45 protein-coding genes, 2 tRNA genes and 1 pseudogene (1 of these 48 only partly in view) are annotated in these 50,294 nt (G+C 36.1%); 27 read left to right on the top strand and 21 right to left on the bottom strand.

All coding sequences use genetic code 11. The annotated features are described in order from the left end of the window. Window positions 1–383: 383 nt before the first annotated feature. Complete coding sequence (locus HC176_RS11250; RefSeq protein WP_167918347.1) at window positions 384–2,060, top strand: TIM barrel protein; 1,677 nt, start codon at window positions 384–386, stop codon at window positions 2,058–2,060. A gap of 190 nt (window positions 2,061–2,250) precedes the next feature. Here HC176_RS11250 and HC176_RS11245 read toward each other — a convergent pair whose 3' ends face one another. After that, a complete protein-coding gene (locus tag HC176_RS11245) occupies window positions 2,251–2,667 on the bottom strand; it encodes an Lrp/AsnC family transcriptional regulator (RefSeq protein WP_167918345.1) in 417 nt (138 codons plus the stop codon). 189 nt (window positions 2,668–2,856) lie between these two features. On the opposite strand from HC176_RS11245, the gene HC176_RS11240 reads away from it, so the two are divergent. The 11 genes from HC176_RS11240 to HC176_RS11190 all read left to right on the top strand — a co-directional run bounded on the left by HC176_RS11240 (window position 2,857) and on the right by HC176_RS11190 (window position 18,144). Next, window positions 2,857–4,089, top strand: coding sequence for a pyridoxal phosphate-dependent aminotransferase (locus tag HC176_RS11240; RefSeq protein WP_167918343.1), 1,233 nt, complete (start codon window positions 2,857–2,859; stop codon window positions 4,087–4,089). After that, window positions 4,086–4,514, top strand: a complete 429-nt coding sequence (locus HC176_RS11235) for a RidA family protein (protein WP_167918341.1) — start codon at window positions 4,086–4,088, stop codon at window positions 4,512–4,514. The genes HC176_RS11240 and HC176_RS11235 overlap by 4 nt, the downstream gene beginning before the upstream one ends. 303 nt (window positions 4,515–4,817) lie before the next feature. Then, window positions 4,818–8,120 (top strand): SusC/RagA family TonB-linked outer membrane protein, encoded by a 3,303-nt coding sequence (locus tag HC176_RS11230; RefSeq protein WP_167918339.1) that lies wholly within the window; start codon window positions 4,818–4,820, stop codon window positions 8,118–8,120. 11 nt (window positions 8,121–8,131) lie between these two features. After that, the gene (locus HC176_RS11225; protein ID WP_167918337.1) at window positions 8,132–9,544 is read left to right on the top strand and encodes a RagB/SusD family nutrient uptake outer membrane protein; all 1,413 of its coding nucleotides are present in this window, start codon (window positions 8,132–8,134) and stop codon (window positions 9,542–9,544) included. A 23-nt stretch (window positions 9,545–9,567) separates the two neighbouring features. Next, on the top strand, window positions 9,568–10,758 hold the full coding sequence (locus HC176_RS11220) for a CREC-EF hand family protein (RefSeq protein ID WP_167918335.1): 1,191 nt from the start codon (window positions 9,568–9,570) through the stop codon (window positions 10,756–10,758). A gap of 51 nt (window positions 10,759–10,809) precedes the next feature. Beyond that, on the top strand, window positions 10,810–12,081 hold the full coding sequence (locus HC176_RS11215; RefSeq protein WP_167918333.1) for a hypothetical protein: 1,272 nt from the start codon (window positions 10,810–10,812) through the stop codon (window positions 12,079–12,081). Window positions 12,082–12,114: 33 nt separating this feature from the next. Continuing rightward, complete coding sequence (locus HC176_RS11210; protein ID WP_167918332.1) at window positions 12,115–12,909, top strand: hypothetical protein; 795 nt, start codon at window positions 12,115–12,117, stop codon at window positions 12,907–12,909. 27 nt (window positions 12,910–12,936) lie between these two features. After that, window positions 12,937–13,758: a hypothetical protein gene (locus HC176_RS11205; protein WP_167918330.1), complete on the top strand. Its 822-nt coding sequence runs from the start codon at window positions 12,937–12,939 to the stop codon at window positions 13,756–13,758. A gap of 63 nt (window positions 13,759–13,821) precedes the next feature. Continuing rightward, on the top strand, window positions 13,822–14,721 hold the full coding sequence (locus tag HC176_RS11200) for a M43 family zinc metalloprotease (RefSeq protein WP_167918328.1): 900 nt from the start codon (window positions 13,822–13,824) through the stop codon (window positions 14,719–14,721). A 141-nt stretch (window positions 14,722–14,862) separates the two neighbouring features. Then, a complete protein-coding gene (locus HC176_RS11195) occupies window positions 14,863–16,725 on the top strand; it encodes a M1 family metallopeptidase (protein WP_167918326.1) in 1,863 nt (620 codons plus the stop codon). 81 nt (window positions 16,726–16,806) lie between these two features. Further along, complete coding sequence (locus HC176_RS11190) at window positions 16,807–18,144, top strand: dicarboxylate/amino acid:cation symporter (protein ID WP_167918324.1); 1,338 nt, start codon at window positions 16,807–16,809, stop codon at window positions 18,142–18,144. Between the two features lie 68 nt (window positions 18,145–18,212). Here HC176_RS11190 and HC176_RS11185 read toward each other — a convergent pair. Beyond that, window positions 18,213–18,294: transfer RNA gene (locus HC176_RS11185), tRNA-Leu, on the bottom strand. Window positions 18,295–18,439: 145 nt separating this feature from the next. On the opposite strand from HC176_RS11185, the gene HC176_RS11180 reads away from it, so the two are divergent. Both HC176_RS11180 and HC176_RS11175 read left to right on the top strand, forming a co-directional pair. After that, the gene (locus HC176_RS11180; protein WP_167918322.1) at window positions 18,440–19,381 is read left to right on the top strand and encodes a ribose-phosphate pyrophosphokinase; all 942 of its coding nucleotides are present in this window, start codon (window positions 18,440–18,442) and stop codon (window positions 19,379–19,381) included. 51 nt (window positions 19,382–19,432) lie between these two features. Then, the gene (locus HC176_RS11175; RefSeq protein ID WP_167918320.1) at window positions 19,433–20,059 is read left to right on the top strand and encodes a 50S ribosomal protein L25/general stress protein Ctc; all 627 of its coding nucleotides are present in this window, start codon (window positions 19,433–19,435) and stop codon (window positions 20,057–20,059) included. A 501-nt stretch (window positions 20,060–20,560) separates the two neighbouring features. Here the strand turns inward: HC176_RS11175 and HC176_RS11170 are convergent. From HC176_RS11170 to HC176_RS11145, 6 genes and pseudogenes are all read right to left on the bottom strand, one after another. Further along, on the bottom strand, window positions 20,561–21,193 hold the full coding sequence (locus HC176_RS11170; protein ID WP_167918318.1) for a response regulator: 633 nt from the start codon (window positions 21,191–21,193) through the stop codon (window positions 20,561–20,563). A 39-nt stretch (window positions 21,194–21,232) separates the two neighbouring features. Continuing rightward, a complete protein-coding gene (locus HC176_RS11165) occupies window positions 21,233–21,676 on the bottom strand; it encodes a retropepsin-like aspartic protease family protein (RefSeq protein WP_167918316.1) in 444 nt (147 codons plus the stop codon). Further along, window positions 21,642–23,285, bottom strand: coding sequence for a CHAT domain-containing protein (locus HC176_RS11160; RefSeq protein WP_167918314.1), 1,644 nt, complete (start codon window positions 23,283–23,285; stop codon window positions 21,642–21,644). The genes HC176_RS11165 and HC176_RS11160 overlap by 35 nt, the downstream gene beginning before the upstream one ends. Before the next feature lie 119 nt (window positions 23,286–23,404). Further along, window positions 23,405–24,274, bottom strand: a complete 870-nt coding sequence (locus HC176_RS11155; RefSeq protein ID WP_425338201.1) for a BF3164 family lipoprotein — start codon at window positions 24,272–24,274, stop codon at window positions 23,405–23,407. A gap of 371 nt (window positions 24,275–24,645) precedes the next feature. Next, window positions 24,646–25,126: pseudogene (locus tag HC176_RS19990) on the bottom strand (IS1595 family transposase); the annotation flags it as partial. A 64-nt stretch (window positions 25,127–25,190) separates the two neighbouring features. Further along, window positions 25,191–25,544: a hypothetical protein gene (locus HC176_RS11145; protein WP_167918310.1), complete on the bottom strand. Its 354-nt coding sequence runs from the start codon at window positions 25,542–25,544 to the stop codon at window positions 25,191–25,193. Window positions 25,545–25,725: 181 nt separating this feature from the next. Between HC176_RS11145 and HC176_RS11140 the strand changes: the two genes are divergently transcribed. The 11 genes from HC176_RS11140 to HC176_RS11090 all read left to right on the top strand — a co-directional run bounded on the left by HC176_RS11140 (window position 25,726) and on the right by HC176_RS11090 (window position 32,605). After that, window positions 25,726–26,064: a sigma-70 RNA polymerase sigma factor region 4 domain-containing protein gene (locus tag HC176_RS11140; RefSeq protein WP_342448687.1), complete on the top strand. Its 339-nt coding sequence runs from the start codon at window positions 25,726–25,728 to the stop codon at window positions 26,062–26,064. Window positions 26,065–26,068: 4 nt separating this feature from the next. Further along, window positions 26,069–26,818, top strand: a complete 750-nt coding sequence (locus tag HC176_RS11135; RefSeq protein WP_167918308.1) for a tetratricopeptide repeat protein — start codon at window positions 26,069–26,071, stop codon at window positions 26,816–26,818. Window positions 26,819–27,018: 200 nt separating this feature from the next. Then, entirely contained in the window at window positions 27,019–27,789 is a 771-nt protein-coding gene (locus HC176_RS11130; protein WP_167918306.1) for a TatD family hydrolase, read from the top strand. 3 nt (window positions 27,790–27,792) lie between these two features. Continuing rightward, on the top strand, window positions 27,793–28,827 hold the full coding sequence (locus HC176_RS11125) for an asparaginase (RefSeq protein WP_167918304.1): 1,035 nt from the start codon (window positions 27,793–27,795) through the stop codon (window positions 28,825–28,827). 75 nt (window positions 28,828–28,902) lie between these two features. After that, window positions 28,903–28,990, top strand: a tRNA-Ser gene (locus tag HC176_RS11120). 73 nt (window positions 28,991–29,063) lie between these two features. Then, on the top strand, window positions 29,064–29,840 hold the full coding sequence (locus tag HC176_RS11115; protein ID WP_167918302.1) for a MotA/TolQ/ExbB proton channel family protein: 777 nt from the start codon (window positions 29,064–29,066) through the stop codon (window positions 29,838–29,840). 23 nt (window positions 29,841–29,863) lie between these two features. After that, the gene (locus HC176_RS11110; RefSeq protein WP_167918300.1) at window positions 29,864–30,295 is read left to right on the top strand and encodes a hypothetical protein; all 432 of its coding nucleotides are present in this window, start codon (window positions 29,864–29,866) and stop codon (window positions 30,293–30,295) included. A 3-nt stretch (window positions 30,296–30,298) separates the two neighbouring features. Next, the gene (locus HC176_RS11105; RefSeq protein ID WP_167918298.1) at window positions 30,299–30,883 is read left to right on the top strand and encodes an ExbD/TolR family protein; all 585 of its coding nucleotides are present in this window, start codon (window positions 30,299–30,301) and stop codon (window positions 30,881–30,883) included. Between the two features lie 22 nt (window positions 30,884–30,905). Further along, window positions 30,906–31,382, top strand: a complete 477-nt coding sequence (locus tag HC176_RS11100) for an ExbD/TolR family protein (protein ID WP_167918296.1) — start codon at window positions 30,906–30,908, stop codon at window positions 31,380–31,382. A 91-nt stretch (window positions 31,383–31,473) separates the two neighbouring features. Next, a complete protein-coding gene (locus HC176_RS11095; RefSeq protein WP_167918294.1) occupies window positions 31,474–32,163 on the top strand; it encodes a porin family protein in 690 nt (229 codons plus the stop codon). A 22-nt stretch (window positions 32,164–32,185) separates the two neighbouring features. Continuing rightward, on the top strand, window positions 32,186–32,605 hold the full coding sequence (locus HC176_RS11090; RefSeq protein WP_167918292.1) for a hypothetical protein: 420 nt from the start codon (window positions 32,186–32,188) through the stop codon (window positions 32,603–32,605). Between the two features lie 4 nt (window positions 32,606–32,609). Here HC176_RS11090 and HC176_RS11085 read toward each other — a convergent pair whose 3' ends face one another. From HC176_RS11085 to rplM, 11 genes are all read right to left on the bottom strand, one after another. Beyond that, window positions 32,610–33,215, bottom strand: a complete 606-nt coding sequence (locus tag HC176_RS11085) for a hypothetical protein (RefSeq protein WP_167918290.1) — start codon at window positions 33,213–33,215, stop codon at window positions 32,610–32,612. Further along, a complete protein-coding gene (gene rpoN, locus HC176_RS11080) occupies window positions 33,215–34,675 on the bottom strand; it encodes an RNA polymerase factor sigma-54 (RefSeq protein WP_167918288.1) in 1,461 nt (486 codons plus the stop codon). The genes HC176_RS11085 and rpoN overlap by 1 nt, the downstream gene beginning before the upstream one ends. 87 nt (window positions 34,676–34,762) lie before the next feature. Continuing rightward, complete coding sequence (asnS, locus tag HC176_RS11075; RefSeq protein ID WP_167918286.1) at window positions 34,763–36,196, bottom strand: asparagine--tRNA ligase; 1,434 nt, start codon at window positions 36,194–36,196, stop codon at window positions 34,763–34,765. A gap of 91 nt (window positions 36,197–36,287) precedes the next feature. Next, complete coding sequence (locus HC176_RS11070) at window positions 36,288–38,681, bottom strand: efflux RND transporter permease subunit (protein ID WP_167918284.1); 2,394 nt, start codon at window positions 38,679–38,681, stop codon at window positions 36,288–36,290. A 210-nt stretch (window positions 38,682–38,891) separates the two neighbouring features. After that, window positions 38,892–40,163 (bottom strand): hypothetical protein, encoded by a 1,272-nt coding sequence (locus HC176_RS11065; RefSeq protein WP_167918282.1) that lies wholly within the window; start codon window positions 40,161–40,163, stop codon window positions 38,892–38,894. 58 nt (window positions 40,164–40,221) lie between these two features. Then, window positions 40,222–40,779 carry a ribosome recycling factor gene (gene frr / locus HC176_RS11060; protein ID WP_167918280.1) on the bottom strand — a complete coding sequence of 186 codons (558 nt, stop codon included), beginning with the start codon at window positions 40,777–40,779 and terminating at the stop codon, window positions 40,222–40,224. A 48-nt stretch (window positions 40,780–40,827) separates the two neighbouring features. Beyond that, on the bottom strand, window positions 40,828–41,535 hold the full coding sequence (pyrH, locus tag HC176_RS11055) for a UMP kinase (RefSeq protein WP_167918279.1): 708 nt from the start codon (window positions 41,533–41,535) through the stop codon (window positions 40,828–40,830). A 183-nt stretch (window positions 41,536–41,718) separates the two neighbouring features. After that, the gene (gene tsf / locus HC176_RS11050; protein ID WP_167918277.1) at window positions 41,719–42,693 is read right to left on the bottom strand and encodes a translation elongation factor Ts; all 975 of its coding nucleotides are present in this window, start codon (window positions 42,691–42,693) and stop codon (window positions 41,719–41,721) included. A gap of 86 nt (window positions 42,694–42,779) precedes the next feature. Then, the gene (gene rpsB / locus HC176_RS11045; RefSeq protein ID WP_167918275.1) at window positions 42,780–43,541 is read right to left on the bottom strand and encodes a 30S ribosomal protein S2; all 762 of its coding nucleotides are present in this window, start codon (window positions 43,539–43,541) and stop codon (window positions 42,780–42,782) included. 181 nt (window positions 43,542–43,722) lie between these two features. Continuing rightward, a complete protein-coding gene (gene rpsI / locus HC176_RS11040; protein ID WP_167918273.1) occupies window positions 43,723–44,109 on the bottom strand; it encodes a 30S ribosomal protein S9 in 387 nt (128 codons plus the stop codon). Continuing rightward, complete coding sequence (gene rplM, locus HC176_RS11035; protein ID WP_167918270.1) at window positions 44,109–44,564, bottom strand: 50S ribosomal protein L13; 456 nt, start codon at window positions 44,562–44,564, stop codon at window positions 44,109–44,111. Before rplM ends, rpsI begins: the two co-directional genes overlap by 1 nt. Before the next feature lie 286 nt (window positions 44,565–44,850). Between rplM and HC176_RS11030 the strand changes: the two genes are divergently transcribed. Beyond that, window positions 44,851–45,414: a type 1 glutamine amidotransferase domain-containing protein gene (locus HC176_RS11030; RefSeq protein WP_167918268.1), complete on the top strand. Its 564-nt coding sequence runs from the start codon at window positions 44,851–44,853 to the stop codon at window positions 45,412–45,414. 81 nt (window positions 45,415–45,495) lie between these two features. Then, on the top strand, window positions 45,496–47,442 hold the full coding sequence (locus HC176_RS11025) for a YgiQ family radical SAM protein (RefSeq protein ID WP_167918266.1): 1,947 nt from the start codon (window positions 45,496–45,498) through the stop codon (window positions 47,440–47,442). 52 nt (window positions 47,443–47,494) lie between these two features. On the opposite strand, the gene HC176_RS11020 is transcribed toward HC176_RS11025, so the two are convergent. Then, complete coding sequence (locus HC176_RS11020) at window positions 47,495–49,906, bottom strand: TonB-dependent receptor plug domain-containing protein (RefSeq protein ID WP_167918264.1); 2,412 nt, start codon at window positions 49,904–49,906, stop codon at window positions 47,495–47,497. 2 nt (window positions 49,907–49,908) lie between these two features. Beyond that, window positions 49,909–50,294 carry the 3' portion of a DNA repair protein RecO gene (gene recO, locus HC176_RS11015; RefSeq protein WP_167918262.1) on the bottom strand. 334 nt of this gene lie beyond the right edge of the window, so the window shows 386 of its 720 coding nt (coding positions 335–720); its start codon lies off the right edge, out of view — the gene reads right to left on this strand; its stop codon occupies window positions 49,909–49,911.

Below are 50,294 nucleotides of genomic sequence, written 5' to 3'. Positions count from 1 at the left end.
GGTCGATGCCCATTAGGAACTGGGGCATTATTTTAAACCAGTTTTTGACTATATTTGAAAAAAGGGTCCGGCTTTAATCAAGCCAAACCCTCGATTTATAACTTACACACTTCTCGGGATAGTGTCTATTTAGTTCTGGCTGCCCGAAAGGGCAGTCTTTTTTTGTTAACCTTGCGATTTTTGCCGACTGTTTGGGGTAGTCCTATTTTGTGAAAAAGCACTTTACTTACCTTTTCAAATACAGCTGCCTCCTCACAGATAGGGCATGATTGTTTTTTAAAACTTTATCGATAATTTAGCTCTCCATGATTAGGATTGAATCATTTTATCAAATTTCAAAACTATTTTAAGCATATTCATCAATAAAACATAAGTATTTGAAAATGAAATCCATAATAAAACTGTCGCTTTTTGTCTTATCAATGCAGATAGGAGCACAAGGCATTGATAAATCTCTTTACGCTTTTGATTTTAAAATGGATAGTTTAACTATCTTGCAGAGAGCAAAGCTTTTTGATAAACTTGGCTACAGTGGCACTACTTTTATCGTGAAAAACGATAAGCAAATAAAAAAACTACAAGAATATCTGGATACTGAAACCTTTTCTTCAGGAAAGTTATCAATTCCTGTGGTTTACTTTCCGTTTAATTTTTCCAATGATCTTGAAAATGAAAATAAATTATGGCGTAAAACACTAAATGTATTACCTGAAGGAACAGATTTATGGGTCATCATTTTAAAGGAAGATGCTACAGAGAAAAAAACTTTGGAGCTTTTGAAAGATATGACAACCGAAGCTCAAAAATTAAACAAGAATATTGTTATATATCCGCACGATAATTGTTTTATAGAATCTGCTGAAGAGGCCATTCCTTACATTGAAAAATTAAATGAGCCAAACCTGTTTCTAACCTTGCACTTATGCCATGAATTAAGAGCGGGTAATGGTAGCCGTTTGCTTGATGTTGCGATTAAGGCTTCTCCTTACTTAAAATTTGCTTCTGTTTCTGGTGCCAACATGACCATGTTTGAAAATGAAGAACAAGGTTGGGCTGATGCCATAAAACCATTGGACGAAGGGGATTATGATGTCTCTGAATTTATATCAGTCTTGCAAAAAATAAAATTTAAAGGTAAAACCATATTGCACACTTTTGGAATAGAAGATGCTCCTAAAGACCATTTATCGCGTTCTATTGAAAAATGGAACGATCTGGTTGATTCTACTTTCAAAAATCAAAACAACAACTTAAATAACATTCTTGATAATCCAGAAAATGCCTGTTGGGATGAGGTGTCAAGGTCTTGGTTTATTTCTAATTTAGGAGGAGGAAAAGTAACGATTGAAAAAGATGGTTATGGGTGGATTACACGTTTAGATGAAAAAGGAAAAGTAATCTCAAATAGATGGATAGAAGATTTAGATGCACCTACCGGAATGGCCTCGTACAAAAACCTTTTGTATGTTGCTGATCGGGGTGTTTTAGTTGAAATTGATATTACTGAAGGAAAAATTATTAGGAAAATAAATTTACCCAATTCAGAGTTCGCCAATGATGTTGCCGCAACTCCCAGTGGAGACATATACGTATCCGATACGTTCACAAACAGTATCTATAAACTTCCTAAAAATAAGGATATAGAAATCTTTGTTAAAAATGATACCCTAGAGTACCCAAATGGCTTATGGGTTGATGGAAACCACTTAGTGGTAGCTACATGGGGGCCAATGACCAATCGCGCTACTTTCGAGACCAGCAGAAAAGGGACGCTAATGAGGATTGATCTTGAAACCAAAGAAATAAAACCTGTTGGAAAAGGTTTGCCGATTGCAAACTTTGATGGCGTTGTAAAATACAACAAGTCTTATTATGCTACAGATTGGACAGGTGGAAGACTTTTGAAGATTAGTGAGCACGGAGATGTGGAAGAGGTTGTGTCCGGCTTTTCGCAATTCGCAGATTTAGGCATTAACATAAAAAACGGAATTGTCATGATTCCGGAAATGAGCAAAAACCGCTTTATACTTATATACCTAAAATCCTTGTTAACTCAATAAAAAATAGCTGCTACCCAAGATTTTTTGTTACCACTCTTTTAGGTCTATGGATGGTTTAGAGAGGTACTAGATGTTGTTACTTTGAGCCTACCTTCTTTGGTACAAAAGAATAGGCAAATTCGAATTGAATATCTGAAACCAAAATATTGCCGCTTAGTCCTGAAACTTGTTATTTGTTTACTGGTTAGATTTATTTTGTTATTTCAGAAAGAATTAAAAAAGTGTTTGTGTCTCCAAATTGCATGAGTTTGTCTAACAGTTTTTGTAGGCGCAATTGATTTTCTACAACAACTTTTAAATGAATATTTTGGTTTCCTGTAATACGGTGCGCTACAGTAATTTCAGGAAATTCATTAACCTTGTTAATTACATACTTTAATTTTCCAGGAAATACTTTCAACAAAATAAAGGCCTCTAAATCATAGCCAATTAGTTTGTTGTTTATTTGTATATCATATTTTTTAATAACGCCTTCTTCTTCAAGTTTTTGTACACGTTCTCTAACTGATGATGGAGATAAATTTATTTTTCTTCCAAGATCAGCAAATGACAGGCGAGAATTCTCCTTTAAAATATCTAATAATTTTTTGTCTGTACTATCAACCATTGAATCGTTAGTTTTGGTGTTTAATTTTTGTGTTTTAAACGGTAAATATATCTAAAATATCATTTAATCAATTTTAAGATGCCTGTATTGTGTTTTATTTTTGAATAATCAATATAAATATGCTTTTTATTGTGAATATAATTCAGATAATTAGTGTTTGTTGTGAAAATAAAAACCAAAAATAAATTTATGTTTGATAATTGTGTAAACAAATCGTTAGAAGCAAAGTTTGAAGCGCTTGAGGCTGATAATGCTCCCGGTCAAGAGGTAAGGCAAGATTTAGGTGTCCTAGAAAATGTTATGCGGGGAGGTAAACTTAAAGGAGTGCCAGTAGACTTTTCTCACGGGGATGTAAATGCTTTTACTCCAACTCCAGATTCAGAAAACTATTGGTTAGAGGGTTTTAAGCAAGGAGGCTCTCAAGCTTACACAGAATACCGAGGAGCTTTAAGCGTTAGAGAAATTTTAGCCAAACGTCTAGAGAAATTTACAAATACGCCTGTGTTGCCCGACAGTGAATTGATTTTAACGCCAGGAACTCAAGGTGCGTTGTTTTTAGCTTTAGGAGCAACAGTCGCATCTGGAACTAAAGTGGCTATTGTAGAGCCAGATTATTTTGCTAATCGAAAATTAGTTAAATTTTTTGGAGGAGAAGTCGTTCCGGTTCCTTTGTGTTATTTGGGAGAACCCTCAGAAAACGGATTAAACTTTAATACGCTAGAAAAGGCGTTTAAAAATGACACTAAGGTTTTAGTGTTTTCAAACCCTAATAATCCTACGGGGATTGTGTACTCTGAAGAAGTAATAAATAAAATTGCTGTTTTAGCAAATAAATATAATGCTACGGTAATTGTAGATCAACTATACTCAAGAATGTTGTATAATGGCGAAATATATGCACATTTGCGTGCTTGTAAAGTGCGGCCAAAAAATCTAATTACAATTATGGGGCCTTCTAAAACAGAATCTTTAAGTGGCTATCGTCTAGGGGTAGCCTTTGGAACGTCAAAAATAATAGATAGAATGGAGCGTTTACAGGCTATTGTTTCTCTAAGGGCAGCAGGGTACAATCAAGCTGTTTTTAAAACTTGGTTTAATGAGCCTAAAGGCTGGCTGGAAAATAGAATTGAACAACATGAAGCTATACGAGATGAGTTGCTTGAGGTTTTTAGAGGTGCAAACCTTAAAACCGCAACGCCTCAAGCAGGAAGTTACTTGTTTCCAAAATTACCAGCATTAAGTGTAGATTTAAATACGTTTGTAAGGTTGTTGAGGTATCAAGCAAATGTAACAGTTACGCCGGCATCAGAGTTTGCACCTCACTTAAACGACAGTATTAGGCTTAATTTTTCGCAAGACCATGATGCTGCGATAGAGGCCGCAAAACGAATTGTAAAAATGGTTGAAATATACGCCTTATGAAAACAGTAAACGAGAATCCAATACCACAAGGTAAGTATATTCCAGCTGCAAGACATGCCGATGTTATTTATACTTCGGGCATGACACCTAGAAAAGATGGTAAGCTAATTTATTCGGGGCAAATAAAAGCTACAGTTCCTGTTGAAACGTATAAAGAAGCTGTTGAGATAGCAACATTAAATGCTATTACGGCAGCTGTTAATTGTTTAGAGGGTGACGAAAAAATTGGAAGGGTGTTGCAAATGAATGTTTTTTTAAACACAGAAACAGCATTTACAATGCATTCTAAAATAGCAGATTTTGCATCAGATATTATTATTAATGTTTTAGGTATTCTATGTATTGGAAGCAGGGCCGCAATAGGGGTGGCTTCTTTACCATCTAACGCGCCTGTAGAAATAACATTAGTTTGTAGCATTAGCTAACACTAACAAGGTTTTAAGTGTCCTTCTCATGACACTAACTAAAGGTGCTTTTATCACTAAACCGATATAGCATTATTTAAACCATTGAATCCTTTTTGTTATAGTTTAAAAAAGTTGTTTCAATGAAAAAAAGCAGATTTTACCCAATAATCAACTTTTAAATAATTGTAAATAAAAATACCTTTACGGTGTAAAATTATTTCAATAATAACATTTAACATGAATTAAAATTACTATAAGTTAATAAGTATTGAATTATTAATAATTGTGGTTTTTGTTCGAGTTATTAAAAAACTATCATTTATGGAAACCAAACTTCATTATGTTTTAAAGAAAACATTGTTAGTTACAAGTTTGTTTTTAACATTTTTTCAAAGCAATGCTCTTAAATATGGCGAAAGTGCTATAAATAGAAGTATAGATTTTTTTGAATTGAAATGGAAAAAATCAAATTTAAATCTCCTTCAAAAAAGTGTTGAAGGTATAGTTACAGACGAAAGTAATGCTCCTTTAATAGGAGTTACTATTGTTATTAAAGGTACAAAAACAGGTGTCACCACCGATTTTGACGGAAAATTTAATTTAAATGCTAAAGAAGGGGATGTATTGTTGTTTTCGTATTTGGGTTATGCAGATGTAGAAATAACCGTAGGTAGTACATCATTTTATAATATAAAAATGAATCCTTCGGCAGAAGAACTTGATGGGGTGGAAATATTTTCTACAGGATATCAAAAAATTAGTAAAGAACGTGTAACAGGGTCTTTTGCAAAAATTAATACAAAGGTTTTAGAACGAAAGATAGATCAGAGTATAATTGGTAAAATAGCGGGAGAAGCCCCGGGCGTGCAATTTGACCCGTTTATTCAAGAAAAAAACAATATAGGTCTTGTAATTCGCGGAAGAAGTTCGATTAATGCCACAACAGAGCCTCTAGTAGTGGTTGATGGGTTTGCAATACCAGGAGGTTTTAGTACTATAAATCCTAACGATGTAGAAACAATTACCATTTTAAAAGATGCGGCGGCAACATCTATATGGGGTATTCGGGCTGCTAATGGTGTTATTGTAATTACCACTAAAAAAGGTGAAAGTAATAGTAAATTGGCGGTAAACCTTTCTGTTAATTCTTCTGTAACTCTAAAACAGGATATTTTTAAGGCTCCTTATGCAGACCCTAGTACGCAAGTAGATTATCAAATAGGGTTGTTTAATTTTGAGCAGTTTTCACAACAGAGAAATTTGTTTGATGGTACTTTAAATGAATTTTCTTTATTCCAAACTAACTCAGTTAGAGAAACGCTGCTAAGGCTTCAGCGAGGTGATATAGATATTGCTACTGCCAATGGTAGAATAGAAGCGCTTAGAAATAATGATGGTAGAGAAGAGTATTCCAATCTGTTTTTAAGGCAACGCCTATGGAATCAATATAACTTAAGTTTATCCGGTGGTAGCGAAAAATATAATTTTAATTCTTCCCTTGTTTACAATCAAAACAAAGGAGAAATTGTTAATGATAAATCCGATCAATTCATTTTAAATGTAGTTGGTAATTATAAGCTTACAGATAAATTACAAGCCAGGTTTTCCAGTAATATATCGCAAACCAAAAGTGAAAATGGTATTGGTACAGGGCCTGCAGATTATTTAAATAATTATCCAATATTTGAGCGTATTGTAGATGACAATGGTAATTACCTGCCTATGCAAGGTGGCGTAAATATAGAAAGTTCTCAATTGGCACAAAGACAAGGTTATCCCTACCCTTGGACATTTAACCTTAAACAAGAATCTGATAACGTAGATAACACTTCAACATCAACAGATGTTCGTATTCAAACAGGATTAAATTACGAAATCTTAGAAGGTTTAAAAATTGACTTAAGTTACCAATATTTGTGGTCGTCATTTTTTGGGCGAAACTTGCTTAATGAAAATAGGTTCACAACTAGAAACTTAGTAAACTCCTTTGCTCTAGTAGATGAAAATGGTATGGTTACAGAAACGCCTGTGCCTCTGGGTTCGTTATTAGATATTACTACCAGAAGAACAACAGATAATACGTTTAGAGGGCAATTAAATTATTCAACAAGTTTCAATGATGGCCTTCATAACCTTGATGCCATAGCGGGGTACGAGGTCCGTAAACAAATTACAGAGTTTAATAGAGACAGAAAGTTTGGGTATAACGACCAATCTTTGATTTTTACACAGCCTAATTTTAATACCCTTTACTCCAGTCCAATTTTTGGCGGGCAACGGCTTATCAATTCAAACTCTAGATTATTATTTAATGAAAATAGGTTTCTTTCATACTATGTTAATGGTGCATATAATTTTGATAAACGCTATACCGTATCGGGCAGTGTAAGATTGGATGATACCAACCTGTTTGGAGCGTCAGAAGAGTTTAGGAATACACCTTTGTTTTCCGTAGGTTTAAAATGGAATATAACTAATGAGAACTACTTTAATTCGAAGTTTTTTGATAATCTTAACTTAAGGGCAACCTATGGTTCTGGAGGAAATGTAGATAGAAATACATCGCCATTTTTAGTGGCAAGACAAGGTAGAGATCAAGGAAGTTTTTTAAACAATTACCTTACTATTTCAAACCCACCGAACCCAACATTACGCTTAGAGAAAACAAAAACACTTAATTTAGGGCTAGACTTTTCTATGGCTAATAATAGAATTTATGGAAGCATTGAATACTACAACAGAAATAGTGATGACCTGCTGGCAAGACGTAATATAAGTCCAACCTATGGGCTTTCTTCTTCATTTCTAAATGTTGCCGAACTATATAACAGAGGTGTAGATATAGATTTAGGTTTAAGAATTATTAATACTAAAGATTTTAAATTTGATACAAGAATACTTTACAGCCAAAATAAAAATGAAATAACAAGTATAGACGAAAGTAACCCTGGAGAAATATTTCTCTTCACACAATACGATGCTAATTCTTTTGTAGTGGGAGATCCGGTAGATAATTTTTATAGTTTCAGGTATGCAGGCTTAGACCAAGAAGGTAACCCATCCTTTTTTAATGAAAACAATGATGTTATAGAAGTGGGAGGTGATATAGGGGCTATAGAAGCTTTGAAAAGCGAAGGTTCTAGATCGCCCACTCGTACGGGATCGTTAACCAACACGGTTACTTATAAAAATTTATCGTTGCGTGTACTTACAGTATATTCTGGAGGAAATAGATTTAGGTTCGAAAGAAATTATGATCCTAGATTTTTTCGAACCAATGTGTTTAGCGATTATGTGAGTAGGTGGCAGCAGCCTGGAGACGAACTGCTTACAGATGTGCCTAGGCTTACATCGCCAAATGAAACGGGAACACCACTTTACCTGTATCTTGATGAATCAGACAGAAATACCGATGATGCCTCTTATATTCGTTTATCTCAAGTCAATTTATCTTATCAGTTTCCAGAAAGTCTCACCAAGAAATTATCTATGAATAGTTTTACGGTAAGCTTGCAAGCAGACAACTTAAAAGTTTGGAATTTCAATAAATGGGATGTCGATCCTATAAGTCGAACCATACCAATCCCTCCAACCTTTACACTTAATTTAACGACAACATTTTAATATCCAGATTTATGAAAACTACAAAATATACCATAATTATATTAGTATCGTTCGTATTAACCGGATGCACTAGAGATAATTTCTTAGATTTTCAACCCAAAGGAAAAGTTATACCCTCTAAAATTGAAGAATTTAGAGCGCTCTTAGATCAAGTAGAACCAGATCCCAATGTAAACTTCACGCAGGGTTTTGGTACACATCACGATTTTACCATTATAGCAAGCGATAATTATTTGTTAACAGAACAAGTACGGGCCAGTTTCGGTATTAGCCCAGAAGAAATAAATCTGTATTTGTTTAAAGAACAAATTTCTACAGAAAATGGAGACGATAACAATTGGATTCGATATTACAATCAAATTTACGTTGCCAATGTGGTTCTAGAAGGGTTGAAAACGGTAGAAAATGGTACGCCAGAAGCCATTGCCGAAGTAAAAGCAGATGCATCATTACAACGCGCTTTTGCTTATTTCAATTTGGTTAACATTTACAGTGTGCATTACAATCCTGAAACCGCAGATACAGATTTAGGGGTGCCTATTAGAGATGGTATAGAATTAGAGGGTGCAGATTTTACAAGAGCTTCAGTTGCCGAAATCTATGATCTTATTCTTAACGATATTAACAACAATATAGAAGCTTTACCAGATTTACAACCAGCAAATTTAAGCTTTAGGCCGTCTAAAGCTGGAGCTTACGCATTTTTAGCTCGTGTTTTAATTTATCAAGCTAAATATGAAGAAGCTCTTGAAGCTGCTAATAAAGGCCTAGCTTTAAAAAATAGTTTAAGAGATATTAATAATGACCCGGTAGATCCAAGAGATGCCAATGTGCTAGCATATCCTTTGGCCGTTCAAGACGAGCAATTAATTTGGTTTAAAGATTCCGGAGGATTTACTCTAGTAACCACACCAGAATTTTATGGTTTATATGACGATAATGACCAAAGGAAAAAATGGTTTGCCGATGCCAGAACCTATTTTTTTGCAGAGATAGATAATCCTGTGTTTGTTGCCCACAGAGCTAACAATAATACCAATGTATCTTTAACAACTGCAGACCTTTATTTAATGCGTGCAGAATGTTATGCCAGATTAGGAGATATCGAGTTAGCCAATAAAGATTTAAATACACTAAGGGTAAATCGTTTTAAAACTGGGGCCTATGTTCCTGTTGATATAACCGATCAAGATAATTTAATAGCCTTTGTAAAAGATGAAATTAGAAGAGAGAAAGCAATGAGTACCTTAAGAATTTTTGATATCAAGCGTTATAACCGTTTCGATAATGCCAATATAACAGTTACTCATAGTTTTAATGGAGAAACAGTATCCATAGCACCAAATAGTCTTAATTGGGCTTTACCAATCGCAACCAATTACATTCTAGCAAACCCAGAAATAGAACAAAACCCAAGACAATAGTCTCAAACATAAAAAATTTAATTATGAAAACAATTTTTAAAATAATCATAGGTGTATGTATCTTATTTATTGGTTTTTCTTGTGATGAGACTAATGATAATATCTCTGGGGGATTAATAAATACCGAAGATTTTACAATTGAAGCACCAATTGTTGTAAAAAAACGAGATACCCTGGGCTTTTTAAAAGGAAGCTCCAATAAAGGCGAAGTCACATTTTCTTTAATTTCTCAAACACCAGAAAACAGTGTTGTACTGGGATTAAGGTACGGAGAAATAATAGTTGAAAGTCCAGAATTTTTTAATTCAGATATTACAGATGAAGTTAATCTAGTTATTGAAGTTAAAAAACAACAAGAAACAAAAATATCCAATGTAACCATTCTTAGAAATTTAAACGATCCAGATGGCGATGGTATAGAAAACAGTTTGGATAGCGACCCAAACAGCCCTTGCTTACCAATGCAAGATGAAAATTATACAGGTTACAATTTATACAATAGTATTTGGCGCGATGCCGATTGTGACCAAGATGGTATTTCTAATATAGATGAATTAACTAATGGTACTAATCCGTATTTTGATGAATCGTCAATTGGTGATACCGATGGTGATGGACTTAAAGATGATGTAGATCCAGATCCAAATAACCCTTGCTTACCAGAACAATTTATTGGGTATCAAGGCTTCGGTGCCGAGAACGACGTTTGGGCAGCAGCAGATTGTAATGGTAATGGTATATCCAATGGTGATGAAGTTACCGCAGGAAGGTCGCCATATCCTTTTCCAGATATACCTTGTAATGACATATTTAACTTCGAGTTAGAAAATTATGCGAGAGAGTTAAGAACAGTAGATTCTAATAATGGAGAAGGCGTTACTATTGGGGTTGTTGGAGAAGAATGTGGCACTATATTTTTTACCGGCGGAGGCATATTCAATCAAGGCTGTTTTAATGATGATGTACGTATACCTTTCTATTTTGAACCTGCAGATCAAACCTCATCAAATGGTAGAGTGTTTGTAGAGCTTACAGAGTATTCATGCTTAGCCGAAGACAGGATGTCTAGTAGAAATTTTACGGTAGAAGGTCTAGGAACCTATGCTGGTGCTTCTAGAACCGTCGAGTTAACATATATCATTACACAACTAGATGATGATATCCCTGATGATGAAAGAGTAACTACCGGAACGCTAATTATCAGGCCGTTATAGCAGTAAAATTAACGGTTTTTTATAAAATATCAACATAATAAAGCAAGAATTATGAAATATAAAATAAATATAAAATGGTCACTTTTGTTAGCAGTTTTTACATTGGTTTTTAATTATTCATGCGTCGAAAATAATGAAGAATTTATTAGCGAAGCAATGGATACTGATGGCGATGGCGTGCTTAACAGTTTAGACGAATTCCCTGATGATCCATGTTTACCCGTTAAAGATGGTACATATACTGATTTCAATGTTTTTAATGCGGTTTGGCAAAATGCCGATTGTGATGGTGATGGTGTTTCCAACGCAGATGAGTTTGAAGATAAAACGCGTAATCCCTATGTAAATGAAGAAGCAGATACCGATGGTGATGGCGTGCCAGATTTTTTAGATGAAGCACCACAAAACCCTTGCATGCCTGAGCAAGATGAAGGTTATATTGGTTTTGATTCTGATAATGAAATATGGTCTAGCTCAGATTGTGATGATGATGGCGTATCTAATATAGATGAGTTTATTAATGGAACAGACCCATACAAAGGCTGTAATTTAGATTTCGATTTTAGTAATTTTGAAGGCGAACTTCAAGCTCGAGATTCTAATAACGGAGAGACCATTATAGTAGCATCTTTATTAACGAGTTGTAACGAAATATCAATAAGCGGAGACTTTTTAAATTTAGGATGTACTAATGATGATATTGAGTTTTTACTATTCTTAGATCCTTTTGTAGAAGGCGGAAATGAAGGAAACGCCATTATTGAAAACGCTACTTTTAATTGTACTAATGAAGCAGGTGAAACTGTAGAATATACATTTAATGCAAATGGTTTCTTTAGCGGTAATGATGGGTTCATGGAGTTTTTTGGCTATACCCTAACAGGTGGCGGAGAAACCGTTACAGGAAACTTGTTTATAGATCAAATTTCAGATGGCGGTGGAGACGAACGAGATAGATGTAGTTTTGAAGGCGAATATAATAGTATTGTAAATATTGATGGAAATGAAAGTTTTGGTATTGGCATATTTACACAAAGCCCAGAAAACTGTAATGAATATACGCTTTCGGGAGATTTCTTAAACCTGGGTTGTAATAATGATTTAGAATTAGGTGTGTTCCTCGGAGAAGAGGAAGGCGGTTCTGAAGTTATTATAAGCGAAACCACATTTTCCTGCGAAACAGATTCTGGTACTGTTGAATATACCTTTAGAGGCTTTGGGGGTTATTCAAATTCTGAAGGCTTTATAGAGTTATCTGAATTTACATTAACCGATTCATCTGGAAACGAATCAAATGGCACCATATTTTTTGAACCATTGTAATTAGAGCTTAAAAGATTTTATAAAGATTTCAACATGAAAAAATATCTAATCATCGCAGTGATATCTGTTTTAAGTTTAGCTTGTAAAAATAAAACAGCTGAAATGGCAGCTAAGGGCGATGTGTTTGAAAAAGAAAAAGTTAATACAAGTAAGAAGCCTTTATTTAGAACTTCCATTACCGCTACAGAAATAGATTTTATTAAAGCAAGCGATAAGGATGCATTTAAAAGTATTGAATTTGTAGGAAATGAAACTAAGGAAATGCCTGGGGCGCTCAATGGAGAAGAGTTGATGGATCATGGCACCTATGTGTTTAAAGCCCATTTTTCTGATGATGCATCTGTTGAAATTTGGCTGCACAGTAGTTTTGGCAGTAAAGAAAAAGCCAAAGCATACGCAAATAAATTAACAAGTAGATTGGGCAAGTTACCATCGTTTATGCGAAAAACATTAAATCATGTTGTTGTTCACACGGGTGATCACACAGCTTTTGCAGAAGATGCAGGAGGCTTTTTTGTGCTGTATTCAGATAATATGGATACCAGAATAGGCAATAACGATCTAGAAGAAACCGTTTTTCATGAAACCTGCCATGTTACATTTGATTTGAAATACGCAAAAAGTAAAGCGTGGAAAGCAATTCAAGCTGCCGATAAATCATTTATAACAGAATATGCCAAAAGCAAACCTAATCAAGAAGACATTGCGGAAACGGCATTATTTGTCTACACCATGAAAACATACCCAAATAGATTATCAAATGAAATAGAACAATGGGTGAAAACTAATATTCCTAACAGATATGAATTTTTAGAAAAGTTCTTTTAGAAAAAACAGAATAAAAAAAATTAAATTATGAAATTAAAAAGTATAGCTAGAGTTTTTTCTCTGTTGATGTTGTTGGTATTTACTAATTGCACCTCAGACGAAAAACCATTTATTAGAGAAGATCTTAAAGATCAAGAAAATGATAATGATGACGAGAATACCAATGAGGGAGATAATACACCTTTATTTGAGTTTTCGGTATCTGGTACTGGTATCGATTATATTAAGTCTACAGACCCAGACACATTTTTAAGTATGGAGTATTTAGGACAGTTTGCTAAAGAAATACCAGGGGTAGAACCAACACTAGACTCAAACGCTTATGTTTTTGAAGCGACGTTTACTGATGGTAAAAAAATTGGTATTTGGTGTCGTAGTAATTTTGGAACTCTGCAACGGGCTACTGAATACGCAAATAAACTGACAGATAAATTAGGAAAATTACCTGTTTTTATGAGAGATGAATTAAATCATGTAGCCGTTTTTTCTGGCGCAAGTAGAGCTTCTGCTGAACCCGATGGTAAATTTTTCTTTATCTCTGATAAGAGAATAGATGAAAGAATAGCGGGTAATCAACTCGAAGAAACGGTTTTTCATGAAACAACACATGTGTATTTTGAAAAACGTTACGGAACAAGTACAGAATGGAGAAATGCCCAAAATACAGATGGTATTTTTGTAACCGAATATGCAGAGGATAATCCAAACGTAGAAGACATACCTGAAACCGCCATATTTGTATACACCATGGTTAAATATCCTGGGCGTTTATCTCAAAATATTGAAAATTGGGTAAAAGAGAATATACCTAATCGGTATGAATTTTTAGAGACATTTTTTGAAGATTAAAATAAAGAGTGTAGAGTTTGCTATTAATTTCGGTGGTATAAAAAAATGTAAAAAGTTTAAAACATGGGAATAACAAAAGCTATATATGCACTTGTGTTTTTTTTCTCGCTAATTTCTAGCGGAAAAAAAAATGACGGGTTTGCAGTTCAACAAGATTTAAAGGCAGAAAATGAAATTTCTAATAACACTATTAGAGTCCTCTCTAAGGATACCTTAAGAATACCCGTTGTGCATCATATATCTAGAGATAATAATGGTAATAATGCGGCTGTTTCAGAACAACGTATTAAAAAAATGATGGGAGATATAAATAAAAATTATAAGCCAGGAAAAATTCAATTTTTTACTAAAGCCATTAAATTTATTGATAGCACACCATGGAATACCCAATTTGTAAAACAAGATGATTTTACTGAAAGTAAAGTTTTAGCACCGTTCGAGGACGAGAATGCTTTAAATATATTTTATTTTATCAAATTATTAAATAGACGCCATGGTGAAATTACTGGAGAGTTGGGGGCAACAGCACTATTTCCTAATCAAGGTAATAATATAAAATTGAGTACTACTTCTGTAGAAATTGAAAATACGGCAACAGCAACACACGAAATAGGGCATTATTTAGGACTTTATCATACAGATGATGATTTTAAAGATAGCCAAGGAAGAATTGAGTTAGTCAACGGGTCTAATTGTACAGAAGCAGGTGATAAAATTTGTGATACACCTGCTTCGCCAGGCCTTAAGGAGTCTAACATGAAAGATTGTGTTTATATTGGAACAGAAACAGACCCTATTGGTGAAAAATATCATCCAGATACGTTTAACTTTATGACGTCATCGGGGAGAACCAGAGCAGATGCTGCTGGTTTATGCAGAAGACATTTTAGCCCAGGACAAATAGAAAAAATGATTTCAGTATTAAATAATGAAAGGGCGTATTTAATAACAAAAGAAGAATAGTGTTTAAAAAAAATCTAACTAATAAATTTAATTTTAACAACTCTACATCTTATCAATATCTCAATGAGAATATTATTTAGTAATATAATTTTTTTCTTTTTAGCTCTATGTGTTTACTGTCAAGAAGCTAAGCCATTATACATGCCACGAGAATTTCAAGAAGCCTACAAAAACAAAACACGAGCGTTTAATGGAGATGTAGGAGAGAACTATTGGCAAAACTCTAGTGATTATGTCATAGAAGCAGAAATAGTTCCCGGTACCTGGAAAATTTACGGAAAACAAACCATATCATACACAAATAATAGTCCAGATAGTTTGTCTGAAATTGTTATTAAAATGTACCCTAATCATTATAAAAAAGGAGGCGTACGCGCTAATAAAATTCCTCTTGAAAATTTAACCAATGGCATGGTTATTTCAAACTTAAAGGTTAATGATGAGGTGGTTAATTTAGGTATAGACGCATCGGTAAGTAATTTGGCTCACGCCACCAAAAAAAAGAATCCAAGTAGCAATATATCTGTGAGTTATAATTCCACCTTTTTAACATTAGAATTTAACAATAAACCCATATCTCCAAATTCTACTACAAAATTGTCTATGGATTGGGAAACAGAAATGCCTTTAATTTATGTGAATAAAATAGGCGCTTATGATAAAGAAAGTGCTTTTATAGGGTATTGGTATCCTCAAATAGCAGTTTATGATGATATTGATGGTTGGGATAAAAATGAATATACAGGCGCTCAAGAATGTTATACCGATTTTGGCAATTTTAATGTAAAAATTAAAGTGCCAAAAGGGAATTATGTATTTGCAACTGGAGAATTATTAAATGCTGAAGAGGTATTGAGTCCAGAAGAATACTCTGCCTATGTTTTATCAAAAACTAATCCTGAAAGCACATATGTTTTAAAAGCTAAAACGTTAGGGGAAATTTCTAAAACAAAATCAACTTGGCATTTTAAAGCAAAATATGTTAGAGATTTTGGGTTTGGTGTTTCAAACAATTTTAACTGGGTAGCAAATGCCACAATTATTGAAGATAAAAAGTTGTCTTCCAATATTGTTTATAGTTATAAAGACGAAAAAAACCTTAGAGATCTTTTAAATATTCAACAAAAAAGTATTGAATATTTATCCAATACATTGCCTGGAGTGCCTTATCCATACCAAAGCTTTACATCATTTATTGGGGTACCAGAATTTGATGGTATGGAATTTCCAATGATGGCAAATAATGGGTTTTCTGATACGGAAATAAGGAATAACCTTATGACGTTTCATGAATTGGCACATACTTACTTACCACATTGGGTAGGGATAAATGAGGTAAAATATTCTTGGATGGAAGAAGGTTGGGTAACATTTTTAACCATGAAGTTTTGCCAAGACTTTTATAAAAACACAGCATATGAAAATTTTGAATTGAACCGTGCTATAAAAAGTTATTGTAAAAGCGCGGGCAAGCAATGGGAACCCCCTTTGTTTAGTCCGTCAAATTATATGGTGGTTAGAAATATGCACTTTCAACAATCGTATCGTAAACCTGCTTTTATGTATTTAGCTTTAGAACATCTATTGGGAGAGGAGCGTTTTAAAAGGTGTTTTAAAACCTATTTAAACAGATGGAAAGAAAAACACCCAACGCCTTTTGATTTTATGTTCACTTTTAATGATGTAAGTGGTGAAAATTTAAATTGGTTTTGGAAAAAGTGGGTTTTTGAATATGGTTATGCCGATTTGGGGTTAAAAAAAATAGAAGGTTCAAAAGTTGTATTAGAAAATGCAGGCGGCTTGCCTGTACCCGTGTCTTTAAAATTAACTTATGCCAATAATAAAACCGCTATCATTAATAAAACACCAGAAATTTGGTCGTCAGGAAAGTCTAGCGTATTTATAGAGATTGTAAATGTGGAAGGTTTGATTTCTGTAGAGTTAATTTCAGATTCATTTCCAGATGTTAATACCACCAATAACTTAATAGAAATAAAAAGATAGAGCGTTTTTATGGTGTTATTACGTCTTTATCAAAAGTAAAAAAAGACCTGCTTTTAAACACAAATCCATACTACGTATCATATGAAAAAACTAGAGCTACATTGGCAAATATTAATTGGGATGATTGCTGGAATCCTATTCGGTTTCGGGATGACTCAAGTAGCATGGGGGCAAGAATTTGTTTTAGACTGGATACAGCCTATTGGGAATATTTTTGTGAAACTTTTAAAATTAATTGCCATTCCTCTCATATTGGCGTCCTTGGTAAAAGGTGTTTCCGATTTAAAAGATATCTCTAAGTTTAAAAGTATTGGACTTCGTACCGTAATAATTTACACCATAACTACATTGGTAGCAATTAGCATAGGCTTGTTAATAGTAAATATAGCGCAGCCTGGAAAGGGAATTCCGCAAGAAACTATTGATAAACTAATAGAAGCATATTCTGGTGATAGCGGTGTAACCTCCAAATTAGCAGAGGCCTCTATGCAGAAAGAAAGAGGACCATTACATTTTTTAGAAGACATTGTGCCAGATAATGCTATTTTTGCTATGAGTGATAATGGCTTAATGTTACAGGTTATCTTTTTTACCATATTCTTAGGGATTTCCATTTTGTTGATAGGCGAGGAAAAAGGAAAACCATTAAAAAACTTTTTTGATTCTTTAAATGAAGCCGTTTTAAAAATGGTCGATTTGATAATGGTTACAGCTCCTTTAGCTGTATTCGCTTTATTGGCAAGTGTAGTTGTATCTTCTAGTGACCCCGATTTGTTGTTAGCACTTTTAAAATATGCCGGCGTAGTTTTCTTAGGGCTTTCATTAATGATTGTGTTTTATTGTATCGGTATAAGCGTGTTTACAAACTATAATCCGTTTACATTTTTAAAAAGATTAAGCCCAGCACAGTTATTAGCTTTTTCAACAAGTTCTAGTGCAGCAACGCTTCCAGTAACTATGGAGCGAGTTGAAGAACATATTGGAGTAGATGCCGAGGTTTCAAGTTTTGTTTTACCTGTAGGTGCTACGGTTAATATGGACGGTACAAGTTTATATCAAGGTGTAGCCGCTGTATTTATTTCACAGGCATTGGGTTTTGATTTAACATTTGCAGATCAATTAACCATTGTGTTTACTGCTTTATTAGCGTCTATAGGTTCTGCTGCTGTTCCTGGTGCTGGTATGGTGATGCTGGTAATTGTTTTGGAAGCTATAGGTTTTCCTTCGGATAAATTAGCTATTGGTTTGGCTTTAATTTTTGCAGTAGATCGTCCGTTAGATATGTGTCGTACTGTAGTTAATGTAACTGGGGATGCCACCGTGTCTATGTTAGTGGCTAAATCTGTCGGAAAATTAGGTAAACCAAAAATTATTAATAATGCTCATGTAATTAAAGTGAGTATAGAAGATGATAAATAGCGGGTTAGTGTGCTAATTTGTAGTTTAAAAAAAGCCCTTTTTAATTAAGTGATTAAAAAGGGCTTTTGTACTCAAGGTGGGAATCGAACCCACACTTCCGAAGAAACTGGATTTTGAATCCAGCGCGTCTACCAATTCCGCCACTTGAGCAATTTTGGACTGCAAAAATAGATATTTTTTTGATATATCACACAAAAATACTGAGTAATATCCTTTTCAGGTAAAAATAAATACATAAATTTGCACCTCATTAAAAATAAGGTGCGTTTTGTGCCTAAAAAACAACGATGTAAAGATGCCAATCGTGATAACAGAAGCTAAAATTTTTGCCTGCACACAGAGTAAGGTGCTTGGCGAGAAAATTGCAAAAGCCTTTGGGGCTGAATTGGGTAATGTTATTACCTCTACGTACAGTGATGGTGAATTTCAGCCATCGTATGAAGAGTCCATTAGAGGAACGCGAATTTTCATTATAGGTTCAACTAATCCTGGGCCAGAAAACCTAATGGAAATGTTGTTGATGATTGATGCTGCAAAGCGTGCGTCGGCAAGGCATATTACGGCTGTTTTACCTTATTTTGGATGGGCAAGGCAAGATAGAAAAGACAAACCAAGAGTACCGATTGCTGCTAAATTAGTTGCAAAAATGCTGGAGGCTGCTGGGGCAACCCGTATTATCACTATGGATTTGCATGCCGACCAAATTCAAGGGTTCTTTGAAAAGCCGGTGGATCACTTGTTTGCATCGACAATATTTTTACCATACCTAAAAAGTTTAAACCTAGATAATTTAACTATAGCATCGCCAGACATGGGCGGGTCTAAAAGAGCATACGCCTATTCTAAAGCACTGGGGAGCGATGTAGTGATATGTTATAAGCAACGTGCCAAAGCCAATGTGATTTCGCATATGGAACTTATTGGTGACGTAACAGGCAAAAACGTAGTCTTGGTTGACGATATGGTAGATACAGCCGGAACCCTTACAAAAGCAGCCGATTTAATGATGGAGCGTGGTGCATTAAGTGTACGTGCTATTTGTACCCATCCTATTTTGTCTGGTAAGGCGTATGATAATTTGAACAATTCAAAATTAGAAGAACTCATTGTAACCGATTCTATACCCGTAAAACCTTTAAGCGATAAGATTAGAGTATTGAGCTGTGCCGATTTGTTTGCACAGGTTATGGAAAAGGTTCACAACAACCAATCAATAAGTTCAAACTTTGTAATGTAGCTAAAGGCTACCATAATAAAGAATAATTATTATTAACTATAAATTTTAAAAATGAAATCAATTACAATCAACGGATCTCAAAGAGAAAGCGTGGGCAAAAAAGCAACAAAAGCCTTACGTAATGCTGGTCAGGTTCCTTGCGTATTATACGGAGGAGATAAGCCAGTACATTTCTCTGCACCAGAATTGGCTTTCTCTAAACTTGTATACACAGCAAATGCGCATACAGTTGTGATTGAGCTAGACAACGGTACTACTTTAAACGCAGTACTTCAAGACATTCAGTTTCACCCAGTAACAGATAGAATTTTACATGTAGACTTCTATCAGTTATTCGAAGACAAGGAAATTGCACTAAATATCCCTGTAAACCTTGTTGGTAACTCAAGAGGTGTAAAAAATGGTGGTGTTTTAAGAAGAAACAACAGAAAACTTCGTGTTAAAGCTTTACCGGCCAACTTACCAGATTTTATCGAAATCGACATTACACCTTTAAAAATTGGTGATAAGGTTTATGTTGGTGAATTACCAAAAGAAGGCTACCACTTCTTACATACCGATAACACAGTAGTATGCCAAATTAAAACGTCTAGAACAGCAATTGCTGATGAAGACGAAGATGAAGAAGAAGGAGCTGAAGCGGAAGCAGCAGCAGAAACTACTTCGGCTGAAGAATAGATTAATATCTATAGAAATAGAAAAACCTCTTAAGGCAATATGCTTTAAGAGGTTTTTTTTGTTTTTGAATTCAAATAACTAGGAACAAAAAAGTTAAAACAAGTAAGTGAAAATATTTATAGAGATAACAACAATAACTAAAATAACGAGTCCTATGAAACAACATCTGTTTAAAACGTTATTCTTTTTTTCCATAAGTGTTTCCATTTTTCAGATTTTTAAATTTTAAATACTCTGCACCATTACGGTGCAGAGTCCTTAAAAAATCCTCTCTCAAAAGAATTAATTAATAGCACCGTAAATTTACGTTGTATCTAAATCAAAAAAAATACGCACTTCTACGTATTTTTTAAAACGGAAAGTTTATAAAAAAGCGAAGGCTCTAAATAACAATGATTTAGAGCCTTCTTTAATTCTCCCTAAGAACTAATTAATAGCACTGTAAATATAGTTAATATTTTCCATACAAAAAATACGCACAACTACGTATTCTGTTAAAAACTATAAAAAATCCTTGTTTTTATTGGCCCATACGAAAAGTGAAGTGGGTTTGTTGTCCAATTTTAGTTTATGGACTATGTTGCTTCTGTGTTTGTCAACGGTTCTTACAGAAATAGATAACTCGTTGGCTATTTCTTGACTGGTATAGTTTTCAGAAATCAGTTTGACTATTTTTATTTCAGATTTTGTCAATAAATCTAAAATTTCAGGTCTTAATGCCGTTTGGCTGGCCTTCAAGTATTCGGCAATTTCTTCACTAAAATAAGGTGTGCCGTTTACAACATGTTTAATGCAAGTTTCAATTTCTTCAATGGCAAACTCTTTTAAAATATAGCCGTAAACGTTAAAGGCCTTGGCTTGGTCGTAAAGTTCTTCTTCCTTATCGAAAGTTATCAGGATAATTTTTGTTGGTAAATGATTTTTTTGACAGGCTTCGGCAATTTCCAATCCCGATTTTAAGGGCATCCTAATGTCAAGAATGGCAATTTCGGGCTTAAGCTTTACAATAAGGTTGTATGCCGCATTGCCGTCTTCGGCGCTGCCAACAATATTGTAGCCTTGAGAAGTTAAAAAATCGGTGAGGCCACGAAGCATCAGCGGATGGTCGTCTGCTATTAAAATAGAGGTATTCATTAAGATTTAGAGAGAGTGATTAATTAATTTACGTTGTAATTAGATTCTTAAATATAAATATTTCTTTTCGTAATCAATAACAGCCTTGGCTTTTTTTAAAATGTCGGCACCTATAATGCCATCAACAGGTTTGGAGTTGTGGTCTATCAAAGCGGTATTGACGTGGGTAAGGTTAAAAAGCACTAAAACGATTTTGTTGTTGCTCCATTTACCAATTTTTACCTTATTTTTTTTGGCCATTTTGGTTTCCATGTTTATGGCGCCAGCTCCTGCAGCTTTAATCATGGAGTCTTCGGCCTTTAGCTTAAAGGTTTCAATGCCCTCAAAGCCTACGCACGAGCTTGATGCCCCGGTATCTAAGATAAAACGGCCCTTTTTGCCGTTAATACTGGCCTTAATTTCAAAATGGTTGGTTTTGGTAAGATGCAGCTTCACCTTGGTGTAGCCTTTATCGAGAAGGAATTGTTGAAGTGTTGCTGCCATATCGTTTTCTTTTGAAGACTAAAAATAGGGTAATAAAAAGTAAAAGTATCCCAAAAATGACATAAAAATCTAAGTTTTGTTTTTTTTCTATGTCCAACGATCCGTAATAAACAAAGGCACTCCAGTAGTAGGGTGATTTTTTGATGTTGCTGATGGACTCGTTGTCTAAATATTCCTTTTTCGATTGGCTATTAGCAACAAATGCCGATTGGTGCTCGCCAAAATTCGTATAAAACGATTGCATGATTTGAGAGGTAGCAAGGTCGTTTATCTGCCAAAGGGAAAACAATACATTTTGTGCTCCGGCATATTGAAAACCCCGTGCTACACTCATGGCACCTTCCGATTTATAAAGCTTTCCAATTCCCGTTTCGCAGGCGCTTAAAACTACAAGATTGCTATTGAGGTCGAGCGCATAAAGTTCGTTTAAAGCAAGGTCTTCATCATAAAATGAAATACTGGCGGGGTTTACAAAATCACCACTTTGCGCGTGGGTGGAGAGGTGTAAAATACCATAATTTCCACCTTTTTTAATGAAATCGTGTTTGCTAGCTTCGGCATGCATCAAAAGTGTGACGTGCATTTCATCTTTAAGTACTTCGGCTTCAGCTTTCGAAAAGGTGAGGGATTGACTGCTGTCCTCGAAAACTGGAAATACCCCTAAAACTGATTGGTCAGCACTAAAGTCTTTTGTGTTTAAGTACATTAATGCGCTTGCTGCATAGGCTAAGTGGTTTGAGCGGACCACAAATGGCATTTTTTCAAAAACTGTGGTTGTGCTTTCTTGGGTGAGCAAAGCATCGAACGGAATAAAATTTAGTAGCCCGTCGGTAATCAATAATACATTTTTATGATTAATAACCTTTTGTAAATTCAGAAGTTTGAATATTCCGAAAGCCTGATTTGTAAAGTGTGTAATATCATTATTAATAGTGTTGGGGTCGTTAAAAAGATTGGTGAAATCAACGAGATTTTTTTCAATTTTTGGAGTATTGGCGATGCGGAAAAAATCAATACCCTGTGCTGAAACTACAAATTGATAAATGTGGTGTTTCCCGTAGAAATATTCGATTAAAACGGCTTGGTCTTTTTGTAATTGTTGTTGTAATTCTAATAGCGAAAACTGATTTTGTTCAGAAGGATATGCTTTCGAAATAGCCTGTTTCAGTGTTTTTAAATCCAAACTAATTTGACTGAGCGTTTTATTGTATTCATTGATTTTTGAAACGCGGTTATTGCCCAATTGTTCTTTAACCAATAAACTGGTGATATGTTCTTGTTTTTTAAGAAGCCTAAATTCATTTTGCAAAAGGGTGTCATTCGGAAATGTTTTTAAGCGTTGCTTTTTTAAAAACATATCCATTAATGAGGAAGCCTTACTGTTTTCCGCATATTGGAGGGCTGTAAAAGCAATGGAGTCGTTTTTCGTTTTTTGAAAAGTGTTGAAAAGTAAATCGATACATTTTTCGCTCCGGATTCTGGTGGCCGACTGGTTTAATATTTTGGTTTCTTGTGCGGTCCAGCTAATTCGAAGTAATTCTGAAACATAAAAACTAAGGTCGAAATAATACAGCGCCGTTTTGGTATTCGGAACGATTTCAGCATACAAATCAAAAATGTCGATAAAGGTGTTTTTGCTAATAAGCGTAAGATGGATTTATTGTTCTTGTGTCAGAGTAGGTTTAAATTATTTTTATAAAATTTGTAGATAAGTATAGAGAATTTAAGTTAATAATTAATAGTGGTTTGTATAATATACCCTGTATACTCATCAAAAGAGTATAATGTTTTATCATCTTCTGAAATGCTAATTTGACTAACTTCTTTATCCAAAATTATTTTTTTTATAGGGTTTAAATTCCAATCAAAGACAAAAATATAATTTCCTTGATTCCATTTTTTGTCATTAGCATTTTTTCCTGAGTATAATAAATAAATATACTTATTAGTTTTAGTCCCTGAAACAAAGGCAAATTTAGTTTTATCATTAGGCAACCAATTGTTGTTATAAATTCTAAAATCCGAATTAAACGTTTCAGGCCCTTGTAATGAAGTGCTTTTTTCAGTATTTAAGTCGAATATTTCTATTATATCTGTATGATAATATGCTAGAGCTAACTTATCTCTTGTTGGTTTTAATAAAGGATATGTTAAGCCTGCCTGAGCAATAATGTGTGTGGGCATATCATTTGGATTACTTTTTAATTTACCAAGATCTCTAATTATCTCTCCAGTTTGTAAGTCAATTATTTGTATTTTAAACTTTGAGGTTCCATTCCCTGTTGTAATACATTGCAAATCATCTGTTAAAATAGCAAAGTAAAATTGATTTTTTTTAAAAGAATACGTTATTAATTCTGATTCGGAGTTGCCTAAAATTGCGTTATTTTTGTCTAGTATTACTATTTTTTTTCCTCTAGCGTCATTTATCCCTAAATAATTATCATAAAGACTGATATTAGCCATGTAAATTATCTCACTTGGACCTCTTCCTTTACTTAAATATGGGTTTGAAAATTTATTTGTACTCAATGAGTAGTTCTGTAAATATTTTTTTTGACTACTTGTATAGCTACCAATAATTAGAGTAGAATCAATAGGTATTATATATGTACTGGATATCCAAATGTAAATTCAACTAAGTTTTTAAATTCAACCTTTTCCTCTTTTGGAAATTGTGAAAATGTTTTAATATTATCACTGATTATTATTTTTCTTTTATCACAAGCTCCTATAAATAGAAACAACATTAATAATAGAAATATTTTCATATTTTTAAACATGGTAAAAAGATAACCTATTTAAGATTAAATTAATGAGTTATTAATAAGTTCTGTTTTATTGGATTCCAAGTTATAGGACAATTGTATATCATTCTAATAATTGAACTGTGCCAAATTGTTTGTTTTGATTGTAAACTGTTTATGCGATGGGACAAATTCGCCATAACACTTTTTTTTTGGCATGTTTTTATTTACATGTGTCGGTATCGTTCTTAGCCATGATTTAACTTGGTAAACAATGATATGGAGTTTCTTGAAATTCTTTACATTATTACTTTCAACCTGTGTGATACTACAGGTTGTTTTTAAAGGCAAAGGCACGTAACCACGCCATTTGTTTGTAAACACCTTTGCTGAAGTAGAAATATGTTCTTCAAATATTAGGGTAAAGCACTTTGAATAATCATCATCTATGGATTTTATATGGACACGTTTTACTTGATGCTTATTGGTGAACTCTACTGCTATTACCGCCTTTTTCTTTTATTACCATAGCTTCTGCCTTGTTTTCCGTCCTCTTTTCCTCCAAGGTGAATTCATTTACATGAACTAAATCTGCTAAGGGATATTTCTTGGTACTTTCCATAGCCTTGCGAAACTTTTGCATAAAAAACCATATTGAAGGCTTTTTGTAAACCGAACTTAATTTTATTTTACTATAACCCTTTTTTAGAACAGAATACTAATTTAAATCCCCTCAAAATTAATTTTTTTGAGGGGATTTAAATTAACTAATATTTATTAGGCCTGGTTGTAGGAGCAGAACCATTATCAAAATCATCATCGTCATATTCAACTAAATTCCAATCAGCATCATAATAATAACCAGGAGCTGTGGGTAGAAAATACCCGTCTTTAACATTTCCACTAGCAGGTCCCCATCCATTTCCAGTTGGACTTTTATAATGCTTATAAAGTTGACCTTCATACGTTCTATAAAAATCTTCAGCATTTGCAGAATTAATTTTTAATAAACTGGCCAATTCGAAATCCTCATTGGGGGTGGTGATTGGTTTAATATTTGCAAAGAATAAAGCTATAGCTACAACCACTGTACCTAATAGCGCTTTTGTTAATTTTCTCATTTTAGAATTTTTTAATGCATTGAAATTTGGCTAAATATAATGTTTTACATAGACTATACAAAAGTCTATGTAAAAAAACAACATATTATCTTAAGCTGTTAAATATTTAACAGCTTAAGATAGCCATTATAAGCTAGGTAATTAAAATAAGCAGAATAGTGGCGATGCCTACTTTTTTCTGTTGTGCAAACGCAAATGGTTAAACGAACTGAAAAAATCTTCCAATAAAGAGGTAACAATTAATGAGGAAGTGTTATCTAAAGATGACGACGCCCAAGAACTGGCTTTTGAAACTTCGGTATTTGGTGAAAAACAAAAACTGTTTGCCGAAATGTTTGCCCAATTAGGCGATGCCTGCAAAGATTTGCTAAAAGCTACTTTTAAAATTAAATCTATGGAAGAGGTAGCCAAGAGTTTAGGGGTGACCTACGCCTATGCCCGAAAGAAAAAATCGTTGTGCATTGGCAAACTCACCGAACTGGTTCAAGGGTCGCCAAAGTTTAACCAACTTAAAAATTAAAGTTATGGACGACCAAAATTACATACTATTTGAAGCCTACCTCGCCAACGAATTGTCTGCGGAAGAAAAGCTCAATTTCGAAAATCGATTAAAAACCGATGCTGAATTTAATCAGTCGTTCCAAACCTTTAAAGAATTGTCTTCCTTTTTAGAGCATAACATTGGCAACAAAGAGGCTTCTGTGGCTTTTCAGCAGAATTTAAAGAAAATTTCGGCTGAACATTTCAGTAAAAATACGGTTGCCGAAGAAGTGGTAAAACCTAAGGTGAGAAAACTTAATTTTTATAAATACGCCATAGCCGCTTGTGTGGTTTTGCTTTTTGGAATTTTTGTGTTCAATCAGTTTTCAACGCCAACCTATTCCGATTATAATGATTTTGGCACCATAAGTTTAAGTGTTCGCGGAGAAAATGATACTCTTTTAAAAACCGCCGAAACGGCTTTCAATAATAAAGATTTCGCTAAAGCGGAAGCAGCTTTTGCCGAGCTTTTAAATTCGGATACCGATAATGCGGAATTAAAACTCTATCGAGCCATTTCGAATATTGAGTTGGATGCTTTTGAAACTGCTGACCAATTGCTGAACGAATTGCGCAACGGAAATTCTGCTTACAAAAACGAAGCAACTTGGTATTTGGCGCTGAGCAAACTAAAGCAAAAGGAAATTGAGGCCTGTTTGGAAATTTTACAAACACTGCCTGAAGATGCCGACGATTACAACCGTGCCCAAAAATTAATGGGTAAGTTGGATTAGAACATTAACAGTCGTCATTCCGAACAAAGTGAAGGAATCCTTAAAATTAAAGTTGTTGATTGTGAGATTACTTCGAAATAAAAATTTCTCGCAATGACGTTTGTTGATTCTTTTTTGGGTCGTTTCCCCATAATTTTTTACAAACCAAAATAGATTTTGCAAAGCCGCTTTAATACAAGTGGCTTTTATATTTTTGCACCATGATAATTACAGACACCCACACCCATTTATATAGCGAAGCTTTTGATGACGACCGAAGTGAAATGATAAACAGAGCCATAGGCCAAGGCGTGTCACGGTTTTTTATTCCTGCCATCGATTCTGAATATACCGAGGCCATGCTTCAGTTGGAAAAAGACTTTCCGGAGAACATTTTTTTAATGACCGGCTTGCATCCTACGCACGTAAAACCCGAAAGTTGGGAGGAGGAGTTGAAGCACGTTGAGGAGCTTTTGGGGCAACGAAAATTTTACGCCGTTGGCGAAACGGGTATTGATTTGTATTGGGATAAATCGACTTTAGAGATTCAAAAAAAAGCATTCAAACGCCAAATTCAATTGGCAAAACAATACAGCTTACCTATTGTGATTCATTGTCGAGAGGCTTTCGATGCCATTTTTGAAGTTTTGGAAGAGGAGAAAAGTGATGATTTATTCGGGGTCTTTCACTGCTTCACCGGAACGTTGGAGCAAGCACACCAAGCGCTGTCGTATAATATGAAGCTGGGCATTGGCGGCGTGGCGACTTTCAAAAATGGGAAAATTGATAAATTTCTCAATGAAATAGACTTAAAGCACATTGTTTTGGAAACCGATGCGCCTTATTTAGCACCAACCCCTTTCCGCGGCAAGCGAAACGAAAGTGTATATATTATAAAGGTGTTGGAAAAATTAGCGGACATATATAATAGGTCTGTCGAAGAAATTGCCGAAATTACAACCAAGAATTCAAAAGACGTTTTTGGCATATAATTTATGAAGAACAAAAAACCGAACATACTCCTTATATATACAGGAGGCACCATTGGTATGGTGAAAGATGCTGAAACAGGTTCGCTCAAAGCATTCAATTTTAAAAATCTGTTAACGCGCATTCCAGAAATCCAACTATTGGATTGCCATATTGATACCGCGTCTTTTGACAGTCCGATTGATTCAAGTAACATGAATCCCGAATATTGGGTGCAAATGGCCGAAATCATTGAAAGCAATTACAAGGCGTTCGATGGGTTTGTGGTTCTTCACGGCAGTGATACCATGAGCTATTCGGCTTCGGCATTAAGTTTTATGTTGGAAAACTTGGCAAAACCTGTGATTTTTACGGGGTCGCAATTGCCCATTGGCGATTTACGTACCGATGCCAAGGAGAATTTAATCACGTCGATTCAATTAGCATCGCTGCAGGAAAACGGTCGGCCCGTTGTAAAGGAAGTGTGTTTGTATTTTGAATATAAATTATACCGCGGCAACCGTACAACAAAATTAAATGCCGAACATTTTCAGGCGTTCGCCTCGATGAATTATCCCGAGTTGGCAGAATCGGGTGTGCATCTAAAAATGAACAAGGAATATTTGTTTCAGCCCAAAACAGACAAAGCGTTAAAAATTAATAAAACGTTTGATAATAATATTGCCCTAATAAAGTTGTATCCCGGGATTTCGGATTCAGTGGTTAAAACTATTTTTGGCACACCAAACTTAAAAGGCGCCATCATTGAAACTTATGGCGCAGGTAATGCAACCACCCAAAAGTGGTTTGTCGATATTTTAAAGGAACAAATTTTAAAAGGTATACATATTATTAATGTTACACAATGCCCAGGTGGAAGTGTCATGATGGGGCACTACGAAACTAGCAATGAGTTAAAGGAAATTGGCGTTGTTTCGGGTAAGGATATCACTACAGAGGCCGCATTGACGAAATTGATGTATTTATTGGGGACAAATACAGTAAACGGTAACACGTTCAAAACCACGTATGAAACTGCGCTGTGCGGAGAAATCTCGTAAAATTAACTTTCAAAATTTTAGCAATCGAAGATTTTTTCGTTATTTGACCCCTGTTAATTAAGATGATTAATATACAGAGAGGTGGCCGAGTGGTCGAAGGCGCACGCCTGGAAAGTGTGTATACGTCAAAAGCGTATCGAGGGTTCGAATCCCTTCCTCTCTGCTGTTATTTTATTTTTAATTGCTTTTTTTTTATATCTTTAACACTTTAACTAATAAAATTAAGATTTTAGAACATGAAAAGATTATTTTCAATCCTAGCCATAACAGGAATAATGGCATTTGGAACGGCTAATGCAACAACCATTGCAAACTCGAATACCGCTGTTACAACCACAGTAGCTGTGACTCAAGAAGAAGATACAGCGCCAGCTGAAGAATCGTTAGGTTTTCACCAAGAATTAAAGAAACGTTTTATTGAAGGAGGCCCTGGGTTTATGGGTATCGTATTGTTATGTTTGATTTTAGGTTTAGCCATTGCCATAGAAAGAATTATCTTTTTAAACCTTTCAACTACAAACACAAAAAAGTTAACTCAAGAAGTAGAAGATGCGTTAGCTTCAGGTGGTGTTGAGGCTGCAAAAGAAGTTTGTAGAAACACAAAAGGCCCTATTGCATCAATTTTCTATCAGGGACTAGATAGAACTGACGAAGGTATAGATGCTGCTGAAAAAGCTGTCGTAGCCTACGGTGGTGTTCAAATGGGACAATTGGAGAAAAACGTATCTTGGATTTCATTATTTATCGCTTTGGCACCAATGCTTGGTTTCATGGGTACTGTAATTGGTATGATTCAAGCATTCGATAAAATTGAAGCTGCCGGAGATATGCAGCCATCACTTGTTGCAGGTGGTATTAAAGTAGCACTTTTAACAACAGTATTTGGTCTTGTAGTAGCAATTATCCTTCAAATTTTTTACAATTACATTATTGCTAAAATTGATAGTATTGTTAACGATATGGAAGATGCTTCTATCACGTTAATGGATCTATTGATTAGAAATAAAAAGTAATAATAATTGAAAACTAAAAAATTATGGGTTTACATAAAATATTAAAAATAGTAGCCTTCGCTCTAGCCATTATTGGTGCCATTTTTGCACTAATGATTATGGCTGGTGATGAAGAAAGCGCACAAAGTATGAGCGGGAATATGCTGTATGTAGCCTATGCAGTTTTAGGTATTGTGCTTTTATTGGTAGTATTGTTTGTTATCAAAGGCTTGTTTGCCGGTAACCTTAAAAAAACATTACTTACCGTTGGTGTATTTTTGGCCATTGTATTTATCTCTTATGGTATATCATCGGGTACAGATTTAAACTTAAAACCGTTTATAGATAAAGGTGCAGACGTAACCGAATCAACATCTAAAACTGTGGGCGCTGGTTTATATACATTCTATATCCTTGCTGTTTTGGCAATTGGATCGATGTTATACGGCGGAGCAAAAAAAATATTTAACAGATAAATTATGGCGAAAAGAGCAGCACCAGAAGTAAATGCAGGCTCCATGGCCGATATTGCTTTCTTGTTATTAATATTCTTTTTGGTAACAACAACTATTGAAACCGATTCTGGATTAAATAGAAAGTTGCCTCCTATTGAAGAAACCGAACCTCCTATCATCAAGCAAAAAAACATCTTTACCGTGCTTTTGAATGGTAAAGACCAATTGTTGGTTGAAGATGAAATTATGGAGTTAAAGGATTTAAGGGAAGCTGCCAAAGAATTTTTAGATAATGGAGGCGATGGATCATGTAGTTTTTGCAAGGGTAAAAAGAATCCTGATTCTTCTGATAATCCAGACAAAGCTATTATATCGTTAAAGAACGAGCGTGAAACGACTTATAAAACGTATATCGCCGTACAAAACGAGCTTGTAGCAGCATATAACGAACTTAGAAACAGAAGGGCAGAAGAGCTTTACGGACAAACATTTGCTGAAATGGAAGCAAATTATAATGACGTAAATTGGCCTGGAAACAAAACAAAGCTTAAAGATCAAATCGAGCAGATAAAGCTTGATTATCCGCAAAAGCTTTCTGAAGTACAATAGATAAAATTTAACATTCAACAATATGTCTAAATTTAAGAAGAAAAAGGGAGGCGATATACCTGCTGTAAACACTGCAGCTTTACCAGATATCGTATTCATGTTATTATTCTTTTTTATGGTAGCCACTGTAATGAGGCAAAACACCCTTAAAATTGAAAATAATCTGCCCTATGCCGATCAGGTTGAAAAGCTTGATAAAAAAGATTTGGTAATGTACATTTATGCAGGAAAGCCTAGTGCCAACTATAAGCAGTTTGGTACCGAAGCTAGAATCCAGCTAAATGACGATTTTGCCAATGTAAGTGATATTGCCTCGTTTATCGCAGAAGAGCGTGCTTCTAAACGAGAAGAATTGGTTCCGTTTTTAACCACTGCATTAAAAGTTGACAGTGAGGCCAATATGGGATTGATTGGTGATATTAAATATGAACTACGTAAAGTTAATGCACTAAAAATTAATTACACTACAAAAAAAGGAAGTGTACTTGAAAACCAATAATTTTACATTCTTAATTTTATAGAAAAAGGCGTTTTGAATATTCAAAACGCCTTTTTGTTTTTTATATTTGGTTCAATAATGCCCATTCTACATGAAACGATTTGTTGTAGTCATACTTTTTTTTGTTTTTGGTACTTTGTATAGCCAAGATCAATCGGTTAAGGAAATTGATTCCCTTTACAAAGAAGACCATTTTTATGCCGGGATAACGTATAACGTATTGGTCAATAAACCTTCTAACGTAAAGCAAAGCGGTTTTTCGTTGGGCTTTAATTTAGGTTTCATTAAAGATATGCCCGTTAATAAAAGTCGCACTTGGGCCATTGGCGTTGGTTTGGGCTATTCGGCCAATTCATTTAACGAAAATTTGTTGATCAGTAAATCAAATTCTGGTGAATTCAATTATAGTGTTATTGAGGATAAAGAAACCTATAACAAAAACAAGTTTGCATCACATCTTGTAGAATTGCCCATAGAACTCCGTTGGCGAACATCTACACCCACCGATTATAACTTTTGGCGCATTTACACCGGTTTTAAGCTAGGATATTCTTTTGTTAATACCAATAAGCATAAAGGCGATTTGGGAGATTTTAAATACAATGACAATCCGGATTTTAACAATCTTCAGTATGGCTTAACATTAAGTGCTGGTTACAACACTTGGAACTTTCATTTGTATTATGCCTTAAATCCCATTTTTAACAACGATGCCCAACTTAGTGGGAGCACCATCGATATGAGCGCCATCAAAATCGGTTTGATGTTTTATATTTTGTGATTAGGACTCTAAATACTTTTACATGAAAAAACTAATCTTTTTATTTTTTGCATTGTTGCTTGTCAATTGTCAATACGGAGAAAAGGCACAAGGGGATGATTATCAGGCTGAATTTGCTAAAAGCATATCACACAAATTACTTTCTTCGCAGAAAGAAGGCGGATTTTATGAATTAACTAAAGAAGAAGCAACCGAAAGAATGATTCAGGGGTTGAATGAAGCCGTTCAAAAAGAATCGTACAAAAGAATAAAACAGGCTTTTGGGAATTACAAAAACCTAGAATTAGATACCATATTCGCAATTAAGGAAGATCAAACCTATCATGTTTTTAGGTTTAAAGGAGAATTTGAAGTTAATGAAAAGGTTGAAATACGAACAGTCCTAAATTTGGAAGGGAAACTTGCAGGTTTTTTTGTTGTGCCTTGGAAAGAGGCGTTTTAGTATTTTACAGCCAATAATTTACCAAAATAAGTTGTGGTATAATACCAATAAAAACCCCGAAAAGAAGCTCTTTATAGTCGTGAGCCTTTACATGTAGGCGTGAAGTGGCAACAGCGCCCATAACGATGCACATAAGGCCTATGGTGCCGTTTAGGTTAACGCTAAAATGGATGCTTAACGCCACAAAAAACATAAATACACCAGAAACAGCAACCATGTGTAAACTCACCTTAAATTTGATAAGGGCCATTAATAAGCAGGCCATGTTCGAAATGAGCACCCCAATAAAGAAAAAATAAAGTTCGGAGGACAGCGAAGGTTTTACAATGCGCTGTAACACAAGCAATAGAATACAGCCGTACAGAATTAAAGGGTAAATCCGTTCGCGGGCGGTTTGCAGGTGAATACTGCTTACTCTTCCTAAGGTTTTCAGTAAAAAGTAAATTAAAATGGGCAGTATAAACATTAAAATACCAAGGGCAATTAGCTTACCGTAAACCACTTCAGATGAAATATATCTGGGCGATATTTCAAAATAAAACCATGCCGCAAACAAAGGCATAATAAGCGGATGAAAAACATACGAGATGCTTTTTAAAAGTTTATCCATTATATTTTTTTACGGAGTCTAGCCACTGGAATATCCAATTGCTCACGGTATTTCGCTACAGTACGCCGGGCAATGGGGTAGCCTTTTTCTTTTAATATAGATGCTAGATTTTCGTCTGTTAAAGGTTTTCTCTTGTTTTCTTCGTCGATTACGGTTTCTAATATTTTTTTGATTTCGCGGGTAGAAACGTCTTCACCTTGATCGTTTTTCATTGATTCTGAAAACAAATCCTTTATCAAAATAGTGCCGTAGGGCGTATCGACGTATTTGCTGTTTGCCACTCGTGAAACTGTAGAGACGTCCATGTTAATTTCGTCTGCGATATCCTTAAGGATCATAGGCTTTAAATTGCGCTCGTCGCCTGATAAAAAATAATCCTTTTGATAATGCATAATGGCACTCATGGTTACAAACAAGGTTTGCTGGCGTTGCTTAATAGCTTCAATAAACCATTTGGCAGCGTCTAGTTTTTGTTTGATAAAGAGTACGGCATCTTTCTGCGATTTCGATTTGTCTTTAGCATCTTTGTACCCTTTTAACATGTTGTTGTATTCTCGTGATACATGCAATTCGGGAGCATTTCTTCCGTTAAGGGTAAGTTCCAGTTCGCCATCTACTATTTTTATGGCAAAATCGGGTACTACGTGTTCCACAATGCGGTTGTTTCCAGAATACGAACCTCCTGGCTTCGGGTTTAAATGCTCAATTTCAGAAATAGCACCTTTAAGCTGTTCTTCGGTAATATCGAATTTTTGAAGTAGTTTTTTGTAATGCTTTTTAGTGAATTGGTCAAAGGCATTATCGATAATGTCAATGGCCAAATCGGTATCGGCATTTTTTTCTTTACGATGTAATTGTATGCTTAAACATTCTTGTAAATCTCTTGCCCCAACACCGGCAGGGTCTAATTGGTGTACTTTTTTAAGTACCTTTTCGATGTTTTCTTCGGTGGTATAAACGTTTTGAGTAAAAGCCAAATCGTCCATAATATCGCTTAAACTTCGTCTTATATAACCACTTTCATCAACGCTGCCTACCAAAAATTCAGCAATATCGCGTTCTTCGTCAGTTAATCGGTAAGTGTTTAACTGATTTAACAAGTGCTGTGTAAAGGACGTTCCTGCCGCATAGGGCATGGTTTTGTCGTCGTCATCACTGCTGTAATTATTGGTTTGGGTACGATAGTCGGGAACTTCGTCGTCGCTTAAATATTCATCAACATTTATTTCATCAGCTTCAATGGTTTCGTTGTCATTGTATTCGTCTGCCGAATTATCAAAATCAGAATCCAAATCGTCTCTGGTATCATCCTTTCCACCTTCCAAAGCAGGGTTTTCTTCCAACTCTTGCTTTAAGCGCTGCTCAAAAGCTTGCGTAGGCAGCTGTATCAACTTCATTAATTGAATTTGCTGCGGCGATAGCTTTTGTGATAATTTGAATTGTAGTTGTTGTTTAAGCATGTTTTGATTAAGGCTTGTTACTCAAAGATAAAAAAAGGGTATATTATTCCAAAGCCGTGCCAAATTACATTTTTTTTAATTTTTTTGTTAAAATTCTGCATTTTGTGGCGTACGCGGAAACGGAATCACATCTCTAATATTACTCATGCCGGTTGCAAACATTACCAAACGCTCAAAACCTAAACCAAAGCCAGAGTGGACGGCAGTACCGTATTTACGTAAATCGAGGTACCACCAAAGTTCTTCTTCCGGAATATCTAAAATGGCCATTTTCTGCTTTAAAACTTCCAACCGTTCTTCACGTTGGGCACCTCCAACAATTTCGCCAATGCCTGGGAAAAGAATATCCATAGCACGAACGGTTTTGCCATCGTCATTAAGGCGCATATAAAAGGCTTTAATATTGGCCGGGTAATCAAACAGAATTACGGGGCACTTAAAGTGTTTTTCAACCAGAAAACGCTCGTGCTCGCTCTGTAAATCGCAGCCCCAATCGTCTATTAAATATTTAAATTTTTTCTTTTTATTGGGTTTACTGTTACGTAAAATATCGATAGCCTCGGTATAGCTTACACGCTTAAAATGGTTGTCGGTAACAAAATTCAGCTTTTCGATAAGCCCCATACTGCTGCGTTCGGCCTGTGGCTTGGTTTTGTCTTCGTCTTTTAAGCGTTTATCTAAAAATTCTAAATCTTCGCGGTTGTTATCTAAAATATATTGGATAACCGATTTCATAAAATCTTCTGCTAAATCCATATTTCCCGCCAAATCCATAAAGGCCACTTCGGGCTCAATCATCCAAAATTCTGCTAAATGCCGGGAGGTGTTCGAGTTTTCGGCACGAAACGTGGGGCCAAAAGTGTACACTTTACCCAGTGACATGGCGTAGGTTTCAGCTTCCAACTGTCCGGATACCGTTAAATTGGTTTCTTTTCCGAAGAAGTCTTCAGAATAATCGATATTTCCGCTATCGTCTTTTGGTGGATTTTTTAAATCCAAACTGGTTACCTGAAACATTTCGCCAGCGCCTTCGGCATCGCTACCCGTAATAATGGGCGAGTGCATGTAGTAAAACCCGTTGTCGTTAAAATATTTGTGAATGGCAAACGATAATGCCGATCGTAGTCGCATTACGGCACTAAAGGTGTTTGTTCGGGTTCGTAAATGGGCGTTTTCCCTTAAAAATTCGAAAGAATGTTTTTTGGGCTGTATAGGGTATTTTTCTGGATCCGAATCGCCTAAAATAATCAATTCCTGGGCCTGAATTTCAACGTTTTGCCCTTTGCCTTGACTCTCTACCAACTCGCCTTTTACGTGGATTGCGGCTCCGGTGGTAATACGCTTTAGGGTAGCTTCGTCAAAATGTTCAAAATCTACAACGCATTGAATGTTGTTTAGCGTAGATCCGTCGTTTAGGGCTATAAATCGATTGGCCCTAAAGGTTCTTACCCAACCTTTTACTTCAACATCTGGTGTAACAATATCTTCGGTTAATAGCTGTTTAACTGTTTTAGATTGCATACCTTTAAATTTATATGGTAAATATAACGGTTTAAAAGAAGAAAAGTCAAATTACGAATTCTAAAAAAGTAACAGATTTTTGGCGTATACTTTAGATTTTTTCGTCTTCGTCCTCCTCGGGAATAATATTGATGGATGGCTTTCTTAAGACTTGCTTGTTGGCAATATTACGTTCTAAAGATAGCAGTAAAGATGGAAGAAGTAGTAAATTAGACAACATAGCGAAAAGCAAAGTGGCCGAAACCAAAGCACCCAAAGCTACCGTACCTCCGAAACTGGAAATTGTAAATACCGAAAAGCCAAAAAAGAGCACGATAGAAGTATAAAACATGCTCACGCCCGTTTCGCGCAGTGCACCGTAAACGGAGACTTTTATTTTCCATTTGTTGGCTTGCAATTCTTGACGGTATTTGGCCAAAAAGTGGATGGTATCATCTACCGAAATACCAAAGGCAATACTAAACACCAAAATAGTTGATGGTTTTATAGGAACCCCCAAGTACCCCATTAAACCTGCCGTTACCAGTAATGGAAGAAGGTTTGGTATGAGCGATACAATAATCATTCTTGCCGAGCGGAACATATAGGCCATGAACAAAGCAATTAAAAGAATGGCCAAAGACAATGAAATGGCTAGGTTTTTAACCAAATATTTGGTGCCTTTTTGAAACACGAGCGCTTTTCCGGTCATCGTGACATTGTAGCGTTCTTTCGGGAAAACCTTATCGATTTTCGTTTGAAGGTTTTCTTCAATACGTTCCATTTTATCGGTGCCAATGTCTTTCATAAAAGTGGTGATACGAGCGTATTGCCCAGTGCTATCCACAAAATTATTGAGCAAATCTACATTTGAAGATGAGTTTTTGGCATACGATAAAATAAAGTTGTTTTCCTGTGAGGTGGGTAGTTGGTAATATTTGGGTTTGCCATTGTAATAAGCCTGTTTGGAATATTTTACCAAGCCCACCACCGAAATAGGTTTAGAAAGCTCGGGTGTTTCAACAATCAATTCCTCCAGTTCGTCCATGCGTTTCAAAGTAGAGAGTTTCATCACGCCTTTTTTACGCTTGGTATCGACCATAATTTCCAAAGGCATAATGCCGTTAAATTCTTCCTCGAAGAAACGAATGTCTTGAACAAATTCAGAATCCTGCGGCATGTCTTCAATCAAACTCCCCGAAATTTTGATTTGGTATATGCCAATAATGCTAATGGCCAACAAAATAACCGCCGTAAAATAAATGGTGATTCGTCGTTGCCTTACCATGCGTTCCATCCAATCTACAAAACCGCCAATCCAACGTTTGTTAAGGTGCTCTAAGTGGCGATCTTTTGGGAACGGCAAAAAGGTGTAAATAATGGGGATGATGAGCAGGCAAAGGATAAAAATGGCCAAAATACTTAATGAGGCTACCACACCAAATTCCTTCAGCAATTTGCTTTCTGTTAAAATGAATGTGGCAAAACCCGAAGCCGTGGTAACGTTGGTCATTAATGTGGCGTTACCAATTTTCGTAATAACACGTTGTAACGATTTTACTTTGTTGCCATGCAGCTTAACCTCATGTTGATATTTATTAATGAGGAAAATACAGTTGGGAATACCAATAACGATAATTAACGGCGGAATAAGCGCTGTGAGTACAGTAATTTCGTAGTTGAGTGCCCCAATAATGCCCAAGGTCCACATTACACCAATACATACCACAATAAGCGAAATAAAAGTAGCTCTAAAGGATCTAAAAAAGAAAAAGAAAATGATTGAGGTTACCAAAAGGGCCACACCTACAAACCACCCAATTTCATCTACAATAAGTTGGGCGTTTAAGGTACGAATGTAGGGCATGCCAGAAACCTTTACATCTAGATTGTGTGTGGCTTTAAAGGCTTCAATTTTTGGTAAAAGTACATCGATTACAAAGTCCTTTCGGGCCGCAGTATTAACAATGTCCTTTTTTAGGTAGATAGCACTACGAATAGTTTTGGTGTCTTTATTAAAAAGGAAGTTGTCGTAAAAAGGATATTTTTCAAAAAGTTCGCTTTGAAGGGTGTCAATCTCGGCTAATGAAGAAATTTCACCCTGTATAAAAGGTTTCAGTTTAAACTTTTCGCTTTCGGTATCCTTTACCAGTTTTTGAAGGTCTTTTATCGAAATGACCGTTTCTACAGCCTCGTCCGATTTAAAGCTGTGTGCAAGTTGATTCCAGGCGTTCAATTTTTCCACCGAAAAAAGACTACTGTCCTTAACGCCAAGTACTATTAAATTGCCCTCTTCCCCAAAGGTTTTTAAAAAATTGTTGTACACCAAATTAACCTCATGGTCGTCAGGCAGGAGATTGGCTTCGGTATAGGTAAAGCGCATGTTTTCCCATTTTTGGGATAGTAAAAATGTCGCTACGATTATCGCTGCGAGAATAATAATTTTATTGCGTAAAATCAATCGCGCAACAACATCCCAAAAGTCTTTTGTGAAAAGTTTTAACATGCTAGAGCCTGTTTAAATTCATATCAATCGTTTTTCTATGCCCCTTTTTGCTCATAATTTCGTTAAAATTTCATCAAGTAGCTTTGGCTATTATCTTCAATTTTGCCTCATTCTGCATCAAAAATGACCTATCGAAAAAGTCAATCATATAAATTCAAACAGGCTCTTAATAAAAAGTTGCGCAAAGGTAGAAAAAACCACTGCAAAACTTTATAAAGTGACGTTAAATGTAAATTTAAAAGCCACATTATCGTCAATTTGCGGCAAATGGTATGCCCCATAACGGTAGGTGAAACTAATACCGAAACCAAAGAGTAACTTGTTGAGTTCGAAACCCGATTCGGTGTAGCCTTTTTTGAGGGAATTAAAACTGATATTTTGATGCCTTTCTGGCTGAGCCATATCTCCAATAGCATATCGGGTAATTAAAACCATTTGGGGCTTAAAACGTTCGGAAATGTTAAACGGTCTTAAAAAATGTTTGAATTGAACGGTCGCAAATTTATCGGAGAAAAACTCATTGAAATACATGGTTTCAAAACTGTTTAAACCGGCAACCGAAAAACGTTGTAAAATGGTTTCTTTGGTGATATTATTGGGGTAGGCGTGATACAAATGCGTAATTGGGGTGTTGCCATTGGCGATGCCCGAAACTAATGTAATTTCTGAAAACGTATCGTTTTCGTCCCCGAATTTATAAAGCGTCCTGAAGTCGACTTTTGAAAACTCCAAATTGCTTTTAAAAAGGTTGTTAAAGCTTTTGGTGTATTGCAGGGTGAATTTTGGGTAGCCCTGTTTTGTTTGTGTTTTTCCTGTTTCTGAAGCTATAATTTTATTAAACGGGTCCCATTGCAAGGCAACTTTGGCGATACTCAAATCGAATGAACTGATAGTAGTATTGTTGAATTGATAAGCATATCTATAAGTGGGTAAAATATTGCTTACTGAAAACTCGGTTTCGGACAGTAGTTTAGGGTGTATTTCGTGATTGAACGAAATGGCTTTGGTAATGTGCCTATGGAAGAGGTCTATATTAAGCAAGCGGGGCTCAAAAAACTGAAAGAATCTGCCATCGGTTAAAAATTTGGTGCTGCCGGTTTCTTGTAAGTCGTCGGTATAGGAAAGGTTCACCCAACTATTTGTTTTTTCTGAAACCCTAAAACCGCCACCAAAACTGTACTTAAAGCGATGGTCTCTAAAACCATAAACCACGTAGGTGTTCAGACGATATTTTTCTGAAAACGCACTATTGGTTACTCCGCCAAGTCCGGTACGCACACCTTCGTATTGATTATATTTTATTAAATACCTTAAATCGGCATTGAAATATTTTGAGGGGAAATACCCGTTACCAATACTTTGAAGGAATTGGCGTTTTTTTAGCGAATCTTGCTGAATGGTGGTTTCGGTAATATAATCGGTTTGCGAGTTTCCAAAGCTTGAAACGCCAACAAAGAGTAGGAAAATAAAACGTTTTAGCATGGAACAACCTAAAATAATTCTGTTTATAAAAAAAGCGACTTAATTGCCGCTTCTTAATTTATACTGTCATGATTTCTTTTTCTTTATTGTCAAAGAGCTCATCAACTTTCTTAACGTAATTATCTGTGATTTGTTGTACGTCTATTTCGGCGTTGGTTTTCACATCTTCCGATACGTCATCTAATTTTTTGATGTCGTTCATAGCATCTTTTCTTGCCGTACGGATGCTTACCTTGGCATCTTCAGCTTCAGCTTTAGCTTGTTTTGCCAAAGTTTGTCTGCGTTCTTCAGTTAAAGGTGGTACGTTAATGATAATGGTTTCGCCATTGTTCATGGGGTTGAAACCAAGGTTGGCGTAAGCAATACCGCGCTCAATTTCCTGTAACATGCCTTTTTCCCAAGGTTGAACGGTAATGGTTCTGCCGTCGGGTGTGTTAACGTTGGCAACCTGACTTAACGGGGTTTGCGAACCGTAATAATCTACCATAACACTACCTAGCATGGCAGGACTGGCTTTGCCGGCACGAATGTTAAGGAACTGTTTTTTTAAGTGCTTAATAGCGTTATCCATAGATTCTTTAGCACCGTCTAATATAAATTGTATGTCTTCGTTCATCTTTTTAAGCTTTTAGTTGAAAATTAACCATTCAAAAATTACGCCAAATTATACGTTTACTTCAGTACCAATGTTTTCGCCAGAAACAACCTTAAGAAGGTTCCCTTTGGTGTTCATATCGAAAACAATAATAGGTAGCTTGTTTTCTTGGCTTAGTGTGAAAGCCGTGGTATCCATTACTTTTAATCCTTTTCTTAGAACGTCGTCAAATGAAAGGGAGTTGAATTTAACGGCAGTGGTGTCTTTTTCTGGATCGGCGTTGTAAATGCCATCAACACGCGTGCCTTTTAAAATCACATCGGCCTCAATTTCAATGGCGCGTAGTACCGCTGCAGAATCGGTGGTGAAATACGGGTTTCCGGTTCCGCCTCCAAAAATAACTACACGACCTTTTTCCAAATGGCGCATGGCTTTTCTTCTAATAAAAGGCTCGGCCACTTCATTAATTTTTATGGCAGTTTGTAATCGGGTAGGAATATCAATATCTTCCAAAGCACCTTGTAAAGCCAGTCCGTTAATTACGGTAGCAAGCATGCCCATGTGATCGCCTTGAACGCGATCCATGCCTTTGCTGGCTCCGGCAACACCCCTAAAAATGTTTCCGCCCCCAATAACTATGGCTACTTCTATACCTTTATCGGTAATGGTTTTAATGTCTTGTGCATATTCGGCCAATCGGTCTGGGTCGATACCGTACTGCCGACTTCCCATTAAGGCTTCACCAGATAGTTTGAGGAGTATTCTTTTATATTTCATGTGTTTTATTAAAGAAGTTGTGCAAAACTAAGCAAATTTTTTTTGATTTGAATTTTTAGAACTGCGGAAATTGGACAATTTTTATTTGAAATAATGACATTATAGGATATAAAAAAGCCACTATCCTAAAATAGAATAGTGGCTTTTGTTATTGGAGATTCTCCTTTTAAGTGAAGGAATTAATTATCCTACTGTAGCACGTTTGAAACCAGCGATTTCAACTTCGCCATAAGACGAAACGTATTCAGCAACAGTTTTCTTTTCATCTTTAATGAACTTTTGATCCAATAAGCATTGCTCTTGATCTAAAGTAGTGTTGTCTGAAACAAAACGTTGCATTTTTCCTGGTAAAATGTTACCCCAGATTTTTTCTGGTTTTCCTTCAGCAGCTAATTGAGCTTTAGCTTCTTCTTCAGCTTCAGCTAATACTTCAGGAGTTAATTGCGCCATAGAAATGTATTGTGGTACATTTTTAAGAGTTTTTCCTAAACGGCCCAATTCGATGTTTTCTTTTTCGATGACTGCAATTCTAGCTTCAGTTTCAGAAGCGATGTAAGCTGGGTCGAAATCTTTGTAAGACAAAGTAGTGGCTCCCATTGAAGCGACTTGCATAGCAACGTCTTTTACCAAAACATCGGCGTTGTCAACTTTTGCAGTTAAACCTACCAAAGCAGCAATTTTATTGATGTGAACGTAAGAACCAACGTAAGGTGCTTCTAATTTTTCAAAAGCGTTGATGTCTAATTTTTCACCAATCACACCAGTTTGCTCAACCAATTTATCGGCAACGCTCATACCGTTAAAATCGGCAGCTAAAAACTCTTCCTTAGAGTTGTAGTTTAAAGCAAGCTCTGCCAAATCGTTAGCTAAAGCCAAGAAGTTTTCGTTTTTACCAACAAAGTCTGTTTCGCAACCCAAAACGATGGCAACACCAGCGGTTTGGTCTGCATTAACTTTAGCAACAGCAGCTCCTTCAGAAGATTCTCTGTCGGCTCTTTTTTCTGCTACTTTTTGTCCTTTTTTACGCAATACTTCGATAGCTTTATCGAAATCGCCTTCAGCCTCAACAAGCGCTTTTTTACAGTCCATCATACCTGCACCGGTAGCTTGTCTTAATTTGTTTACTTCAGCTGCTGTAACTTTTACTGTAGTACTCATAGTGATTTATAATTTAAAAAAGTCGTTCAATTGATTTCCACAAAGAAAAGCATCAAACGACTTAATCATGTTTTATTAATGTTATTTTATTCTTCTTCGTTTGCGGCAACCGCTTTTTTAGCTTTAGGGGCTTCTTTGTCTGACGCTGAAGCTTCTTTTTCAGCTTTACGCTCGGCCAAGCCAGTTGAGATGGCTGCAGTTACGTGAGATAAAATTTTATCGATTGATTTTGAAGCATCGTCGTTTGCAGGGATTACGTAATCAACTTGACGTGGATCAGAGTTGGTATCAACCATTGCAAAGATTGGAATGTTTAATTTTTGAGCTTCTTTAATCGCGATGTGCTCACGCTTAATATCTACAACAAACAATGCACCTGGTAAACGAGTCATGTCGCTAATAGAACCTAAGTTTTTCTCTAACTTAGCTCTTAAACGGTCTACTTGTAAACGTTCTTTTTTAGATAATGTGTTGAAAGTACCGTCTTTCTTCATTCTATCGATAGAAGCCATTTTCTTTACGGCTTTTCTAATCGTAACGAAGTTAGTTAACATACCACCTGGCCATCTTTCTGTGATGTAAGGCATGTTAATATCGCCAGCTTTTTCAGCAACAATATCTTTTGCTTGTTTTTTAGTGGCAACGAATAAAATTTTACGTCCTGAAGCTGCAATTTTTGCAAGAGCTGCCCCGGCCTCGTCAATTTTAGCCGCTGTTTTATATAGGTTAATGATATGGATGCCGTTACGCTCCATATATACGTAAGGCGCCATGTTTGGGTCCCACTTACGTGTAAGGTGTCCAAAATGTACACCTGCTTCCAGTAATTCTTTTACTTCTACTGCCATTTTTTAATAGTTTACGTTCTGTTGAATTAGCAATGATTAAGTGGTCATTTTTAAAATTCGCCTCAATCATTTAGATGCTAAACTAATTCTAGTCTTTTCAACTAGTACAACAATAACTGTGTTTAATTTTTGATAATAGTGAAATGCAGCGCCGAAACGCGGCATTGCAATGAAAATGATATTAACGTTTAGAGAACTGGAATTTCTTACGCGCTTTCTTCTGACCGAATTTCTTACGCTCTACCATTCTTGGATCTCTTGTTAACAAACCTTCTGGCTTAAGGATGCCTCTGTTTTCTGCATCTACTTCGCACATAGCGCGCGAAATGGCTAAACGTACAGCTTCCGCTTGTCCAGTAATACCACCTCCATATACATTTACGGTAATATCAAAGTTGCTTTCATTGTTAGTCATAGTTAATGGTTGCTTTACTTTGTACTGTAAAGTAGCTGTAGTAAAGTAATTAGCTATGTCTTTTTTGTTAATCGTTATGTTTCCGCTTCCAGCAGCAACATAAGCACGAGCAACAGCCGTCTTTCTACGGCCGATTTTGTGAATTACTTCCATTAATTAAATTCGTTTAAATTGATTGCTTTTGGCTTTTGGGCTTCGTGTTTGTGCTCTGTACCAACAACAACAGTTAGGTTACGGAATAAATCGGCACCTAATTTGTTTTTAGGTAACATTCCTTTTACTGATTTCTCTACTACTCTTGCAGGATCTTTTCCGTACAATTCGGTAGCAGTTAAACTTCTTTGACCTCCTGGATATCCAGTGTGACGAATGTACGTTTTGTCGTTCCATTTGTTACCAGATAAAGTGACTTTGTCTGCGTTGATAACAATTACGTTATCACCACAATCAACATGAGGTGTGAAGTTTGGCTTGTGTTTACCTCTTAAAAGTTTTGCAACTTTAGAAGCTAAACGACCAAGCGCCTGACCTTCAGCATCAACAACAACCCACTCTTTATTTACAGTAGCTTTGTTGGCCGAAATCGTTTTGTAGCTTAATGTGTCCACACTAATTGATTTTTTAATTATTAAACATTCCTCTCTCAAAAAGAGTTTGCAAATTTACGATTATATATTTGATTACCAAATAGTGAAGCTATATTATTTTAAACCAGATTTTTGGATACCTCAGATTGTGGGAAGCACTGATTTTCTGTTGGTTTAAAATCGATAATTTAATAGATGTTAACAAAACCTGTTAAGCTTTGGTTAAACACACTGCTAGCTTTGGGCATTGTAAAGAACATATGTATCTTTAGATAAATGCAAAATAATAACTAAAAATAATTTACAAATGGAAGATTTAAAGAAAAAGACCGTTGCAATTTTAGCAACCAATGGATTTGAAGAAAGTGAATTAAAAGAACCTAAAAAAGCTTTGGAAGAAGCCGGTGCCAATGTTCACATTGTTTCTCTTGAAAAAGGAGAAATTAAAGGTTGGACCAACGGCAATTGGAGCAGTGAAACCTATCAGGTAGATAAAACTGTAGATGAAGTGACCCACAGCGATTACAATGCTTTGATGCTTCCAGGCGGGGTAATTAACCCTGACTTGCTCAGAAAAAATGAAAAGGCAATAGGTTTTGTGAAATCGTTTTTTGAAAATAAAAAACCAGTCGGCGCCATTTGCCATGCACCTTGGTTGTTGGCGGAAGCCGATGTATTACAGGGAAGAAAAGTGACTTCTTACGATTCTATTAAAACCGATATTAAAAATGCAGGCGCCCATTGGGTAGATCAAGAGGTTGTTGTAGATGAAGGATTGGTAACCAGCAGAAACCCTAACGATTTGCCGGCATTCAACTCGAAATTGGTTGAAGAGGTTTATGAAGGTAAACACGAAATGCAAACAGCTTAATCCAATTTAAAATAACTAATTAAAGAGCAGAGTCTTAATTTAAGATTCTGCTCTTTTATTTTTACGTATTTTTGCATCGCTATGCAAGAGTTAAAACTTTCAGATTGGTTACCCACCACAAACAAAGAGGTAAAGATTCGCGGATGGGAAGAACTTGATGTTATCCTGTTTAGCGGCGATGCTTATGTGGATCATCCCACATTTGGGCCGGCCGTAATTGGGCGGTTGTTGGAAAGCTTTGGGCTTAAAGTGGCTATTGTGCCGCAGCCTAATGTGAACGATAATCTTCAGGATTTTGTAAAATTGGGAAAACCCCGACTGTTTTTTGGGGTTACGGGAGGTTGCATGGATCCTATGATTAGTAATTACAACGCCAATAAAAAGCGCCGCGATAAAGATGCTTACACCCCCAACGGCGATATTGGTTTCCGTCCCGATTATGCATCAACCGTTTATAGTAAAATCTTAAAGGAAAAATGGCCAGATACTCCTGTGTTGATTGGCGGGATTGAAGGCTCGTTACGCCGGGTTACGCACTACGATTATTGGAGCGACCAACTGATGCCAACTATTTTGGAAACCTCGAAAGCCGATATGCTGGTGTACGGCATGGGCGAACAACCACTTCGTGAAATTGTGCGCTTGCTCGAAAAAGGGGTGCCTTTTGAAAGTATAAACACCGTAAACCAAACGGCGGTACTTTTGAATAATGAAGCCGATATCCCGAAGAACAAGAATTGGGAAGATGTAGAAATTGCTTCACACGAAACCTGTTTAAAAGATAAAAAGGCCTATGCCTCAAACTTTAAGGTAATTGAGCAGGAATCCAATAAATTGGCGGCGCGACGCATTTTTCAGAAAGTAGGGAATAAGGTGTTGATGATTAATCCACCCTATCCAACCATGACCGAAGAGGAAATCGATGCTTCTTTCGATTTGCCGTACACGCGTTTGCCGCACCCAAAATACAATAAACGAGGCCCTATCCCGGCCTTCGAAATGATTAAATTTTCCATCAACATCCATCGCGGGTGTTTTGGTGGTTGCAGTTTTTGTACCATTTCGGCGCATCAAGGCAAGTTTATTGCATCGCGTAGCAAAGAATCTATTTTAAAGGAAGTCGATACGGTGGCGAATATGCCCGATTTCAAAGGGTATTTATCTGATATTGGTGGCCCAAGTGCGAATATGTATAAAATGAAAGGAAAAATACAATCAATTTGCGACAAGTGTGTCGCACCGAGTTGTATTTCACCAGTTATATGTAGCAATTTAGATACTTCGCACAAACCGCTAACAGAATTATATCAGGCCGTTGATAGCCATCCGAAAGTAAAAAAATCATTTATCGGAAGCGGAATACGCCACGATATGTTGGTGCCGGAATTCAATAAAAATGCCGACCCTAAAGAGTTAGACGATTATACCGAAGAGGTGATGACCAAACACGTGTCGGGTAGGCTAAAAGTAGCACCCGAACATACCAGTGATCCGGTTTTGAAATTGATGCGGAAACCATCTTTTAGTTATTTTCATAAGTTTAAAGACCGTTTCGATAAAATCAACAACAAGCATAAGTTGAAGCTTCAGTTGATTCCGTATTTTATTTCCAACCACCCGGCTTGCGAAGCCGAAGATATGGCCAACCTTGCGGCCGAGACCAAAGATATGGGCTTCCAATTGGAGCAGGTGCAAGGCTTTACGCCAACACCCATGACCGTGGCTACGGTGATTTATTACAGCGGATATCACCCTTACACGCTTCAAAAAGTAAATACGCCGAAAACCCGAAAGGAGAAGGACGAGCAGCACCGATTTTTCTTTTGGTACAAAGACGAAAACAAAGCATGGATTAAAAAAACACTGAACAAACTTGGGCGACAGGATTTGCTTAAAAAACTTCTTCCAGAAAACGACAATTGGCGCAAAAATAAACCGGGTAAACCCAAGCATACTTTTGACGATGCAGTGCCTTTTAACCAAAGGAAAAACAAGGTTAAATACAAGAAAAGAAATAAACGAAAGTAAAAAGGGTTTTTAAGGAATTATAATCTACGAACGTCATTACAGGAATGGCAAATTACAAACTATACTTTACAGCTAAAATAAAATTACGCCCTGGCGCAGCAATACCCGAAGAATAGGTTTTATACCGCTGATCGGTAATATTTTCCAAACTGGCCATAACGGTAGTAGAGGATGCTACTTGATATTGCGCCCTAAAATTTAAGGTGTACCACGATGGACTGTACGGGTTGCCATTGCCATCGAGAGCATAGATGTAATCCTTTTCGGTTTCAGATGGGGTCAATTCGTTATAGGTCAAATTGCCATTGTAATTGGCAAATAAATCCATTTTCAGCCTGCCAAACCGTCCTGCCAAATGGGTGTTCCCAAAAGCAGGCGCTACATGTCTAACGGGTACTTCAATATTTCCTGCGGTTTCTGTTCCGCCAATAATATTGTACTGCGATGCCAAATGTACGTTGTTCGAAAAATTCATTTTTAAGCCTACTTCAAAACCATTAATCCACGCTTTTGATGCATTTTGAATGGCCTGCACATTGCTCCATTCGTCATCATAAACAATTTCGGTTTCACCTTTCAAACTGAAATCACGACGCACCAAGGCATTATCCAAATAGGTGTAGTAGGTACTTAAATCGAGTAATAACTTATTGTTAAAATTCAGCTTTAAACCCAATTCGCCGCCGTAAGCATATTCGGGTTTCAGGTTATTATTGGGCACCACTACAGACCCTGGCTCAGAATCGAACACCTTCCCGACATCATCAATATTGGGTGCTCTAAACGCCGATGAGGCATTTAATCGCCATTGCAATATATTACTGGGCGACCAACTGATGCCGGCAGTTCCGGTAAGTGCCGAAGATTCGTTTTTTGATGAATCAAAAGGAAGGTTCAAATAAGCGTTGTTTTCGGTAAAATCAGCTTCAGAAATCACATGGTTGAACCGCAGCCCCGATTGCAAAACAAATTTAGGGTTGGGCTTGTATTTGATACTTGAATAAGCGGCTGCCGACTGCCAACTGGCCCCATTGGGGTATCTGGAAACCGAGGAGCTGATGGTGTTTGTTGAGATGTTTTCTTCTTCCCCTTCAGACCAAACTTTGTTAAAAACATATTCCACACCATAAAACATTTCGGTTTTAAGGCTAAGCCTTTTTTCAAAATCTAAATTGAAGGAATAGGCATCAACAGCTTCTTCGCGAATATTTCGGATTGAAGATTGAAAATCGCGGTCCATTCGGCTTTCTTGAAAATTTTGGTAGGCCAAGGTGGCTTTTATTTTATCGTACAAATTTGAACTGCTGCTCAACTTGGTGATCTGCAAGTTGGACATGAGCCAGTTTTGAGGGCCGTAATTCCATTCGGCCGAACGTAAAGTACCACTTCGGTATCGAATCAATCGGTCGTAACGCGGAAAATGGGATGTGGTGCTATAAAACAACCCCAAATCGAAACTTAAATTTTCATAGGGTTGATAGCTTACTTTTTGCATCAAGTTAAGTTGATTATAGCCTGAAAACCTCTGCACCAACGGGTTGCTGTTTGTTACAACCTGATCGCCTTCGATAGTAGTCGAAACAAATTCAGGTCTTAAATACTCGTTTGGGCCGTGGCTTCCCATCCTCAAATCATCAAAATCGGAATAGGTGGCACTGGTAACAAAAGCCCATTTTTTGTAGCCGAGATTAAAATCGAAATGCCCCGTTTTTTCATCGTTTGCCGAGCTGTATCGCACCACAGCATTCGATTGAAACAATAAAGAATCCGACAAACTTAACTTTGGCTTTTGGCTGTAAAACCCCATAACGCCGCCAATGGCATCGCTTCCGTAAATCACTGAACCGGCACCAAGCGTTACTTCGGTATGTTCAATGGAAAAGGGGTCTATGGAAATGATATTCTGCAAATTTCCACCGCGAAATATCGCATTATTCATTCGAACACCATCTACAGTAATAAGCAAACGATTGGTTGAAAACCCGCGTATCATTGGGCTTCCGCCACCCAACTGACTTTTCTGAATATATACCTGCCCCGTATTACCTAATAGATCGGCACTGGTTTGTGGGTTGGCAAATTGGATGTCGCTCAATGTTTCGGTATTTATTTTCTGCGGAATATCCCTTTTGCTCTGTTCGAACTTTGAAGCTGAAATCACTATTTCTCCCAAACCTTGCGTATTCGAAACTAAATATATCCGGTTGGTTTTATCGATATCCTTTTTGGTGAGCATTTTTAAAAGGTGCGACAAATGTTTAAAATAAATCGCTTCGTTTTCTGAAAAAATATTGATATCGGCTTCTCCTCGGAAATTAGTTATTACACTTTTCGACTTATCGATATTGTAAATGGCTACTCCCAAAACGGGTTCGTTGGTATCACTGTTCAGGACTTTTATATTTTGGGCATAGCATGATAATGAAACCAGTAAAAAGAAAAGAAATGTAAATTTAAAGTTCATGTTCAACTGAAAACTTGGTTCAATATCTGTAGGGATTTTGGCGGTCTAAAACTACCTAAATGCAACTCATAATACAATAAAATCTTGCCCAAAAAAGACTGCCTTTGTTTGGCGTTGATTTTTATATCTGATAATGCATCAAATGTTGTGCCCAACAGAGTTTTTAGCAAAGTTAAATCTTCTCCGTAAATACTATGCTTGCCACTGGGCTTTAATTTGAACTCACCTTCCAACAAATTAAAGTATTGAAAATCAATGTTAGTTAAGTCTGGGTAAAACCCTAAATATTTGGTAAGCTTTACCAAAAACAATAAATGAAAATTGGAATATTCGGCCTGAGAGTCCAGCCACAACAGTGTATTTTCCAAATAATGGTACAGATTTTCGT

This window comes from Tamlana crocina (assembly GCF_012037625.1).
Note: the sequence above shows the minus strand (reverse complement) of the source record. Positions and strands in the feature narration are given on the sequence as shown.

What these genes read in the sequence shown, in the direction of transcription:
- HC176_RS11250 (WP_167918347.1), top strand. Translation starts at nt 384, where the DNA reads ATGAAATCCATAATAAAACTGTCGCTTTTTGTCTTATCAATGCAGATA.
- HC176_RS11245 (WP_167918345.1), bottom strand. Translation starts at nt 2,667, where the DNA reads ATGGTTGATAGTACAGACAAAAAATTATTAGATATTTTAAAGGAGAAT.
- HC176_RS11240 (WP_167918343.1), top strand. Translation starts at nt 2,857, where the DNA reads ATGTTTGATAATTGTGTAAACAAATCGTTAGAAGCAAAGTTTGAAGCG.
- HC176_RS11235 (WP_167918341.1), top strand. Translation starts at nt 4,086, where the DNA reads ATGAAAACAGTAAACGAGAATCCAATACCACAAGGTAAGTATATTCCA.
- HC176_RS11230 (WP_167918339.1), top strand. Translation starts at nt 4,818, where the DNA reads ATGGAAACCAAACTTCATTATGTTTTAAAGAAAACATTGTTAGTTACA.
- HC176_RS11225 (WP_167918337.1), top strand. Translation starts at nt 8,132, where the DNA reads ATGAAAACTACAAAATATACCATAATTATATTAGTATCGTTCGTATTA.
- HC176_RS11220 (WP_167918335.1), top strand. Translation starts at nt 9,568, where the DNA reads ATGAAAACAATTTTTAAAATAATCATAGGTGTATGTATCTTATTTATT.
- HC176_RS11215 (WP_167918333.1), top strand. Translation starts at nt 10,810, where the DNA reads ATGAAATATAAAATAAATATAAAATGGTCACTTTTGTTAGCAGTTTTT.
- HC176_RS11210 (WP_167918332.1), top strand. Translation starts at nt 12,115, where the DNA reads ATGAAAAAATATCTAATCATCGCAGTGATATCTGTTTTAAGTTTAGCT.
- HC176_RS11205 (WP_167918330.1), top strand. Translation starts at nt 12,937, where the DNA reads ATGAAATTAAAAAGTATAGCTAGAGTTTTTTCTCTGTTGATGTTGTTG.
- HC176_RS11200 (WP_167918328.1), top strand. Translation starts at nt 13,822, where the DNA reads ATGGGAATAACAAAAGCTATATATGCACTTGTGTTTTTTTTCTCGCTA.
- HC176_RS11195 (WP_167918326.1), top strand. Translation starts at nt 14,863, where the DNA reads ATGCCACGAGAATTTCAAGAAGCCTACAAAAACAAAACACGAGCGTTT.
- HC176_RS11190 (WP_167918324.1), top strand. Translation starts at nt 16,807, where the DNA reads ATGAAAAAACTAGAGCTACATTGGCAAATATTAATTGGGATGATTGCT.
- HC176_RS11180 (WP_167918322.1), top strand. Translation starts at nt 18,440, where the DNA reads ATGCCAATCGTGATAACAGAAGCTAAAATTTTTGCCTGCACACAGAGT.
- HC176_RS11175 (WP_167918320.1), top strand. Translation starts at nt 19,433, where the DNA reads ATGAAATCAATTACAATCAACGGATCTCAAAGAGAAAGCGTGGGCAAA.
- HC176_RS11170 (WP_167918318.1), bottom strand. Translation starts at nt 21,193, where the DNA reads ATGAATACCTCTATTTTAATAGCAGACGACCATCCGCTGATGCTTCGT.
- HC176_RS11165 (WP_167918316.1), bottom strand. Translation starts at nt 21,676, where the DNA reads ATGGCAGCAACACTTCAACAATTCCTTCTCGATAAAGGCTACACCAAG.
- HC176_RS11145 (WP_167918310.1), bottom strand. Translation starts at nt 25,544, where the DNA reads ATGAGAAAATTAACAAAAGCGCTATTAGGTACAGTGGTTGTAGCTATA.
- HC176_RS11135 (WP_167918308.1), top strand. Translation starts at nt 26,069, where the DNA reads ATGGACGACCAAAATTACATACTATTTGAAGCCTACCTCGCCAACGAA.
- HC176_RS11130 (WP_167918306.1), top strand. Translation starts at nt 27,019, where the DNA reads ATGATAATTACAGACACCCACACCCATTTATATAGCGAAGCTTTTGAT.
- HC176_RS11125 (WP_167918304.1), top strand. Translation starts at nt 27,793, where the DNA reads ATGAAGAACAAAAAACCGAACATACTCCTTATATATACAGGAGGCACC.
- HC176_RS11115 (WP_167918302.1), top strand. Translation starts at nt 29,064, where the DNA reads ATGAAAAGATTATTTTCAATCCTAGCCATAACAGGAATAATGGCATTT.
- HC176_RS11110 (WP_167918300.1), top strand. Translation starts at nt 29,864, where the DNA reads ATGGGTTTACATAAAATATTAAAAATAGTAGCCTTCGCTCTAGCCATT.
- HC176_RS11105 (WP_167918298.1), top strand. Translation starts at nt 30,299, where the DNA reads ATGGCGAAAAGAGCAGCACCAGAAGTAAATGCAGGCTCCATGGCCGAT.
- HC176_RS11100 (WP_167918296.1), top strand. Translation starts at nt 30,906, where the DNA reads ATGTCTAAATTTAAGAAGAAAAAGGGAGGCGATATACCTGCTGTAAAC.
- HC176_RS11095 (WP_167918294.1), top strand. Translation starts at nt 31,474, where the DNA reads ATGAAACGATTTGTTGTAGTCATACTTTTTTTTGTTTTTGGTACTTTG.
- HC176_RS11090 (WP_167918292.1), top strand. Translation starts at nt 32,186, where the DNA reads ATGAAAAAACTAATCTTTTTATTTTTTGCATTGTTGCTTGTCAATTGT.
- HC176_RS11085 (WP_167918290.1), bottom strand. Translation starts at nt 33,215, where the DNA reads ATGGATAAACTTTTAAAAAGCATCTCGTATGTTTTTCATCCGCTTATT.
- rpoN (WP_167918288.1), bottom strand. Translation starts at nt 34,675, where the DNA reads ATGCTTAAACAACAACTACAATTCAAATTATCACAAAAGCTATCGCCG.
- asnS (WP_167918286.1), bottom strand. Translation starts at nt 36,196, where the DNA reads ATGCAATCTAAAACAGTTAAACAGCTATTAACCGAAGATATTGTTACA.
- HC176_RS11070 (WP_167918284.1), bottom strand. Translation starts at nt 38,681, where the DNA reads ATGTTAAAACTTTTCACAAAAGACTTTTGGGATGTTGTTGCGCGATTG.
- HC176_RS11065 (WP_167918282.1), bottom strand. Translation starts at nt 40,163, where the DNA reads ATGCTAAAACGTTTTATTTTCCTACTCTTTGTTGGCGTTTCAAGCTTT.
- frr (WP_167918280.1), bottom strand. Translation starts at nt 40,779, where the DNA reads ATGAACGAAGACATACAATTTATATTAGACGGTGCTAAAGAATCTATG.
- pyrH (WP_167918279.1), bottom strand. Translation starts at nt 41,535, where the DNA reads ATGAAATATAAAAGAATACTCCTCAAACTATCTGGTGAAGCCTTAATG.
- tsf (WP_167918277.1), bottom strand. Translation starts at nt 42,693, where the DNA reads ATGAGTACTACAGTAAAAGTTACAGCAGCTGAAGTAAACAAATTAAGA.
- rpsB (WP_167918275.1), bottom strand. Translation starts at nt 43,541, where the DNA reads ATGGCAGTAGAAGTAAAAGAATTACTGGAAGCAGGTGTACATTTTGGA.
- rpsI (WP_167918273.1), bottom strand. Translation starts at nt 44,109, where the DNA reads ATGGAAGTAATTCACAAAATCGGCCGTAGAAAGACGGCTGTTGCTCGT.
- HC176_RS11030 (WP_167918268.1), top strand. Translation starts at nt 44,851, where the DNA reads ATGGAAGATTTAAAGAAAAAGACCGTTGCAATTTTAGCAACCAATGGA.
- HC176_RS11025 (WP_167918266.1), top strand. Translation starts at nt 45,496, where the DNA reads ATGCAAGAGTTAAAACTTTCAGATTGGTTACCCACCACAAACAAAGAG.
- HC176_RS11020 (WP_167918264.1), bottom strand. Translation starts at nt 49,906, where the DNA reads ATGAACTTTAAATTTACATTTCTTTTCTTTTTACTGGTTTCATTATCA.